Origin of the sequence: Alcaligenes sp. AB3 (assembly GCF_031844565.1) — a bacterium.
GTDB classification, from domain to species: Bacteria; Pseudomonadota; Gammaproteobacteria; order Burkholderiales; family Burkholderiaceae_B; genus Alcaligenes; species Alcaligenes faecalis.
Genome location: NZ_JAUZVM010000001.1, coordinates 853487 through 909900 on the forward strand (window position 1 = coordinate 853487; position 56414 = coordinate 909900).

The 56414-nt window shown below is 56.5% G+C and carries 55 protein-coding genes (1 of these 55 cut by a window edge); 40 read left to right on the forward strand and 15 right to left on the reverse strand.

The genetic code is table 11. The features are described from left to right. From lpdA to Q9R35_RS04020, 6 genes are all read left to right on the forward strand, one after another. A protein-coding gene (gene lpdA / locus Q9R35_RS03995) for a dihydrolipoyl dehydrogenase (protein ID WP_042480811.1) crosses the window boundary here: on the forward strand, window positions 1-1649 show its 3' portion. It extends 130 nt beyond the left edge of the window; only the last 1649 of its 1779 coding nucleotides appear in the window; the start codon falls outside the window, past its left edge; the stop codon is at window positions 1647-1649. An 86-nt stretch (window positions 1650-1735) separates the two neighbouring features. Further along, complete coding sequence (gene folC, locus Q9R35_RS04000) at window positions 1736-3133, forward strand: bifunctional tetrahydrofolate synthase/dihydrofolate synthase (protein ID WP_404977937.1); 1398 nt, start codon at window positions 1736-1738, stop codon at window positions 3131-3133. A 38-nt stretch (window positions 3134-3171) separates the two neighbouring features. Continuing rightward, window positions 3172-4014, forward strand: coding sequence for an SPOR domain-containing protein (locus tag Q9R35_RS04005; RefSeq protein ID WP_042480806.1), 843 nt, complete (start codon window positions 3172-3174; stop codon window positions 4012-4014). Next, entirely contained in the window at window positions 4011-4499 is a 489-nt protein-coding gene (locus Q9R35_RS04010) for a CvpA family protein (protein ID WP_009457028.1), read from the forward strand. The genes Q9R35_RS04005 and Q9R35_RS04010 overlap by 4 nt, the downstream gene beginning before the upstream one ends. Before the next feature lie 23 nt (window positions 4500-4522). Beyond that, window positions 4523-6007, forward strand: coding sequence for an amidophosphoribosyltransferase (gene purF / locus Q9R35_RS04015; protein ID WP_026483292.1), 1485 nt, complete (start codon window positions 4523-4525; stop codon window positions 6005-6007). Between the two features lie 269 nt (window positions 6008-6276). Then, on the forward strand, window positions 6277-7494 hold the full coding sequence (locus Q9R35_RS04020; protein WP_197313964.1) for a serine hydrolase: 1218 nt from the start codon (window positions 6277-6279) through the stop codon (window positions 7492-7494). Between the two features lie 107 nt (window positions 7495-7601). Here the strand turns inward: Q9R35_RS04020 and Q9R35_RS04025 are convergent, their stop codons facing one another. Genes Q9R35_RS04025 through map form a run of 4 tightly spaced genes read right to left on the reverse strand, consistent with a single transcriptional unit; the run spans window position 7602 to window position 12206 of the window. After that, window positions 7602-8102 carry a disulfide bond formation protein B gene (locus tag Q9R35_RS04025; protein ID WP_042480801.1) on the reverse strand — a complete coding sequence of 167 codons (501 nt, stop codon included), beginning with the start codon at window positions 8100-8102 and terminating at the stop codon, window positions 7602-7604. A 4-nt stretch (window positions 8103-8106) separates the two neighbouring features. Beyond that, window positions 8107-8820: a MarC family protein gene (locus tag Q9R35_RS04030; RefSeq protein ID WP_042480798.1), complete on the reverse strand. Its 714-nt coding sequence runs from the start codon at window positions 8818-8820 to the stop codon at window positions 8107-8109. Continuing rightward, window positions 8820-11399 (reverse strand): [protein-PII] uridylyltransferase, encoded by a 2580-nt coding sequence (locus Q9R35_RS04035; RefSeq protein ID WP_311219370.1) that lies wholly within the window; start codon window positions 11397-11399, stop codon window positions 8820-8822. Before Q9R35_RS04035 ends, Q9R35_RS04030 begins: the two co-directional genes overlap by 1 nt. A 3-nt stretch (window positions 11400-11402) precedes the next feature. After that, on the reverse strand, window positions 11403-12206 hold the full coding sequence (gene map / locus Q9R35_RS04040; protein WP_042480792.1) for a type I methionyl aminopeptidase: 804 nt from the start codon (window positions 12204-12206) through the stop codon (window positions 11403-11405). A gap of 646 nt (window positions 12207-12852) precedes the next feature. Between map and rpsB the strand changes: the two genes are divergently transcribed. The 17 genes from rpsB (at window position 12853) to Q9R35_RS04125 (ending at window position 29989) form a co-directional block, all read left to right on the forward strand. Next, on the forward strand, window positions 12853-13602 hold the full coding sequence (rpsB, locus tag Q9R35_RS04045; RefSeq protein WP_115633733.1) for a 30S ribosomal protein S2: 750 nt from the start codon (window positions 12853-12855) through the stop codon (window positions 13600-13602). Window positions 13603-13713: 111 nt separating this feature from the next. Further along, complete coding sequence (tsf, locus tag Q9R35_RS04050) at window positions 13714-14592, forward strand: translation elongation factor Ts (RefSeq protein WP_009457016.1); 879 nt, start codon at window positions 13714-13716, stop codon at window positions 14590-14592. Window positions 14593-14685: 93 nt separating this feature from the next. Next, the gene (pyrH, locus tag Q9R35_RS04055) at window positions 14686-15402 is read left to right on the forward strand and encodes a UMP kinase (protein ID WP_003799741.1); all 717 of its coding nucleotides are present in this window, start codon (window positions 14686-14688) and stop codon (window positions 15400-15402) included. A gap of 19 nt (window positions 15403-15421) precedes the next feature. After that, window positions 15422-15982, forward strand: a complete 561-nt coding sequence (gene frr, locus Q9R35_RS04060; protein ID WP_009457015.1) for a ribosome recycling factor — start codon at window positions 15422-15424, stop codon at window positions 15980-15982. Window positions 15983-16007: 25 nt separating this feature from the next. Then, complete coding sequence (uppS, locus tag Q9R35_RS04065) at window positions 16008-16772, forward strand: polyprenyl diphosphate synthase (protein ID WP_042482141.1); 765 nt, start codon at window positions 16008-16010, stop codon at window positions 16770-16772. A 13-nt stretch (window positions 16773-16785) separates the two neighbouring features. Then, window positions 16786-17640 (forward strand): phosphatidate cytidylyltransferase, encoded by an 855-nt coding sequence (locus Q9R35_RS04070; RefSeq protein ID WP_045929903.1) that lies wholly within the window; start codon window positions 16786-16788, stop codon window positions 17638-17640. Window positions 17641-17680: 40 nt separating this feature from the next. Beyond that, window positions 17681-18883, forward strand: a complete 1203-nt coding sequence (locus Q9R35_RS04075) for a 1-deoxy-D-xylulose-5-phosphate reductoisomerase (protein WP_311219371.1) — start codon at window positions 17681-17683, stop codon at window positions 18881-18883. An 11-nt stretch (window positions 18884-18894) separates the two neighbouring features. Further along, complete coding sequence (gene rseP / locus Q9R35_RS04080; RefSeq protein WP_311219372.1) at window positions 18895-20217, forward strand: RIP metalloprotease RseP; 1323 nt, start codon at window positions 18895-18897, stop codon at window positions 20215-20217. Window positions 20218-20269: 52 nt separating this feature from the next. Continuing rightward, on the forward strand, window positions 20270-22612 hold the full coding sequence (gene bamA / locus Q9R35_RS04085) for an outer membrane protein assembly factor BamA (protein ID WP_042480776.1): 2343 nt from the start codon (window positions 20270-20272) through the stop codon (window positions 22610-22612). A 61-nt stretch (window positions 22613-22673) separates the two neighbouring features. After that, the gene (locus Q9R35_RS04090; RefSeq protein WP_003799754.1) at window positions 22674-23228 is read left to right on the forward strand and encodes an OmpH family outer membrane protein; all 555 of its coding nucleotides are present in this window, start codon (window positions 22674-22676) and stop codon (window positions 23226-23228) included. Window positions 23229-23234: 6 nt separating this feature from the next. Continuing rightward, complete coding sequence (lpxD, locus tag Q9R35_RS04095; RefSeq protein ID WP_042480773.1) at window positions 23235-24368, forward strand: UDP-3-O-(3-hydroxymyristoyl)glucosamine N-acyltransferase; 1134 nt, start codon at window positions 23235-23237, stop codon at window positions 24366-24368. Window positions 24369-24380: 12 nt separating this feature from the next. Further along, window positions 24381-24836 (forward strand): 3-hydroxyacyl-ACP dehydratase FabZ, encoded by a 456-nt coding sequence (fabZ, locus tag Q9R35_RS04100; protein ID WP_003799758.1) that lies wholly within the window; start codon window positions 24381-24383, stop codon window positions 24834-24836. Window positions 24837-24839: 3 nt separating this feature from the next. Beyond that, entirely contained in the window at window positions 24840-25628 is a 789-nt protein-coding gene (gene lpxA, locus Q9R35_RS04105) for an acyl-ACP--UDP-N-acetylglucosamine O-acyltransferase (protein WP_042480769.1), read from the forward strand. 77 nt (window positions 25629-25705) lie between these two features. Beyond that, the gene (gene lpxB, locus Q9R35_RS04110; protein ID WP_311219455.1) at window positions 25706-26887 is read left to right on the forward strand and encodes a lipid-A-disaccharide synthase; all 1182 of its coding nucleotides are present in this window, start codon (window positions 25706-25708) and stop codon (window positions 26885-26887) included. Then, window positions 26884-27489: a ribonuclease HII gene (gene rnhB, locus Q9R35_RS04115; protein ID WP_311219373.1), complete on the forward strand. Its 606-nt coding sequence runs from the start codon at window positions 26884-26886 to the stop codon at window positions 27487-27489. Before lpxB ends, rnhB begins: the two co-directional genes overlap by 4 nt. A gap of 10 nt (window positions 27490-27499) precedes the next feature. Continuing rightward, window positions 27500-28282, forward strand: coding sequence for a TrmH family RNA methyltransferase (locus Q9R35_RS04120; RefSeq protein WP_311219374.1), 783 nt, complete (start codon window positions 27500-27502; stop codon window positions 28280-28282). A gap of 258 nt (window positions 28283-28540) precedes the next feature. Continuing rightward, on the forward strand, window positions 28541-29989 hold the full coding sequence (locus Q9R35_RS04125; protein WP_311219375.1) for an amidase: 1449 nt from the start codon (window positions 28541-28543) through the stop codon (window positions 29987-29989). A gap of 146 nt (window positions 29990-30135) precedes the next feature. Here the strand turns inward: Q9R35_RS04125 and Q9R35_RS04130 are convergent, their stop codons facing one another. Beyond that, window positions 30136-30969 (reverse strand): pyruvate, water dikinase regulatory protein, encoded by an 834-nt coding sequence (locus Q9R35_RS04130; RefSeq protein WP_009454124.1) that lies wholly within the window; start codon window positions 30967-30969, stop codon window positions 30136-30138. Between the two features lie 170 nt (window positions 30970-31139). Here Q9R35_RS04130 and ppsA point away from each other — a divergent pair, with 170 nt between their 5' ends. Then, a complete protein-coding gene (ppsA, locus tag Q9R35_RS04135) occupies window positions 31140-33506 on the forward strand; it encodes a phosphoenolpyruvate synthase (RefSeq protein ID WP_042480752.1) in 2367 nt (788 codons plus the stop codon). A gap of 279 nt (window positions 33507-33785) precedes the next feature. Here ppsA and Q9R35_RS04140 read toward each other — a convergent pair whose 3' ends face one another. After that, complete coding sequence (locus Q9R35_RS04140) at window positions 33786-34427, reverse strand: TetR/AcrR family transcriptional regulator (protein WP_045930362.1); 642 nt, start codon at window positions 34425-34427, stop codon at window positions 33786-33788. Window positions 34428-34768: 341 nt separating this feature from the next. Here Q9R35_RS04140 and Q9R35_RS04145 point away from each other — a divergent pair, with 341 nt between their 5' ends. Then, on the forward strand, window positions 34769-36079 hold the full coding sequence (locus Q9R35_RS04145) for an NAD(P)/FAD-dependent oxidoreductase (RefSeq protein WP_042480749.1): 1311 nt from the start codon (window positions 34769-34771) through the stop codon (window positions 36077-36079). Between the two features lie 32 nt (window positions 36080-36111). On the opposite strand, the gene smpB is transcribed toward Q9R35_RS04145, so the two are convergent. Next, entirely contained in the window at window positions 36112-36576 is a 465-nt protein-coding gene (gene smpB, locus Q9R35_RS04150) for an SsrA-binding protein SmpB (RefSeq protein WP_042480746.1), read from the reverse strand. A 59-nt stretch (window positions 36577-36635) separates the two neighbouring features. On the opposite strand from smpB, the gene Q9R35_RS04155 reads away from it, so the two are divergent. The 5 genes from Q9R35_RS04155 (at window position 36636) to mmsB (ending at window position 40793) form a co-directional block, all read left to right on the forward strand. After that, complete coding sequence (locus Q9R35_RS04155; protein WP_042480744.1) at window positions 36636-37070, forward strand: type II toxin-antitoxin system RatA family toxin; 435 nt, start codon at window positions 36636-36638, stop codon at window positions 37068-37070. Then, window positions 37063-37416 carry an RnfH family protein gene (locus tag Q9R35_RS04160; protein WP_311219376.1) on the forward strand — a complete coding sequence of 118 codons (354 nt, stop codon included), beginning with the start codon at window positions 37063-37065 and terminating at the stop codon, window positions 37414-37416. Before Q9R35_RS04155 ends, Q9R35_RS04160 begins: the two co-directional genes overlap by 8 nt. A 149-nt stretch (window positions 37417-37565) precedes the next feature. Beyond that, window positions 37566-38714 (forward strand): acyl-CoA dehydrogenase family protein, encoded by a 1149-nt coding sequence (locus tag Q9R35_RS04165; protein WP_311219377.1) that lies wholly within the window; start codon window positions 37566-37568, stop codon window positions 38712-38714. Then, window positions 38711-39838, forward strand: a complete 1128-nt coding sequence (locus Q9R35_RS04170; protein ID WP_270115723.1) for an enoyl-CoA hydratase/isomerase family protein — start codon at window positions 38711-38713, stop codon at window positions 39836-39838. The genes Q9R35_RS04165 and Q9R35_RS04170 overlap by 4 nt, the downstream gene beginning before the upstream one ends. Window positions 39839-39896: 58 nt before the next feature. Continuing rightward, window positions 39897-40793: a 3-hydroxyisobutyrate dehydrogenase gene (gene mmsB / locus Q9R35_RS04175; RefSeq protein WP_311219378.1), complete on the forward strand. Its 897-nt coding sequence runs from the start codon at window positions 39897-39899 to the stop codon at window positions 40791-40793. On the opposite strand, the gene Q9R35_RS04180 is transcribed toward mmsB, so the two are convergent. Next, on the reverse strand, window positions 40768-41619 hold the full coding sequence (locus Q9R35_RS04180) for a folate-binding protein YgfZ (protein WP_197313279.1): 852 nt from the start codon (window positions 41617-41619) through the stop codon (window positions 40768-40770). The genes mmsB and Q9R35_RS04180 overlap by 26 nt on opposite strands. Window positions 41620-41888: 269 nt before the next feature. Here Q9R35_RS04180 and mltG point away from each other — a divergent pair, with 269 nt between their 5' ends. Further along, window positions 41889-42896, forward strand: a complete 1008-nt coding sequence (gene mltG / locus Q9R35_RS04185; protein ID WP_042480726.1) for an endolytic transglycosylase MltG — start codon at window positions 41889-41891, stop codon at window positions 42894-42896. A 92-nt stretch (window positions 42897-42988) separates the two neighbouring features. Here mltG and Q9R35_RS04190 read toward each other — a convergent pair whose 3' ends face one another. Further along, window positions 42989-43798 (reverse strand): deoxynucleotide monophosphate kinase, encoded by an 810-nt coding sequence (locus tag Q9R35_RS04190; RefSeq protein ID WP_311219379.1) that lies wholly within the window; start codon window positions 43796-43798, stop codon window positions 42989-42991. Window positions 43799-43934: 136 nt separating this feature from the next. Between Q9R35_RS04190 and holB the strand changes: the two genes are divergently transcribed. From holB to Q9R35_RS04205, 3 genes are all read left to right on the forward strand, one after another. Further along, window positions 43935-44984, forward strand: coding sequence for a DNA polymerase III subunit delta' (holB, locus tag Q9R35_RS04195; RefSeq protein ID WP_172400348.1), 1050 nt, complete (start codon window positions 43935-43937; stop codon window positions 44982-44984). Between the two features lie 17 nt (window positions 44985-45001). Further along, complete coding sequence (locus tag Q9R35_RS04200) at window positions 45002-45772, forward strand: TatD family hydrolase (RefSeq protein WP_311219380.1); 771 nt, start codon at window positions 45002-45004, stop codon at window positions 45770-45772. A gap of 391 nt (window positions 45773-46163) precedes the next feature. Further along, complete coding sequence (locus tag Q9R35_RS04205) at window positions 46164-47018, forward strand: ankyrin repeat domain-containing protein (RefSeq protein ID WP_042480719.1); 855 nt, start codon at window positions 46164-46166, stop codon at window positions 47016-47018. 163 nt (window positions 47019-47181) lie between these two features. On the opposite strand, the gene Q9R35_RS04210 is transcribed toward Q9R35_RS04205, so the two are convergent. The 3 genes from Q9R35_RS04210 to Q9R35_RS04220 all read right to left on the reverse strand — a co-directional run bounded on the left by Q9R35_RS04210 (window position 47182) and on the right by Q9R35_RS04220 (window position 49691). Next, complete coding sequence (locus tag Q9R35_RS04210; RefSeq protein WP_081251421.1) at window positions 47182-48021, reverse strand: DUF2789 family protein; 840 nt, start codon at window positions 48019-48021, stop codon at window positions 47182-47184. Between the two features lie 167 nt (window positions 48022-48188). Continuing rightward, entirely contained in the window at window positions 48189-48980 is a 792-nt protein-coding gene (locus Q9R35_RS04215) for an RsiV family protein (RefSeq protein ID WP_042480716.1), read from the reverse strand. A gap of 12 nt (window positions 48981-48992) precedes the next feature. Further along, on the reverse strand, window positions 48993-49691 hold the full coding sequence (locus tag Q9R35_RS04220; protein ID WP_042480713.1) for a glutathione binding-like protein: 699 nt from the start codon (window positions 49689-49691) through the stop codon (window positions 48993-48995). 122 nt (window positions 49692-49813) lie between these two features. Between Q9R35_RS04220 and arsC the strand changes: the two genes are divergently transcribed. After that, window positions 49814-50158, forward strand: a complete 345-nt coding sequence (arsC, locus tag Q9R35_RS04225; RefSeq protein ID WP_042480710.1) for an arsenate reductase (glutaredoxin) — start codon at window positions 49814-49816, stop codon at window positions 50156-50158. 31 nt (window positions 50159-50189) lie between these two features. Here arsC and Q9R35_RS04230 read toward each other — a convergent pair whose 3' ends face one another. Genes Q9R35_RS04230 through Q9R35_RS04240 form a run of 3 tightly spaced genes read right to left on the reverse strand, consistent with a single transcriptional unit; the run spans window position 50190 to window position 51945 of the window. Beyond that, window positions 50190-50762 (reverse strand): YceI family protein, encoded by a 573-nt coding sequence (locus Q9R35_RS04230; RefSeq protein WP_042480708.1) that lies wholly within the window; start codon window positions 50760-50762, stop codon window positions 50190-50192. 53 nt (window positions 50763-50815) lie between these two features. Beyond that, window positions 50816-51379, reverse strand: a complete 564-nt coding sequence (locus Q9R35_RS04235; protein WP_042480704.1) for a YceI family protein — start codon at window positions 51377-51379, stop codon at window positions 50816-50818. Beyond that, a complete protein-coding gene (locus Q9R35_RS04240) occupies window positions 51376-51945 on the reverse strand; it encodes a cytochrome b (protein WP_042480703.1) in 570 nt (189 codons plus the stop codon). Before Q9R35_RS04240 ends, Q9R35_RS04235 begins: the two co-directional genes overlap by 4 nt. 215 nt (window positions 51946-52160) lie before the next feature. Here Q9R35_RS04240 and Q9R35_RS04245 point away from each other — a divergent pair, with 215 nt between their 5' ends. From Q9R35_RS04245 to Q9R35_RS04265, 5 genes are all read left to right on the forward strand, one after another. Then, window positions 52161-52745: a hypothetical protein gene (locus Q9R35_RS04245; RefSeq protein WP_042480700.1), complete on the forward strand. Its 585-nt coding sequence runs from the start codon at window positions 52161-52163 to the stop codon at window positions 52743-52745. Window positions 52746-52818: 73 nt separating this feature from the next. Further along, window positions 52819-53331 (forward strand): ClbS/DfsB family four-helix bundle protein, encoded by a 513-nt coding sequence (locus Q9R35_RS04250; RefSeq protein WP_042480697.1) that lies wholly within the window; start codon window positions 52819-52821, stop codon window positions 53329-53331. A gap of 73 nt (window positions 53332-53404) precedes the next feature. Further along, window positions 53405-54529, forward strand: a complete 1125-nt coding sequence (gene xerC / locus Q9R35_RS04255; RefSeq protein WP_042480696.1) for a tyrosine recombinase XerC — start codon at window positions 53405-53407, stop codon at window positions 54527-54529. A gap of 79 nt (window positions 54530-54608) precedes the next feature. Beyond that, on the forward strand, window positions 54609-55070 hold the full coding sequence (locus tag Q9R35_RS04260) for a GNAT family N-acetyltransferase (RefSeq protein WP_063690321.1): 462 nt from the start codon (window positions 54609-54611) through the stop codon (window positions 55068-55070). A 572-nt stretch (window positions 55071-55642) separates the two neighbouring features. Beyond that, on the forward strand, window positions 55643-56404 hold the full coding sequence (locus Q9R35_RS04265; RefSeq protein ID WP_311219456.1) for a glucose 1-dehydrogenase: 762 nt from the start codon (window positions 55643-55645) through the stop codon (window positions 56402-56404). The last annotated feature ends 10 nt before the right edge of the window (window positions 56405-56414 follow it).

Sequence of the window (56414 nt, forward strand, 5' to 3'; positions counted from 1 at the left end):
CCTCCATGGAAATCCCGGCCGCCCAGGCAGGGGTGATCAAGGAATTGCTGGTCAAAGTGGGTGACAAGGTCTCCCAGGGTTCGGCCATTGCCAAGATTGAAGCGTCGGAGGGCCAAGCCGCTCCTGCTGCTGCACCCGCTAAACAAGAAGAAGCGCCTAAAGCAGCGGCGGCTCCTGCCGCTGCCGCTCCGGCTGCAGCACCTGCTCCGCAGGCTGCCAGCCATCAGGGTGCTGCGGATGATTCCGTGGATGTGGTCGTTCTGGGTGCTGGCCCTGGCGGTTACAACGCAGCTTTCCGTGCCGCTGACCTGGGCCTGAAAGTGGCTCTGGTCGAGCGCTACAGCACTTTGGGTGGCGTGTGTCTGAACGTGGGTTGTATTCCTTCCAAGGCCTTGCTGCATACCGTAGCGGTCTACGAGGAAGCCAAGTCCCTGGCAACGCACGGCATCAAGTTCGGTGAAGCGCAAATCGACATCGACGCGCTGCGCGATTACAAGAACAAGGTGATCGGCAAGTTGACCGGCGGTCTGGCCGGTATGGCCAAGGGACGCAAGGTACAGGTTGTGGTCGGTAACGGCCAGTTCCTGGACCCCAACCACATCGAAGTGACCGCCAACGACGGCACCAAGAAAGTGATCAAGTTCGGTTCGGCCATTATTGCGGCCGGTAGCCAGTCGGTAAAACTGCCATTCCTGCCTGACGATCCACGCGTGGTGGACTCCACCGGCGCGCTGGAACTGAAGTCTGTGCCCAAGCGCATGTTGATCGTGGGCGGTGGCATCATCGGTCTGGAAATGGGTACGGTGTACTCGGCTCTGGGCGCACGCCTGGACGTGGTGGAAATGCAAACTGGTTTGATGCCAGGTGCAGACCGCGACGTGGTCAAGGTGTGGGAGAAGATGAACAAGCATCGCTTCGACCACATGATGCTGGAAACCAGCACCGTGGCCGCCGAAGCCCGCGAAGATGGCATCTGGGTGACTTTCGAAGGCAAGAACGCGCCGGCCGAGCCGCAGCGTTACGACCTGGTTCTGCAAGCCGTGGGCCGCTCGCCCAATGGCAAGAAGATCGGTGCCGAGAAAGCCGGTGTGCAGGTTACAGACCGTGGTTTCATCCAGGTTGACAAGCAACAGCGTACTAACGTGCCGCACATCTACGCGATTGGTGACATTGTGGGTCAGCCCATGCTGGCACATAAGGCCGAGCACGAAGCGCACGTGGCTGCTGAAGTCATCGCCGGTGAAAAATCCTTCTTTGACGCTCGCGTGATTCCTTCGGTGGCTTACACCGATCCGGAAATCGCCTGGGTGGGTTTGACAGAAGATCAGGCCAAGAAAGACGGTATCAAGGTCGAGAAGGGCGTGTTCCCATGGGCTGCCTCGGGTCGTGCCATTGCCAACAATCGTGACGAAGGCTTTACCAAGGTTCTGTTCGATGCTGAAACCCACCGTATCGTGGGTGGCGGTATCGTCGGTACCAATGCGGGCGAGCTGATTGGCGAGCTGGTGCTGGCTATCGAAATGGGCGTGGACCCGGTCGATCTGGCCAAATCCATCCACCCGCACCCCACCTTGTGCGAGTCCGTCAGCAAGGCTGCTGCCGTCGCAGAAGGGACGTGCACGGACTTGCCTCCCACACGTCGCAAGTAATACCAGTATTCGCCTGATAGTTAAGGCGTATTGGATCACGGCAGGTGCTATCATCAGCGCCTGCCGTTTTTATTTTGTAATTGGTGTTGTCCATGACTCATCCTGTTCTGAAAGCCGACTCCTCGCTGAGCGATTGGCTGTCCTATCTGGAAACTTTGCATCCCTCGGCCATTGATCTGGGCCTGGGCCGGATTCGCGAGGTTGCCCAACGTCTGAACATCAAACTGGATTCCGTCGTCATTACGGTGGGGGGCACCAACGGCAAAGGCTCGACCTGCGCCATGCTGGAAGCGATTTTGCTGGCGGCGGCCTACAAGGTGGGCGTGTATGCCTCACCGCATCTGGTGCGCTACAACGAGCGCATTCGCTTGAATGGCGAGATGGCCGAGGATGCCCAGATCACGGCCCAGTTTGCCCGTATCAACGAAGCCCGTGGCGATCTGACACTGACTTACTTCGAGTTTTCCACACTGGCCGCCTTGTTGCTGTTCCAGGAGCAGCGGGTTGATGTTGCCGTGCTGGAGGTGGGGCTGGGTGGTCGACTGGATGCCGTCAATATCATTGATGCGGACTGTTCCATCATTACCAGTATTGATATTGATCATGCTGAATACCTGGGCAACACCCGTGAGCAGGTCGCCTGGGAGAAAGCCCATATTTTCCGCGCTGATCGTCCTGCGATCTGTGCGGATCCCGTACCGCCACAGACCATGCTGGATTACGCCCAGGAGATTGGTGCCCAATTGTGGCTGTTTGGCAAAGATTTCAACTATTCGGGCGACCGCCAGCAATGGGCTTATGGTGGTCGTAACCAGCGCCGCGCTGCCTTGGCTTACCCGGCCTTGCGTGGAGCGAACCAACTGCTGAATGCCTCCGCGGCATTGGCTGCCCTGGAGTCGCTGCACCCACGTCTGGCTGTGCCTGCGCAGGCTGTACGCGCTGGTTTGTTGCGTGCCCACATGCCTGGCCGCTTCCAGATTCAACCCGGCCAGCCTTGTGTGATTTTTGACGTGGCCCACAATCCCCATGCCGCAGCTGCCCTGGCACAGAACCTGGACAATATGCCGCCGTACCCCAAGACGATTGCCGTCGTGGGCATGTACAAGGACAAGGATGTGGACGGTGTAATCGCCCGTATGGCTACCCGTATCGATCACTGGATGTGCGCCAGTCTGGAAGGTCCGCGCAGCCTGTCGGGCGAGGAGTTGGCCAATCACGTCCGTTCTGTGCTGGCCAGTGGGGAGACACCTGATGATGTGCTGGCACCCGAAGCCGAATCCAGTTCGCATCGCCCGGGCGTTCGACCCGTTGCGCGTGCTTCAGTCAGTAAAGCGTCAGCAGTCGTATCCAGTTACAACAGTCCTCAGCTCGCTTACGAGGCGGCATTAAAAGAGGCCAGTGACAATGATAGAATTGTCGTGTTTGGCTCGTTTGCGACAGTAGGGCCGATACTTGAAGCCGCAAACGACCGTTCTTCTTCCTGAATATCGGTAAGACTGCTTATTTCATAGGTCTAGGGCTCATGGGTTTATTTTCACGTAACGATACTTCCTCATCGTCGGGTCGCCGCGGCAGTGCTTCCAGCGATTCACAATTATCGGAACTGCGTGGACGGGCTCGTCGCCGTCTGATCGGCGCGCTGGCTCTGGTTTTGGCCGTGGTTGTGCTGGTGCCCATGCTGACTGCCGACAAAACCCCGCCCGAGCCCGAGCAGTCTCTGGCTTTGGGGCCGATTGGCCAGACAACGGGGCAGGGCACGGTGCAAACTCGCCCTGGCGAGTTGGTGGTGCAAGAGGGCACGCCCGCTCCTGTTATCGAGCAACCTGACGAGCCGCTGGTCGCTGATCCTTCCACCAGTACTGATGGAGGCCTGGCTGTGGTCAATCCCGGTCTGGAAACCGATCCTGCGCATGTGACTACGCCAAGCACCCCAACTGAGCCGCCGCCTGTGACCACCCGTCCAGAGCCGCCCAAGCCGGTTGAAAAACCCAAGCCTGTCGAAAAACCCAAGCCAGCCCCAGCGCCTGCACAAAATGGCCGTACGGATGACGGCTCCTACGCGCTGGCCCTGCTGGAAGGCCGTGTACCGAACAAACCTGCCCCTGCTGCCGCCAAGCCGGCTGCGCAGCAAGGCAACTTCATTTTGCAGATTGTCGCCTATTCCAACCAGAACGATGCCCAGTCGCGTCGTGATCAGCTGGTATCGGCCGGTGTGACCAATGCCTATGTAGAGACGGCACAAAGCGGTGGCAAGCCAACCTATCGTTTGCGTGTGGGCCCATTCCCCACTCGTGAAGCAGCACAGGCAGCCCAGGCCCGCTTGCGCTCGCTCGGTTACGAGAACAGTTTTATCTCGGCTAAGTGAGCAGCTTCGACTATATCGTCCTTGGAATTGTGGGTGTGTCAGGCCTTCTGGGCCTGATACGCGGATTGATCAAGGAAGTTCTTTCGCTCAGCGCCTATTTGCTGGCTTTCATGGCCGCAATCTGGTGGGGGCCACGCACATCAGGCTGGATACAAGTCTGGGTAGAAAACGGCTTATTACGTACGGCTTTGGCCTACGGAGCCGTTTTTTTTATGGTCTTGCTGCTGGTGGGCCTGTTGAACATGCTGCTGGCCAGCCTGATCGAGCAAACAGGTTTGACGCCCGCCGATCACGGACTGGGCGGCCTGTTTGGCCTGGCTCGCGGGGTGTTGCTGGTGCTGATACTGGTCATTCTGGCCGGGCATACCGATTTACCTAAAGAACCGTGGTGGGAGCAGGCCAAGCTGGCCGAACCTGCGATCCGCGCGGTGCAGTCGATTAAGGCCATGCTGCCGCCGTCTCTGGCAGAATGGCTGCCTTATTGAGAACACACTAACGGGAACCAATCATGTGTGGAGTTGTAGGGGTTGTTGCGCGCAGCCCTGTAAATCAGTTGATCTATGACAGTTTGCTCTTGCTGCAGCATCGCGGGCAGGATGCAGCGGGGCTGGCGACCTGGCACGACCAGTTCTTCAGCATGCACAAGGCATTTGGCCTGGTGCGGGACGTATTTCGTACCCGCAACATGCGCTCCTTGCCGGGCAATAGCGGTATTGGCCACGTGCGTTACCCCACTGCAGGCTCCAGCCAGAGCGTGGAGGAGGCGCAGCCGTTTTACGTCAATGCCCCCTTTGGTCTGAGCTTTGTGCACAACGGCAATCTGACCAACTGGCGTGAACTGCGTGAAGAGCTGTTCACCATTGACCGTCGCCACATCAACACCAACTCGGACTCCGAGGTTCTGCTCAATGTGTACGCGCACGAATTGCAACGTGCCGCCACGGGCCCCGAGCTGTCTCAGGACGAAGTGTTTGAGGCCGTGGCAGCCGTGCACCGTCGTGCCCGTGGTGCTTACGCCGTGGTGTCGCAAATTGCGAACTTTGGTCTGGTTGCCTTCCGCGATCCAAACGGGATTCGTCCTTTGTGCCTGGGTCGCAACGTGACCCCCAAAGGTGAAGAATGGATGGTTGCCTCCGAGTCCGTGGCCTTGACCGGTTGCGGCTTTGAGCTGGTTCGTGATGTTGAGCCCGGCGAGGCCATCATCATTGATCTGGACGGCAATCTCAGCAGCCGCCAGTGCGCCGAGAATCCGCGCCTGAACCCCTGTGTCTTTGAATATGTGTACTTTGCTCGCCCAGACTCCACGGTCGATGGTGTGTCGGTGTACGACGCCCGTCTGCTGATGGGGGAGTACCTGGCCGAGAACGTCGCCAAGAACCTGCGTCTGGCTGATATTGATGTGGTGATGCCCATCCCTGACTCGGCCCGTCCATCGGCCATGCAGTTGGCGGCGCATCTGAACCTCAACTACCGTGAAGGTTTCATCAAGAATCGCTACGTAGGCCGCACCTTCATCATGCCCGGCCAGGAAGTGCGCAAGAAGTCCGTGCGTCAGAAGCTGAGCGCCATTCCCATGGAGTTCCAGGGCAAGAATGTGCTGCTGGTGGACGACTCCATCGTACGTGGTACCACTAGCCGCCAGATCGTGGACATGGCTCGTGCAGCAGGTGCAAATAAGGTGTTCTTTGCCTCGGCAGCACCGCCGGTACGCTTCCCGAACGTGTACGGCATTGACATGCCCACCGTGTCCGAGCTGATCGCCACGGGTCGTGATGTGGATCAGGTTGCCAAGGAAATTGGTGTGGACGGTCTGGTCTACCAGGACCTGCACGATCTGGAACAGTCCTTGCGTGACTTGAACCCACGCTTTGCCGGTTTTGAGTCTTCCTGCTTTAGCGGCGAGTACGTGACAGGCGATGTGGACGAGGCGTATCTGAATCTGTTGGCAGAAGGCCGCAAAGGCGGTCGTGAAGTGCCGGACGTGACAGATTGATCGTCTGGTTCTTCAGTTGAATAAAAAACCCGCTTTTATGGCGGGTTTTTTATTTCTTCATTCTGTAGTTTTTGCTTTTTCATTCGAATTGTTTTTATTCAGGTTTTAATTATTAGCCTATTTTATAAAATAAATTTATTTCTCTTATTTTGTTGATAATAATAGTTTCTTCCATTTTGTTTTCGGATTTTTATTAACTCACTTATATTCCTGCTTTGTTTCTTTTGATAAATCATGAGCGTCAGTGCTTATTCTATCGGGATACAAAGATGAAAGACCTAAACTGCGATATAGAGTCAGACCACGTAATGGCGGTAACTGAGTCGACTGGGGTGAATCAGGGCAATAGTTCTTCGCGGACCCATTTTCCTGTCTTGCATCAGTTCCTGGAGCAGGCCCTAAGCCGAAATCAGGTGATGGGAGCGGTGGTTCTGGTCGCTCGCCAAGGTCAGGTGGTATTGAGTTATGTAGGTGGATGGGCCGACAAGGAAAAGGTCAGACCCATGCACGAGGATACGGTGTTCAGATTGGGTTCTTTGAGCAAATCGGTTAGCTCCTGGTTAGCCTTGTGCTTAAGCGAGCAAGGACTGATTTCCTTGAAAGACAGAATCACACGTTACCTCCCCAATTTTGGTCCTCACTTTGAGTCGGAATGTCCACCGATTTCGATTCATCAATTACTGACTCATACCTCTGGTCTTAGCTATCGCTTTATTGATGGGGAAGAGAGCCTGTATGCGCAGGCTCAAATCAGTGATGGCATTGATCGGGTAGACCTGAGTTGGCAAGAGAACTTCCGTCGTGTGTGTTCCGTACCGCTGCGCTTTGCGCCAGGGACTGGCTGGCGCTACTCCTTGGGTATTGACGTGGTGGGCAAAGCCTTGGAGGTCGCGTCCGGGAAAGGCTTGGCGCAACTGCTGGAAGAGACAATCAGTGCGCCTTTGGGTTTGCAGCATTGTTCGTTCTATGAGCGCGATTATTACCAGATAGCAGCGCATTATCAAAATCATGCAGCAGGCCTGTCCCGGGCTGAAGGTGCGTTGGATTTGGGAATAGGTGTGCTGCGTTTTGATGAGAGCCTGATGTCCCGACCCTCTACGCCGGTCTATGCCGGTGCTTCCATGTTGGGTTCTGGCCCGGATTTGATGCGTATCTTGCTGGGTTTGCGGAATGGGCGCTTGCTATCCCGGTTATCCTATCAGGCGTTCTTGAGCGACCATGTACCGCATTCGTCCAAGTGCATGTGGCGCAACTGGGGCTATACCTACGGGGCGGCAATTTCCCGACTGGAGCCGGACTCAACCATGCCCATGTCGGCGGGTAGTGTGCAATGGGTAGGCGCCTTTGGGCAGAAGTGGATGTTTGATCCACATAAGGACGTGATTATTGTCAGCATGAGCAATACGGCTCCGGAGGGCTTGTTTGGCGCTTTCCCGGACCAAGTGCGCGATGCAGTTTATGCTGACCTGGGGCTGATGCCAGGATAAGCTTGCCTGCGGCTATTGGATGTAAAAACACCCCACAAATCGGATTTGCATCCGGTTTGTGGGGTGTTACGCAATCAGACGAGTTTTGTTGTGCTGATTGAACGTGTTCAGGCACCACGACGCTTGAACAAGGTCAGCAGCAAACCCAGGCCCAGAATGACAAACAGCGCCAGGCTCCAGTACGCATATTCAATCCCCAGCAGTGGCTGACGTGCGTCCATGCAGGAAGCATAGATACCAAACAACCAGGGCAGGCCGCTTTCCAGGCCGGACTGGGTAATGAAGCGATCAGCAAAGGTCTGGTCGCAACTGAACAAGTGTTGTGCCACAGAAACCTGATACCAGGCAGCCAGAATGCCTCCTACAGAGGTAGCCAGACCCAGCAAGCTGGCGACGGTAGAGCTGCGCTGATGCCCCAGCTGACGCAACACACCAGCAACCAGGCTGAACACGCCCAGCACAATGAAAATCAGGCGTTGCAGGACGCACCAGGCGCAAGGCGGGATGCTGAATACATGCTGGGAAAGCAGCGCAATGCCTACGCCTGAGAAGGCGAGCAGGGCGATCAGATAATAGGGTGCAGCGGACTGGCGGGAGGTTGCGGCCATGGTATCAAGAGGAACTTAAAGAATAAAAGGTAGAAGCTTCGTGCAGCAAACCCAGGAAAAGTTCATGGAAACCTGCCCAGGTAATCTGTACGCCTAGACACAAGAGGATAAAGGCGGACAGGCGCATCACGACAGCGGTGCCATTTTTGCCCAGCTTGTACAGAAATTGGGATGCAAAACGTAAGGCCAGAAACACAATAAAACTGGCCGCCGCAATAGCGGGCAGTGCGCCAGCCAGCTTGCTCATGGTGCCGGTGACCGAATTGTCATGCAAGGTCGCCCCCACCGTCAGCGCGGCGGACAAGGAGCCGGGGCCGCAGAGCATGGGGAAGGTCAGGGGATAAAAGGCCTTCGAGCGAATCTGTTCCCAGGAGTAGGACTCGGCCATGTTCTGGGCGTGCGCCGCATCAAAGTCCGAGGCGTTGATCAATCGCCAGGCCGTGCCTATGACCAGCAAGCCCCCGCCAATACGAATGATGGGCAGGGAAATGCCAAAGAAATTCAGCACGATATTGCCCGCCACCATGGCAATGGCCAGCATGATGAAAATATTGATGGCGACTTTCTTGGCCAGGCGGGCACGATCGGGCACGCTGGCGCCTTCGGTCAGGGTCAGGAAGATAGGAGCGGCCGCAGGCGGGTTCAGCATCGGCAAGAGTGTTGCCAACGCAAACAGGAAGCTGCGGCTGACATCCGCAAAGACAGAGGAGATTTCCATTAAGACGGGGTGGCTTGTTGAGAGAGGGCTAAACGTACATCGCGCTCCAGGCGCAATTGATTACGGTTTTGTTCCAGCGCGGCACCACTCAGGATGAAGACGTCTTCCACGCGGTCACCTAAGGTCATGACTTTGGCTGAGCGCAGTCGCACGTCGTGGTGCTCGAATACTTGGGCGAGACTGTACAACAAACCGCGCCGGTCTGTGGCACTTAGCGTCAAAATCCAGTCCTGCCCCTGCTCATCCTGGCGCAGATCCACGGTGGGCTGAATGGGAAAGACACGGGCCCGGCGCGAGCGTATGTCGCGATAGTGATCGTGAGGGTGCTCGTTGGGGAGCCAATCCTGCTGTAGTGCCTGGCACAGCTCGGTTTCGATCAGCAAGGGATCACGCCGCAGGGCGTGATCGTAGGTGGGCAGCATCACGACAAAGCTGTCCAGTGCCCATCCATGGCGGGTGGTGTAAATGCGTGCGTCCTGGATGCTGACGGCCTGGCTGTCAAAGTAACGACAGATGCGCAAGAATAGACGGCTGGCGTCCTTGGTGTAGACCAGCACCTGCAGCGCATCGGTTTGTCCGGCGGGACGTATGCGCACCACCGGTGTCAGGCTGTGAGACTGGTGATACAGCTGAATGGTATGCCAGGCAATTTCGCTGGCGTCGTGACGCAGAAAATAGGGCTTGTCCAGCCATTGCCAAAAGTCTTCACGCGCATCGTCCAGCAGGCCGGCCAGACGTATTTCACCGGCGGCGTCACGCTTGCGCTGATCCAGCACGGAGACACCGTCCTTGGCTTCGCGTCCTAGCGCTGCCAAGGTCAGGTTGTACAGGTCTTCCAGCAGCTTGCCTTTCCAGGAGTTCCACACGGTCGGGCTGGTGGCGCGTATATCGGCGACGGTCAGCAGGTACAGGGCCGTCAGGCGGCGTTCCGTGCCTACGGTTTGCAGGAACTGGAAAATCACATTCGGGTCGCTCAAATCGCGTTTTTGAGCGACTTGCGACATGCTCAGGTGCTCCCGGACCAGAAATACCACCAGTTCCGCGTCCACAGGCATCAGGCCGTGGTCCTGGCAAAACGCCAGGGCGTCCTGTGCGCCCAGCTCGGAGTGATTGCCGCCGCGCCCCTTGGCAATGTCGTGAAAGAGGGCAGCGATATACAGCAGCCAATGGCGATCAAAACCGCTCATCAGCTGATTGGCCATAGACAACTCTTCGCTGTGCTCGGCCATGGTGAAGCGGCGTAGATTGCGTATGACTTTCAGCGTGTGCTCGTCCACGGTGTAGGCGTGGAACAGGTCGTGCTGCATCTGCCCAACGACGCGTCGAAAGACTGGCAGATAGCGTGGCAGCAGGTTCAGCAGATTCATCAGCCGCAAGGTATGCACGATACCTTTGTTCTGCTGCAGGATTTCCAGAAACAGACGTCGATTCCGAGGTTCTGCCCGGAACTTGGCATCAATCAGGCGGCGGGCGTGCCATAAGGCGCGCAGGGTATCGGCTTTCAGGCCACGCAGATTGGGCTGTTGCTGCAAATGCAGCATGGCCACAAAAATTAGGGAAGGGTCTTGCTCGAAGCCATCCGGCTGGCGCAGTTCCAGCTGTCCATGATGAATCTGGAAGTGGCTGTCCAGAATCAGCGGGTCCTGATCGGTTTGCGGAAACAGGTGCTCCTCGATGCTGCGCATCAGGATCAGGTTGAGTTGGCTGACAATCTTGGCGGCCCAGTAATAACGCTGCATCAGCAATTCGCTGGCGCGTCGGGTGGCCGTGGGTTGAAAGCCGTAAATTTCTGCCAGACGCGGTTGCAGGTCAAAGAGTAGTCTGTCTTCGGCGCGGCCGGTCAGCAGGTGCAGTTCGATGCGCAGGCGCTTGAAGGCTTCTTCCACGCGCTGCAGGGCTTTCAGCTCAGATTCGGTTAACAGCTCGGATTGAGCAACGTCCACCCAGGTGCGACCCAAACCGGCTGCCCGGGCCATCCAGAGCAGCACTTGCAAGTCGCGCAAGGCGCCGGGAGACTCTTTGCAGTTGGGTTCCAGGGAATAAGGGGTGTCTTGCAGATGTGCATGACGCTGCTGCTGTTCGGCCTGCTTGGCCAAAAAGAAAGCTTGCGGGTCCATCTGACTTTGCAACTGCTGTTGGGCATGGCGCAGTAGCAGTTTGGAGCCCGCCAGCCAACGGCTTTCCAGCAAGGCGGTTTCGGTGGTGATGTCCTGACTGGCTTGCTCCAGGCATTGGGCTGGCGTGGCCACATTGTGGCTGGGGGCCAGGCCGATATCCCACAAGGCAGCAACCAGTGTCTGAATTCGGTCTATGTCCTCTGCATTCGGATCACGCTGCAGCAGAATCAGCAGATCCACATCCGAGTGTGGATACAGTTCCCCGCGACCATACCCCCCCAGGGCCGCCAGGCTGGCTTGGCGGGGCAGGGGGTAACGGTCCAGAAGTTCGCGCAGGCCGTGATCACAAATCTGGCACAGGCTTTTGAGTAGGCGATCACAATGCAGGTCTTGCCTGAAGCGCTCGTAGGCCCGAGCCCGGCGGCAAGCAATTCTGTCGCGAAGCTGGGCCAGGAAGGACATGGTTCAGCCCTTGTTGATAATGGCTGGAGGGGCTGGCATGCCGGGCGAGACGGTCAGCACTTCATAGCCGGTATCGGTGACCAGTACCGCATGCTCCCACTGGGCCGACAGGCTGTGGTCGCGAGTCACCACGGTCCATTGGTCTGCCAGGGTGCGCAGTTCGCGACGACCGGCGTTGATCATGGGCTCGATGGTGAAAATCATGCCGGGTTCCAGTTTTACGCCGGTGCCGGGTTTGCCGTAGTGCAGCACTTGCGGGTCCTGGTGAAATTTCTGGCCCACACCGTGGCCGCAGTATTCGCGCACAACGGAAAAACCTTGTTTTTCAGCGTGTTGCTGGATGGCGTGGCCGACATCACCCAGGGTGGCGCCGGGTTTGACTTGGTCAATGCCCAACCACATGCATTCGTAGGTGGTTTCAGTCAGGCGGCGGGCCAGGATGCTGGGCTCGCCCACGTAGTACATACGGCTGGTGTCGCCAAACCAGCCGTCTTGAATAATGGTGACGTCCATATTCAGAATGTCGCCATTTTTCAACACTTTATCGCCGGGAATGCCGTGACAGATAACGTGGTTGACGGAGGTGCAAATGGAGCCTGGAAAGGGTGGGTAGCCAGGGGGCGCGTAGCCCACGGTGGCGGATTTGACCCCCAGCTCATTGATGCGCTCCATGCACAGGCGATCCAGTTCGCCGGTTGTGACACCTGCTTTGACAAAGGGAGTCAGGTAATCAAGGATGGATGCCGCCGTCTGGCAAGCAGCACGCATTTTTTCGAGATCAGTGGGGTCTGTGACGAGAATACTCATAGCAACTTGAACAGGTCTATTGAAAAATAGTAGAATTATAGGCTTTTGTGAATTTTGCAGTTACGCACAGTCCCGTTTGGGGCGATCTGGCGGCTGTCCCAGCAAGGCGGTGTCAGGCAGCGCAAGACGCTGTTTACCGCATTAAATCTAGGTTCTCCTGGTTTGACCGGCTTTTCTCAGGCCTTCTGAATCTTCAGAACGGATGAGTCAAGCAAGGGGTCAGGACAGTTTGCTCCAAGATTGAAAAAAACGCCTCAAGGCGCTGCGAGCCAGCAAAAACACGCAAAATTCACAACGAATACAGGGTCAGCACGATTACAAGCGTTGCAAAAGCAACATGGGCAACAGCCCGGTTCTTGTTCGACAGAGGCTGACCAGGCAATCCTCTAGGATACACCTGCGAACAGTGCGCTGTATGCAGGCGGTAGACAGAAAAGTTTCAGGCCCGGGCCCGGACGGCAGATATCCAGTCTGCCCACAGGCACGAGTCCGTTGCAGTGCAGGCGTTCGCTCATGTTGGGCAACGTTTTTATGTTTTTAGTTGTAAATCGCGTGACTGTCCGTCTCGGGGTGTCTGGAATGCAGCACAGGCTGCGGCCCTTACCGGATACCGGGCAGTTACAAGACCAAACCCTTGGAGAACTTTATGTCTTTAATGCGTGAAATGCTGGAAGCTGGTGTGCACTTTGGCCACCAAACCCGTTACTGGAACCCCAAGATGGCTCCGTTCATCTTCGGTCAGCGTAACAACATCCACATTATCAACCTGGAAAAAACGGTTGTTCAGTACGAAGAAGCAACCAAATTCGTGCGTCAACTGGCTGCTCGTGGCGGCAACGTGCTGTTCGTAGGCACCAAGCGTGCTGCTCGCGAACTGGTGGCTGCTGAGGCCGAGCGTTGCGGTATGCCTTACGTTGACAGCCGCTGGCTGGGTGGCATGATGACCAACTTCAAAACGGTCAAGACTTCCATCAAGCGTCTGAAGGAAATGGAAGCTCAGATGGCTGAAGGCCGTCTGGAAACCATGAGCAAGAAAGAAGCCTTGATGTTCGAACGCGAACTGGAAAAGCTGAACAAGGCCATCGGCGGTATCAAGGACATGAACAACCTGCCTGACGCCCTGTTCGTGATCGACGTCGGCTACCACAAGATTGCTGTGGCCGAAGCCCGCACTCTGGGTATCCCTGTTGTGGCCGTGGTTGATACCAACCACTCGCCAGAAGGTCTGGATTACGTGATTCCTGGTAACGATGACTCGGCCAAGGCTATCGCTCTGTACGCCCGTGGCATGGCTGACGCCGTGCTGGCTGGCCGCGAACAGAACCTGAACGGTCTGGTTGAAGAAATCGCCGCTGACGAAGAATTCGTCGAAGTTCAGGCTGACGCCCAGGAGTAACAGGCTCACCGCTGTCTGCCAGACACCATCAGTTGTCATGGCAGACAGCTACAGTGACCTTTCGTATCGCCCCGGCTTGCCGGGGCATGTTCTACAGAATTGGAGAAAACCGTGGCTCAAATCACCGCATCGATGGTTAAAGAATTGCGCGAGAAAACCGACGCGCCCATGATGGAATGCAAAAAAGCACTGACCGAAGCCGACGGCGATATGGCACGTGCTGAAGAAATCTTGCGCGTGAAGCTGGGCAGCAAGGCTAGCAAAGCAGCTACCCGCGTTACCGCTGAAGGCCTGGTTTCTGTTTACATCGCTGACGATGCCAAGACCGGCTCCGTAGTTGAAGTTAACTGCGAAACCGACTTTGTTGCCAAGAACGATGACTTCATCGGCTTTATCAACGACGTCGCTCAACTGGTCGCCAAAAACAACCCAGCCGATCTGGCCGCTCTGGCTGAACTGCCACTGGCCGACAGCAATGTCGAGACCGTGCGCGCAGCTCTGGTTGGCAAGATTGGTGAAAACATCTCGATCCGTCGCTTCCAGCGCTACGAAACAGCCGGCCAACTGGCCAGTTACGTTCACGGCGGCAAGATCGGCGTATTGGTTGATTTCGCCGGTGGCGACGAAGAAGTGGGTAAGGATCTGGCCATGCACATCGCTGCGACTCGTCCTAAGGCAATGGACGCTTCGGGTGTTGACGCAGCTGAAATCGAAGCCGAGCGCTCCGTGGCTGCTCAGAAAGCCGCTGAATCCGGCAAGCCTGCTGACATCGTCACCAAAATGGTTGACGGCGCAGTGGCCAAGTTCCTGAAAGAAGTGACTCTGCTGAGCCAGCCTTTCGTCAAGAACGACAAGCAAAGCGTGCAGCAAATGCTGGACGAGAAAAAAGCATCGATCGCTGGCTTTACCCTGTACGTTGTGGGTGAAGGCATTGAAAAGCGTGTTGAAGATTTCGCCGCTGAGGTAGCTGCTGCTGCCGGCCAAGCCTAATCTAGCTTGTTTTTTCAGGGCAGGCACCGTAGTGGCGGTGCCTGCCCTGCTGCTTTACACTCTCTTCTGTCTTCGTCACTTGGAATCCCACCCATGACTACCCCTCATTACAAACGTGTTCTGTTGAAGCTCTCCGGCGAAGCGCTGATGGGCGAGGACTCGTTCGGTATTAATCGCAGCACAATCATTCGCATGACGGAGGAGATCGCCCAGGTTGCCCAGTTGGGGGTACAGCTGGCTATCGTGATTGGCGGGGGCAATATCTTTCGCGGCATCGCTCCAGGTGCCCAGGGCATGGATCGTGCGACAGCCGACTACATGGGCATGATGGCTACCGTCATGAACGCGCTGGCCTTGCAAGATGCCTTGAAGCACCGTGGCCTGGATGCCCGAGTGCAATCTGCCCTGAATATTGAGCAGGTCGTGGAGCCTTACATTCGTCCCAAGGCACTGCGTTACCTGGAAGAAAACAAAGTTGTTATTTTTGCAGCCGGTACGGGTAACCCGTTTTTCACCACCGATACGGCAGCGGCCTTGCGCGGCGCCGAAGTGGGGGCGGAAATCGTACTGAAAGCGACCAAAGTCGACGGCATCTACAGTGCCGATCCCAATAAAGATCCAGGCGCGACTCGATACTCGCGTATCAGCTTTGACGAGGCTATCGTGCGTCGTCTGGAAGTGATGGACGCTACCGCCTTTGCGCTGTGTCGCGACCAGAAACTGCCGATCAAAGTGTTCTCCATCAACAAGCCCGGCGCCCTGACGCGCGCGGTCTCTGGTGAAGATGAAGGCACCCTGGTTCACGTTTAAAGTTATAGGAATTTAGTCCATGAGTCTTTCCGAGATTAAAGCATCGACCGACAGCCGGATGGGTAAGTCCCTCGAGTCTCTCAAGACAGGCCTGGCCAAAATTCGCACTGGCCGTGCTACTGCAGGCTTGCTGGATCACATTCAGGTTGAGTACTACGGCTCCATGGTGCCCGTCAGCCAGGTGGGCAACATCACGGTGGTGGATGCTCGCACGCTGAACGTGCAAGTGTGGGAAAAGCATATGGCTGGCCCGATTGAAAAAGCCATTCGCGACAACGAGCTGGGCCTGAACCCCATCTCGATGGGCGAGAGCATTCGTGTGCCCATGCCCGCCCTGACCGAAGAGCGCCGTCGCGATCTGGCCAAAGTGGTGCGTGGCGAAGGCGAAGATGCCAAGGTTGCCATCCGCAACTTGCGTCGTGACGCCAATGACACGCTCAAAAAGCAGGTCAAGGACAAGGAAATCTCCGAGGACGACGAGCGTCGCGCCCAGGACGAAATCCAGAAGCTGACCGACAAGTATGTGGCCGAAGTCGACAAGCTGATCGCCCAGAAAGAAGCCGAGATCATGACGGTCTAACGGCTTTTGCACAGGTGGCTAGGTGATATCTTTCAGTTCTACCCAAACTATTCCGGAACACGGTCAGGTTCCTGGCCACCTGGCAATTGTCATGGACGGCAATGGACGATGGGCGACCCGTCGTCTGTTGCCCCGCACGGCAGGGCACTTGCGGGGTGTGCAAACCGTCCGGCGCATTGTCGAGGCCTGTGGCGAACTCGGCGTGCGTTATTTGACCCTGTTTGCTTTCAGCTCCGAGAACTGGCGACGTCCTCCCGAAGAGGTCTCCCTGTTGATGGGGCTGTTCGTCAAGATGCTGCAAAAAGAAGTGGCAACACTGAAAAAAAACGGCGTCCGACTCCATGTTATTGGCGAGCTGTCCGCATTTAGCGAAGAACTGCGTGGCTTGATTGCCCAGGCAGAAGAACAAACGCGCGATAACGACACCTTGCATTTGACGATTGCCGCCAATTACGGCGGTCGTTGGGATATTTTGCAAGCGACCCAAAAGGCGCTGGCAGCCAATCCCCATTTGGTCGATCATCCCGAGCAGCTGGATGAGGCCATGTTCAGTCCCTATTTGGCGATGTCTTACGCCCCCGAACCGGATTTGTTCATCCGCACGGGTGGAGAGCGTCGCATTTCCAATTTCTTGATCTGGCAGATGGCCTATACCGAGCTGTACTTTACAGACGCGTACTGGCCGGATTTTGACCGGGCGCAGCTTGAACAGGCCTTCGAGTGGTATCGTGGGCGCGAGCGGCGCTTTGGGCGCACCAGTGCCCAGGTGCAGGGTAGCCCCGCGCCTTGACGGAGCCTTATCTATGTTGAAACAACGTGTCATCACCGCCCTGATCTTGCTGGTCATTCTGGGCGCGGCCATGCTCGCCCCCGTGCGCTGGCCTTTGCTGGCTATTTTTGTCCTGATGAGTACGCTGGCCTGCTGGGAATGGGAACGTCTGAGCCTGTCCCAGGAGCAGCAGCGTTGGGCCTGGCCGCTGGCCTTGCTCAATGGCGCCTTGATGCTCTGGCTAAGTGTGTACTGGTATGAAACGGGCCCGCAAGGGCAGGCTGCTGATCTGGTTTACCGCGGTCTGGTGCCCTTGATGGCGGCCTTGTGGATTGTTGGCGCGACAGGACTGGTGCTGCAGGGTCAGGCCACACAGCGTGCGCAAGGCGTCTTGCTTAGCGTGATGGGTGTGCTCGCTCCTTTGGTCGCCTGGGCCAGCTTGTATCTATTCTTGCATACACAGGGCATTGTTTACGTGCTCTCCTTGCTGGTCCTGATCTGGGTGGCGGACATCGCTGCTTACTTCGCTGGACGTGCCTTCGGTAAAGCCAAACTGGCCCCGCGTGTCAGTCCGGGCAAGACTTGGGCCGGAGCGGTCGGTGGTATGGTTGCCGCTGCTGCATGGATGCTGATCAGCGCAAATTGGGCCGGCAGTTTCGGCGCCGATGTGCTGCAGCGCTGGGGCTGGGTGGCCACCGCTGCTTTGGGTGTTGCCCTGGCGGCCCTCTCTATCGTGGGTGATTTGTTTGAGTCCCTGCTCAAGCGCCGTGCCGCTGTTAAAGATTCCAGTCAATTATTGCCCGGCCATGGTGGGGTGTACGACCGTATCGACGCCTTGCTGCCGGTTGCTCCCGTGGCCTTGCTGCTAAGTGGGGCGTGGCTCTTTTAGTCCTGCGTGGATTCAAAGTGTTTGCGTCAAGGAAGAACTCATGAGTTTCCAGCATGTATGTGTGTTAGGAGCCACTGGCTCTATTGGTATCAGCACACTGGATGTGATTGCTCGCCATCCTGATCGGATGGCGGTTTATGCCGTGAGCGGCCACACTCGTATGGAGCTGCTGGCCGAGCAGGCTCGTGACAGTGCAGCCCGCGTTGTTCTTGTGCCGGATGAGGCTGCACGTAGCCGTTTTCTGGCGGCGTGGCAGGGCGGTACAGTGCCGGAGATTCGGGTAGGCGCACAGGCGCTGGCCGATACGGCTGCGGATCCGCACGTTACCACTGTCATGGCAGCGATTATTGGTGCAGCAGGCTTGCCTTCGGCTTTGGCCGCCGCTCGTGCGGGCAAGCGTGTATTGCTGGCCAATAAAGAAGCGCTGGTCGCCGCGGGCCGTATCTTCATGCAGGCCGTTCAAGAGGGCGGGGCGCAATTGATGCCTATCGACTCCGAACACAGCGCCATCTACCAGTGTCTGGCCGGTGAGCTGCCTCCGGAGCCCGGCAAGCCTGTGGCTGCTCTGCGCCGTCTGTTGGTCACGGCTTCCGGTGGACCTTTCCGCTCGCGCAGCTTGTCCGAACTGGAAGGCGTGACGCCCGAGCAAGCCTGCGCACATCCTAACTGGAGCATGGGCCGCAAGATTTCGGTGGACTCGGCCACCATGCTGAATAAAGGCTTGGAAGTCATTGAGGCACACTGGTTGTTCTCTGTGCCGGTTGATCAGATTGATGTGGTAGTGCATCCGCAAAGCGTGATTCACTCCATGGTCGAGTACATAGACGGTTCGGTCATGGCTCAATTGGGGCAGCCCGACATGCGTACGGCGATTGCCTACGGTCTGGGCTTTCCGGAGCGTCTGTATAGCGGCGTGGGCTTGCTGGATCTGGCCACCATGGGGCGCCTGGATTTTGAGCAGCCCGATTTTCTGCGTTTCCCCTGTCTGCGACTGGCCTACGATGCCTTGCGCAGCAGTCAGGCCGCTTGCGTGACCTTGAATGCGGCCAATGAAATCGCCGTGGACCGCTTCCTGGAACGGCAGATTGGCTATACTCAGATCCCGGCGGTGATTGAGCATTGTCTGGACAAGCTCAATGGCCGTGCCAGCCAGGCTTTGGAGGCCCTGGACGGGGTTCTGGAGCTGGATAGCGAAACCCGTTCGCTGGCGCTGGACTACTGCCGCGTTTCCGCACGCATTTAACAGGAATTAACATGCTCTTCACCGTTCTGGCTTTCTTGGTAGCCTTGGGCGTGCTGGTGACCTTCCACGAGCTGGGCCACTACTGGGTGGCTCGTCGTTGCGGGGTGCGTGTAGAGCGTTTTTCCATCGGTTTTGGCAAGGTGCTGTACCGTCGTTTTGACAAGAACGGCACTGAATGGGCTGTCTCGGCCTTGCCCCTGGGCGGCTACGTCGCCATGCAAAATGATCCGCCTGCTCATGCCACACAGGCGCAGATCGACGAATCCTTCAATCACAAACCCCTGCGACAGCGTGCCGCGATCGTGCTGGCTGGCCCCATGGCCAACCTGATTCTGGCCGTGGTGATCTATGCCTTTGTGGGCTTGCTGGGGACTCAAGAGCCCGTAGCGCAAATCGGCCCCGTGCCGGAAGGCACGCCAGCCGCTCAGGCTGGCTTCCAGGCCGGAGACCGTCTGCTTTCTGTGGATGGCAAGCCGGTTGACTCCTGGTTGCAGGCGCGCTGGGCCTTTATGGATGCCTTGTCGTCGGGCGGTGAGCTGGAAGTGGGGGTCAAGAACCAGCTGGGACAGGAACAAAATCGTTACCTGACATTACCGGCGGGCGAGATTTTGCCGGACGGACAGGACTTGATGGCCAAGGCTGGACTGGTACTGCGTCCGGCGCGGTCCATCGTCCAGGAAGTGTTCAAGGATAGCGCAGCGGAACAAGCGGGCCTGCAAGAGGATGACCTGATTATCCGGCTGGATGATTTGGTCGAGCCTGGAATCACGGCCTTCGTTCAAAAGGTGCAACAATCTGCGGGCAAGACACTGGAGCTGGAGGTGCTGCGAGAAGGCGAAATTCAACGCCTGCTGCTCACTCCCGAAGGCGATGCCAATGCACAAGGGCGGATTGGCGCAAAAGTGGCCATGGATATGCCCATGACGCTGGTGCGTTATGGGCCGGTCGAGAGCGTGGAACGCGGATTTACCCGTACCGGGGAGACCTTCTGGTTCTCTTTGAAGATGATCGGGCGCATGATTACGGGGGAAGTCTCTGTACGTAATGTCAGCGGGCCGGTTACTATTGCGGATTATGCGGGCCAGACAGCACGTATCGGCTTTATCGCCTACCTGAATTTCCTGGCCCTGATCAGTATTAGCATTGGTTTACTGAATTTATTACCCGTACCTATGCTGGACGGGGGGCATCTACTGTACTATGCCATCGAAGCTGTGCGCGGCAAGCCCGCTTCGGAGCGCATGATGCTTGTCGGCCAGCGCCTGGGCCTGGCGTTGTTGGCCGTGCTGATGAGTATTGCTTTTTTTAATGACATCACCCGCCTTTTCAGTTGAGGGCGGGTGGCATACAATTTCCAACCATTTGACCGACCAAGGATTGTCCAGGATGTCGTTTAGCCGGAAACCTACTTTTGCGTTGCGTGTTCTGCCCGTATTGGTGGCAAGTCTGCTTGCTCCCGCCCTGGCGAATGCATTTGCACCGTTTGTCGTGCGCGATATTCAAGTCAACGGCATCCAGCGGGTCGATCCCGGCGCCGTGTTCTCGTCTTTGCCTGTCAAGGTCGGTGAGTCCTTCTCGGAAGAACAGGCTGCAGATGCGATTCAGCGCCTGTACGCCACCGGCTTTTTCAGCGACGTGCAAATTGACACCAGCACCAACGTGCTGATCGTCAATGTCAAAGAGCGCCCGACCATCGCCTCCGTATCCTTTAATGGCATGCGCGAGTTCGACTCCAAGAATATTATCAACTCCCTGGCCCAGGTAGGCTTTGGAGAAGGCCGGGTTTTTGATCGTTCCATGCTGGAACGGGCGGAATTCGAGCTGAAACAGCAGTACTTGTCCAAGGGCAAGTACGGTGTGGAAATCACGCCTATCATCACGCCTTTGCCACGTAACCGCGTCGGTGTCAGCTTTGACATCTTTGAAGGCGGTCTGGCCAAGATCAAGGAAATCCGCATCGTTGGTACGGAAGCTGTCTCGCAAGGCGACTTGCTCGATCAGATGGAGCTGACGACCTCGGGCATGATGACCTGGTACACCGGCACCGATAAATACTCCCGCGAAAAACTGGAAGGCGATATGGAGCGTATCCGCTCCTACTACCTGAACCGTGGCTTCCTGGAGTACTCGGCCGAAGCGCCTCAGGTCTCGATTTCGCCAGACCGTAAAGATATTTTCATTACCCTGACCATTCACGAAGGCCAGCCCTACACGCTGAGCAGTGTGAAATTGGCCGGTGATCTGCTGGGTCTGGAAGACAAGATTCAGCCTTTGGTCCAGCAGAAAGAAGGCGAGGTGTTTTCCTCGGACAAGACCAGCGGTACCGTAAAAGCGATTACGGAATACCTGGGCGGCCTGGGTTACGCATTTGCCAATGCCAACCCCAACCCTGTGCTGGACCGTGAAAATCACACGGCTGATCTGACCTTCTACGTGGATCCCGGTCGTCGTGTCTACGTGCGTCGTATTGAAATTGGCGGCAACGTTCGTACCCGTGACGAAGTGGTGCGTCGTGAAATGCGTCAGCAGGAAGCCGCCTGGTACGACTCGGACGCGATCAAGTTCTCGCGTGACCGTGTGGACCGTCTGGGCTACTTCAACGAAGTGGACGTGAACACCAAGCCCGTTCCCGGTTCGCCTGACCAGGTAGACGTGAACGTAGAAGTGAAAGAGAAACCGACTGGCCTGGTCAACCTGGGTATTGGTTACGGCTCCACCGACAAGCTGATGCTGTCGGCCGGTATCAGCCAGGACAATATCTTCGGTAGCGGCAACAGCCTGTCCTTGCAGGTCAATACCAGTAAAGTGAACCGTGCGGCGGTGATCAGCCACACCAATCCTTTCTGGACAGGTGACGGCATCAGCAAGACCACCTCGATTTACTACCGTCGTACCACGCCTTACCAGTCCAATGATGGTTGGGGTGATTACCAGAACACCGCCATCGGTGCTGGCCTGAACTTCGGTGTGCCTATTTCCGAGTACGACCGTGTGTTCATGGGCGTGAACTTCGAGCACAACAAGCTCTCGCGCCTGAGCCCGCAGTACACACCACGTGCCTACCAGGACTACGTGAACGAGTATGGCGAAGGCACCAACACCTTTATTTTCAACCTGGGTTGGTCCAAAGATACCCGTGACAGCGCAATTGCTCCGAACAAGGGCAGCCTGACCAGCCTGTCGGCGGATATGGGTACGATGGACCTGCGCTACTACATGCTGCGCGCCAGCCACCAGCACTACATTCCTTTGGGTCGTGCCTACACGCTGGCTCTGAACGGGGCGATTGACTACGGTCGCAGCATCGGTGGCAAGAGCTTCCCGGTTATCAAGAACGTCTATGCCGGTGGTATCGGTTCGGTACGTGGCTACGAAGGGGCGTCCTTGGGTGGTCGCGATACCTTGACGGGCGACTACCTGGGTGGTTCGCGTCGAATGATCGCCAACGCCCAACTGTACCTGCCATTCCCCGGTGCCTCACGTGACCGTACGTTGCGTTGGTTCGTCTTTGCCGATGCCGGTAAAGTGGACAACACCAGCGGTGGTTGCCCAATGGGTCGTCCTGACCGTCTGTCGGAAGATCCATGCGGTTGGAAGTACGCTGCAGGTCTGGGCTTGTCGTGGGAATCCCCACTCGGTCCTTTGCAGCTGTCCTACGGTCGCGCCTTGCGCGCCAAGGAAGGCGACGATAAACAAGCCTTCCAGTTCCAGATTGGTACCGCTTTCTGATGTTCGTGTTTAGTGGCACAATTGCACTATTCTGCAGCCTAATTAGCAAGGTAGATTTTTCATGAAGTCAAACATCGCATTAAAACTTACAAACATCGCCCGCAGCTTGTCGCGTGGCAATAAAGCGCTCGTTCTGGCTGCCGCGCTGGGTGTCGGCGCCATGACCGCTGCTCCTGTTGTTCAGGCCCAGACCAAAATTGGTTTTGTCAGCACAGAGCGCATCTTGCGTGATTCCAAGCCCGCCAAAGCTGCCCAGACCAAAATCGAAGCAGAATTCAAGCGTCGTGACGAAGAGCTGGAGCGCATGGCCAACAACCTGCGTTCGCAAGCTCAGAAGTTCGACAAGGACGCCCCGGTGCTGTCCGAGTCCGACCGTGTGAAGCGTCAGCGTCAGCTGGCTGATCTGGACTCTGACCTGCAGCGCAAGCGTCGCGAGTTCCAGGAAGACTTTAACCGTCGCCGCAACGAAGAGTTCTCGGCCATTGTTGAGCAGGCTGATGCCGCCATCAAGCGTATTGCTGATTCCCAAGGCTACGACCTGATCATTCAGGACGCCGTCACTGTCAGCCCACGTGTGGACATCACCGAGGAAGTTCTGAAAGCACTGGGCGGTTGATGCACTATGCCGGTATTGCTGAACGTTGATCAGGCTGTACAGCTGTCTGAACTTATAGACGCCATCAACAAGACCGGACTGGATTGCAAGCTGCCAGAAGGCATTAAAGAGCCTACGCCCCGGATTCGGGGCCTAGGCTCTTTGCTTTCTGCGGGCCCGGAGGAAATCAGCTTTCTGTCCAATCCCAAGATGCAGGATCTGCTGGAGCAGACTTCTGCCGCGGTGGTGATTCTGACGCCGCAGGTCTATGAAGGTCTGGGCTTTACACCCTCCTTTATCCCGGTGTTGTGCTCACAACCTTATCTGATGTATGCGCTGCTGGCGCAGCGTTTTGATCAGGTACGCATGGCGGATTTGCCCAAGGGCATTCATCCCACTGCGGTGATTGATCCCAGTGCGCAGGTGGGTGAGGGTGTCTCGGTCGGGCCATTCTGTGTGGTCGAGGCCGACGTCAAGATTGGACGCGGCTCTCGTTTGGGCGCGCATTGCGTGATCGGCGCCGGTTCTACCTTGGGGCAGGACTGTTTGCTGCATGCGCGTGTCACTTTGTACCATCAGGTGCATATAGGTGCTCGTGCCATTTTGCATTCGGGTGTGGTGCTGGGCGCTGATGGTTTTGGTTTCGCGCCGGACCCGGTCAAAGGGAAGGGAGCCTGGGCCAAGATTGCGCAGATCGGTCATGTACGTATTGGTGACGACGTTGAGATCGGTGCCAATACCACGGTGGACCGTGGCGCACTGGATGACACGGTATTGGCCAACGGCGTCAAGCTGGACAATCAGATCATGATCGGGCACAACGTGCAGGTCGGCGAACATACGGCCATGGCGGCGTGTGTGGGGGTGGCCGGCTCTACCCAGATTGGGGCGCGTTGTACGATTGCCGGGGCAGCGATGCTCTCGGGCCACCTGGTCTTGGGTGACGATGTACACGTCTCTGGCGGTACGGCTGTCACCTCCAATATCAGTCAGCCTGGACGTTACACTGGGGTTTATCCCTTTGCTGGACACCAGGACTGGCAGAAAAATGCTGCCGTATTGGGGCAATTGAGCGGTTTGCGCCGCCGCCTGCGTTCTTTGGAACGACAGCAGGCGGATGGGGCAAATGAATCATCTGAACATATCAATAAACAAAAATAAGCAGGACAGGACATGGAACTCGACATTCGACAAATTATGGATCGCCTCCCTCATCGTTACCCGATGTTGCTGGTCGATCGCGTCTTGGAACTGGTGCCCGGCAAGAGCATCGTCGCCATTAAAAACGTGTCGATGAATGAACCCTTTTTTACGGGCCACTTTCCGCACATGCCGGTTATGCCTGGGGTCTTGATCATTGAAGCCATGGCTCAGGCAGCCGCACTGTTCTCTTTTACCGATCCCGAGGATCCGTACGCCAAAGTGGACAACAAGCTGGCCTATTACCTGGTCGGTGTGGATGGCGCGCGTTTCCGCAAGCCCGTGATGCCAGGCGATCAGTTGCGCCTGGAAGTGACGGCTGACCGTATCAGCCGCGCTTTGTGCAAGTACACAGGCCGCGCCCTGGTCGATGGCCAAGTGGTAGCCGAAGCCAAAATTATGTGTGCTATCCGTCAATTGGAAGAATAGTTTATGCGTATTCATGAAACGGCCATCATCGAAGCAGGCGCTCAGCTTGCAGATGATGTCGAGGTCGGGCCCTACAGCATCATTGGGCCCAATGTCACGATAGGGGCGGGCACCAAAGTGGGCCCTCACTGCGTGATAGATGGCGTGACCACGATTGGTCGCAACAACCATTTCTACCGTTTCTGCTCCATCGGCGGCATGCCGCAGGACAAGAAGTACGCTGGTGAACCGACTCGCCTGGAAATCGGCGATGGCAATATGGTTCGTGAATACGTCACCATCAATACCGGTACGGTGCAGGATGTGGGCGTGACCCGTGTGGGCAATGACAACTGGATCATGGCCTACACCCACATTGCTCATGATTGCCAGATCGGCAATCACACGATTATCGCCAACAGCGTCCAGCTGGGCGGCCACGTGCATATTGGCGACTGGGCCATTCTGGGCGGTTTGACTGCTGTGCATCAATTCGGTCGTATCGGTGCACACAGCATGATTGGTGGTACCAGCTCGGTGCGTCAGGATATTCCTCCTTACGTGATCGGCGCAGGTGATCCTTTCCGTCCTGTCGGTGTGAATAGCGAAGGCCTGGGCCGTCGCAACTTCTCGGCTGAAGCGATCTCGGCCGTGAAGGAAAGCTACAAGCTGCTGTATCGTCGCAAGCTGACGGTGGAGCAGGCGGTAGAGCAGATGCAAGCCTTGCAGGAAACGCAGCCTGAGTGCCGTGCGGCCGTACAGGTCATGATCGACTTTCTGAACGACTCCAGCCGGGGTATTTGCCGACCATGAGCAGCGCCTCCAGCCCATTAGCGGCACGTTCAGACGGGTCGGGGCAAACAGGGGCCAAGCGGGATCTGCGTATAGGAATGGTAGCGGGTGAGCCGTCTGGCGATTTGCTGGCGGCTCGTATCATTCAAGGGCTGCGCCAGGGTAATCCTGGCGTGCAGGTAGAAGGCATAGGCGGCCCCGAGATGGCTGCCCAGCAGTTTCACCAATACTATCCCATGGACACTTTGACGGTATTTGGTTACGTCGAGGCGCTCAAACGTATTCCGGGGCTGGTTTCCACTTATTTGGGCATGCGCAATCAGTGGTTGCGCCAGCGTCCGGATGTGTTTGTGGGTATTGACGCCCCGGACTTCAATTTACGCCTGGAGCATCGTTTGCGTCAGGCCGGTGTGCCGACGGTGCACTTTGTGGGGCCCTCGATCTGGGCCTGGCGCTATGAGCGTATCCACAAGATCCGCGAAGCGGTTTCCCATATGCTGGTGCTGTTTCCTTTCGAGACCGAGATCTACGAAAAGGAAGGCATTCCAGTGACCTATGTGGGCCACCCCTTGGCAGCGAATATTCCGGTGCAGCCGGACAAGGTGGATGCGCGCCGTCGCCTGGGTTTGCCCGAGACAGGTCGTGTTCTGGGCGTATTGCCTGGCAGCCGCTCCTCCGAGGTCAAGATGCTGTCACCGCGCTTTTTGCAGGCCGTACAGATTTTGCAGGACCAGGATCCGGATCTGACGATTCTGGTGCCTATGGTGAACCCCAAGCGCCGTCAGGAGTTTGAGGAAGCGCTGGCTCAGCATCCCATCCGCAATTTGCACATTATTGATGCCAATACGGCCGGTATTCGTCAGCCTGATTCGGAAGGCGTGGTCCGCCCACCCGCCTGGACGGTGATGGAAGCCAGTGACGCTGTGCTGGTGGCCAGTGGTACCGCCAGTCTGGAAACCGCCTTGTACAAGCGGCCTATGGTTATTTCGTATGTGCTCAGCCCCATGATGGAGCGCATCATACGGTGGAAGTCTGGTCAGGACCGGCCTTATGTGCCTTGGGTGGGTTTGCCCAATGTGCTGGCTCGGGATTTTGTCGTGCCCGAGCTGCTGCAAGAAGATGCCGAGCCCAGGAAACTGGCGCAAGAGTGCTGGAAAGCCTTGAGCGATCAGAGCTATGTGGCGCATATCGAGCAAGTCTTTACCGAGATGCATTTGACCTTGCGTCGGGACACGCCTGCCTTGGCGGCGGAGGTCATTTTGAAGATGGCGCGTGCATGAAGCAGCTGGATTTATTAATCAGTGATGTCTCGGCAGGTTTGGTGGCGGGGCTGGATGAAGCGGGGCGTGGCCCCCTGGCGGGTCCCGTCTTTGCCGCTGCCGTGATTCTGGACCCGAACAATCCCATTGAAGGCCTGAATGATTCCAAGAAGCTGACCGCCAAACGGCGTGAAGCCTTGGCTGTGTTGATCAAGGAAAGGGCTTTGGCCTGGGAAATTGCCAGCGCGACCGTCGCAGAAATTGATGACATCAATATCTTGCACGCGGCCATGTTGGCGATGCAGCGAGCCTGCAATGGCCTGAGTGTCAAACCCGAACAGGCCTTGGTGGATGGCAATCGGATTCCCACTGGCCTGTGTTGCCCGGCAGAAGCCATCATCAAAGGCGATGCCAGCCATGCTGCCATTGCGGCCGCATCAATTTTGGCGAAAACAGCGCGGGATGCGGTCTGTCTGGAATTGCACCGAGACTATCCCGAATACGGTTTTGACCAGCACAAAGGCTACGGGACGGCCTTTCATCTTGAGCGTTTGTCCCAGCACGGGCCTTGCCCCGAGCATCGTCGAAGTTTCGCGCCGGTACGCGCATCTCTAGTTAGGTAAGTTGAAGACAATGAGGCTGATTGAATCCAAAGATAATGCGCTGTTCAAACGAGTGCAGCGCTTGGCTCACGATAAACGCGAGCTGGACGGGGACGATCAGCTGATTTGGTTGGAAGGCATTCATCTGTGCCAGATGTGGCTGGAACGTCGTGGCTTGCCAGAACTGGCTGTTTTCGAGATGGACCGCCATTCGGATGAACTGCTGGAGCTGGCGCGCTTCTTGCCCGGTCATAGCAGCGTCACTTTCAATGCCACTTTGATGAATGCAGTCTCACAGGTCGGCCAGGGGCAGGGCATCGGCTTTATTGTCCGCGTGCCTCGTGGACAGGCTTGGACAGTTCCCACGAAACGGGCCATCTTGCTGGATCAGGTTCAGGATCCGGGCAATGTGGGGACGGTCTTGCGGACCGCAGTGGCAGTGGGTCTGGAAGCGGTGTATCTGACACCGGGCTGTGCCAGCGTCTGGTCGCAAAAAGTGCTGCGTAGTGCACAGGGCGCCCATTTCTCGATTCAAATCCATGAGCAGGTGGATGGTATGGCCTTGCTTGAAAAAGCCGCCTTGCCGGTGCTGGTAACCTCTTTGGGCCCGGATACCCAGGACCTGTACGAATCCAGCCTGCCGGCTCAAGGGGTTTGGGTTTTTGGCAATGAAGGGCAGGGTGTCAGCCCGGCCTTGCTGGCCAAAGCGAATCAGCGTTTGTTCATCCCTCAGGCTCCTGGCGTGGAGTCCTTGAACGTGGCCATTGCCACCGCACTTTGTCTGTACGAGCAACGTCGTCAGCACAGCCGCTAGTCCCAGTGGTTTGAGGGTGAAGTATCAGGAGAAAGCGACTGGTGTGAGTCATTTCTGTCCTGATGGAACACTTGTCTCCACTTGTAAAATCAAGTAAATCATCTAGTAAGGCGCCTGCTTATCGGTACGCTAGCACTGAGTGCATAGCGCGGCAGACGCTTGTCTGCTAGCGGCTCTTTAAAGGGCCGCCCCTTCTCTTTGTATCGCTCCATCGTTGTATCCGGCTGGATTCCTAATCCTTTTCAGATGAGGTCAACAATGAAACTTAGCGAATACGCGACCTATGATGCCCTGGCTCTGGCTGAGCTGGTCGCCAAGAAAAAAATCAGTGTTCAAGAGTTAAGTCAGGTGGGCAAAAAAGCGGTCGACACCCTGAACAGCAAAATCAATGCCGTTGTAGAGAGCTGGGACGGGGAGATCGATCCCCATGCTGATCGGGACTCCGTACTCTACGGCGTCCCGTTTTTGATTAAAGATCTGGCCATCATCATGAAGGGCAAGCGTTACGAGCTGGGCAGCAAGCTGGCGCAAGACATGGTGATGGATGCGGACAGCACCCTGATGAGCTTCTACAAGGAGGCGGGACTGGTCACGCTGGGGCGCACGACCACTTCGGAATTCGCTATCAGTACCACGACGGAGGCGCGCTGCGTAGGCCCTACGCTGAATCCCTGGAACCCTGCCTTTAATGCAGGCGGCTCCACAGGGGGCTCAGCAGCGGCGGTAGCGGCAGGGATGGTGCCCGTGGCTCATGCAACCGATGGCGGCGGCTCCATTCGTGTCCCGGCAGCGGTGAACGGCCTGTTCGGTTTGAAACCGACTCGGGGGCGGGTTTCCAGCGGCCCCCAGCAAGATGAGGTGTGGAGCGGTTTGCTGGCCCACCTGGGTGTCAGCCGCAGTGTACGGGACAGCGCCGCCTTACTGGACGCAATTAGCCGCCCCGGGATCGGGGAGCCGTATTACACGGCAGCGCCACCCCAGACCTTTCTGTCGGCTGTGAAGAAGAACCCAGGCTCTTTGCGTATCGGGCTGATGATGGATCCGCCCAGCGGTGACAAAACCCAGTCCGTCATTGCGGCCAAGGCGATTGATATGGCCTCAGTGCTGGAGTCTTTGGGCCATCGGGTCGAACCCCTGGTGTTTGATTCCGGCGTCAGCTGGGAGGCGTTTGTACACGCCAATGCCCAGTTCTGGAACGTGAACACGGCGGCGTGGATAGACAGCATTGCCGCGCTCACGGGACGGCCGGTGAACGAGGAATATCTGGAACAGGCCACGCTGGCGGCCTATGCCTACGGCAAGAAGATAAGCGGGATCGATATTCTGGGGGCGATTGCCGTGCGTAATACGGTCTCGCGAAATCTGGGGGCGTATTTTCAGAAGTACGATGTCTTGATGACGCCGACTGTACCCACGCTGCCCATGAAGGTGGGGGAGTACAACAAGGTACAGGATCAGGTGGATGGTCTGGGCTGGATTGCCCACGTTTTTAAGCAAGCGCCTTTTGCTGCCTTGGCCAATATCAGTGGTTCGCCGTCCATGTCGGTGCCGGCCGGGCAGGATGTGGCGACTTCCTTACCCATAGGCATGATGTTCACGGCCGCTTATGGCCAGGAATGCCTCTTGTTTGGCTTGGCTGGGCAGCTGGAGCAAGCCTTGCCCTGGAGTGATCAGCACCCGCAGGTTTGGGTGGGCAAGTTGGATTGAGTGCGGACAAAAGCAGCAGATCTGATACCGTACCAGCGGCCAACAAAAAGGCCTGAGTTCGGTGTGATACCGAGATCAGGCCTTGATGTGGAGGCTGTCCGAATACTCCCGTACGGGGCGTATCGTCTGGACCAGGCGTTCAGTCCTTAGTACGAGCGGCGGTCCAAACCGACGTCATCCAGAATCTTGGTCGAGATTTCCTCAATGGATTTGGTGGTGGTGGACAGCCAGGGAATGCCTTCCATGCGCATTAAACGTTCTGCTTCAGCCACTTCCATGCGGCACTGCTCGATGGTGGCGTACTTGCTCCCTGGACGGCGTTCATTGCGCACTTCAGACAGACGGTCTGGATGAATGGACAGGCCAAAAATCTTTTTCCGGTAGGGGGCCAGTGTGGCAGGCAGGGTGCCGCGCTGGAAATCTTCGGGAATGATGGGGTAGTTGGCGGCCTTGACGGCATACTGCATTGCCAAGTACAAGCTGGTAGGCGTTTTTCCGCAGCGCGAGACACCCACCAGGATCACGTCGGCTTGTTCCAGACCGTTCACGTACTGACCATCGTCGTGCGCCAGGCTGAAGTTGATGGCCTCAATGCGGTTGTTGTAGCGCTTGGACATGCCACCGGAGTGCGAACGGCCCACGGAACGGCTGGATTTCACGCCCAGGGCGCGTTCAATGTGTCGTACAAAGGCACCAAACAGGTCCAGGAAGGTGCAGTTGGCCGCGCCAATGATGTGCGCCATCTTGGGGTCAACCAAGGTGCTAAATACCAGAGGCTGCTGGCCTTGTTCCTGGGCGCATTGGTTGATGCGATCAGCGACAGACTGGGCTTTCTCGATCGTATCGATGAAGGGAATCCGGATGGCCTGAAATTCGAATTGAGCGAATTGCGACAGGACGGAGTTGCTGAAAGTTTCGGCGGTAATGCCCGTGCTGTCGGAAACGACAAAGACGGTACGCTCAATAGGAGAAGAAGACATGGAATAAGTCGTGCACAATGCTCGGGAAACGGTACAATTTGCAAGATTACCATTTACCGCTCGAATCGGGGGTATGGAAAGGCAGGTTTGCTTAGGACAGATCACACAGACAGCGCGGCTGGGATCACTGCCTTAAGCAAACACGCTTTTTTTTCTATTCAAGGTGACTTATGTCTTACGTAATTGGTTTCGACAAGCTCCGCATGACGGACGTCGACACAGTGGGCGGTAAAAACGCTTCGCTGGGTGAAATGATCAGCCAGCTGGCGGACGCCGGTGTGCGCGTGCCAGGTGGTTTTGCTACAACAGCCGAAGCATTCCGCGTTTTCCTGAAAAACAACGATCTGGACAAGCGCATTCAGCAGCGTCTGGATACGCTGGACGCCGACGACGTTCGTGAACTGGCTGCTGCCGGTGCTGAAATTCGCCAGTGGATCATTGACACGCCGTTCCCGGCCGAGTTTGAAAAAGCCGTACGTGACGCGTTTGCTGAACTGGACGCAGACGGCAAGGGTTCCTTTGCCGTGCGCTCTTCCGCCACCGCTGAAGACTTGCCTGACGCTTCCTTTGCCGGTCAGCAAGAAACCTACCTGAACGTGGTGGGCATTGACGAGGTGCTGAGCAAGATTCACCACGTGTTTGCTTCCCTGTACAACGACCGCGCTATTTCCTACCGCGTGCACAAGGGCTACGCCCACGCTGAAGTGGCTCTGTCCGCGGGTATCCAGCGCATGGTGCGCTCCGACAAGGGCAGCGCTGGTGTGATGTTCACCCTGGACACGGAATCGGGCTTCAAGGACGTGGTCTTTTTGACTTCCTCCTACGGCCTGGGCGAAACCGTGGTTCAAGGTTCGGTCAATCCGGACGAGTTCTACGTGTACAAGCCAACGCTGGCTTCCGGTCACTACCCCATCATCAGCCGCCGTATCGGCTCCAAGCTGATCAAGATGGAATTTGACGAAGGTCGTACTACCGATCACGCTGTGCGCACTGTGGACGTGCCTGTGTCTGAGCGCAACCGTTACTCCCTGAGCGACGAAGAAGTGATCGAACTGGCCCGCTACGCCACCATCATCGAAAAACACTACCAGCGTCCTATGGACATTGAGTGGGGTCGTGACGGTATCGACGGCAAGATCTACATCCTGCAAGCCCGTCCTGAGACGGTTAAGTCCCAGCAAGGCAACAACGATGTGCAAGAGCGCTACCGCCTGAAAGCCACGGGCGAAGTCCTGGTAACAGGCCGCGCCATTGGTCAGAAGATCGGTTCGGGCAAAGTCCGTATCGTGGCTGACGCCTCCGAGATGGATCTGGTCAAACCCGGCGACGTGCTGGTGACCGACATGACGGACCCTAACTGGGAACCCATCATGAAGCTGGCTTCGGCTATTGTCACCAACCGTGGCGGCCGTACCTGCCACGCGGCGATTATTGCTCGCGAACTGGGCATCCCTGCCGTGGTCGGTTGCAACAACGCCACAGACGTGCTGAAAGAAGGCCAGGAAGTGACGGTGTCGTGTGCTGAAGGCGACGAAGGCCGTATTTACGACGGTCTGCTGGAAACCGAGATCGAAGAAGTCAGCTGGGGCCAAATGCCCGAGATCGGCCTGAAAGTCATGATGAACGTGGGTAACCCACAACTGGCTTTTGACTTCTCGCAAATTCCTAACGATGGTGTGGGTCTGGCTCGTCTGGAATTCATCATCAACAACAACATTGCGATTCACCCCAAAGCTGTTCTGGACTACCCCAATGTGGATAGCGACCTGAAAAAGGCGGTGGAATCGGCGGCTCGTGGCTACGCCAGCCCACGTGCATTCTTCGTGGAAAAACTGGCTGAAGGTATTGCGACTCTGGCCGCTTCCTTCTACCCCAAGCCCGTCATCGTGCGTCTGTCGGACTTCAAGTCCAACGAATACCGCAAGCTGGTGGGTGGTTCGCGCTACGAGCCCGAGGAAGAAAACCCAATGCTGGGCTTCCGCGGTGTGGCTCGCTACCTGTCCGAAGACTTCGCAGAATGCTTCAAGATGGAATGCGAAGCCCTGAAGAAAGTGCGCGACGAAATGGGTCTGACCAACGTCGAGATCATGGTGCCATTCGTGCGTACCCTGGGTCAGGCAGAGCGTGTTGTGGACCTGCTGGCTTCTCACGGCCTGGCTCGTGGCGAAAACGGCCTGCGCCTGATCATGATGTGCGAAGTGCCTTCCAACGCCATTTTGGCCGAGAAGTTCCTGCAGTACTTTGACGGTTTCTCCATCGGTTCCAACGACATGACTCAGTTGACTCTGGGTCTGGATCGTGACTCCGGTATGGAACTGCTGGCTGCCGACTTCGACGAGCGCGACGAAGCCGTGAAGTTCATGCTGAGCCGTGCCATCAAGGCATGTCTGGCACAAAACAAGTACGTGGGTATTTGTGGCCAAGGCCCCAGCGACCACCCCGATCTGGCCAAGTGGCTGAGCGACGAAGGCATTATTTCGCTGTCGCTGAACCCGGACACGGTTGTGGATACCTGGCAGCGTCTGGCCAAGGCCTAAGACTTATCTGGCGGCTGCCAGAGTGTCTCTGGCAGTGCGCTGGCCAAGCCAGTCAAGACGACTCAACACCCCGGCATGGAGCTTCCATGCCGGGGTGTTGTTGTTTCTGGGGCTTATCTTTTACTGAGGCAGTAACGGGGAAGGGGAGTGGCCCAACGCGCCCTGGATCGGGCGGCAAGGATTCTGTGAAGGTCTTGAAGAGTTCGCTGTCAGGGATGGAGCGTGAAACAGGAACCGGATATGGGAGGAATCATCAGCGCTGCAGCCGAGCGACACGGTTTAATTTTCTACGTCGCTTTGATAAACGTGCAAGAACATATCCAGAATATGTTCCGTTTCAGTTTGAATGCGCTCTTCACTCCAGGGCTCCATCGCCCCCATGAGCAGCAGTACGATTTCGCCCTCGCTCAGGCAACGGAAGTGCTCCACCATCAAGGCCGGGTCCAGCTTGCGCAAGGTGCCGCGCTCGATGTGGCGGGCAAAGAAGCACTGAACCCCATCCCAAATCTGATCGTCCAGCATCTCCATAAAGCGCTTGCCGATATCGCTGTGCCCGCCAACAGAGACCACAATGCGCAAGAGCTGGGCGGTTTGCTTGGAGTACAGATTGCGCAGCATGGGGAGCAGGAAACGCTGCAGTTCCTCGCGTATATCGCCTTCGCAGTCCAGCTTGGTCAGTACCTGTTCAGTAAACTCCTGGGCGCCTGTCAGCAGAACAGCCAGCAAGAGGTCTTCTTTGGACGGGAAGTAATTGTAAAGAGTGCCCTTGGAGCCGCCTGCCAAGGCAGCGATTTGGGACATGGACGTGGCCTCAAAACCATTTTCGCGAAAAACCTCGGAAGCAACTTCCAGAATTTTGTCGCGGCGTTCGCGCCCCTTTCGAGTCGCGCGTTGGGATTTTCGGGGAACATCGTCGTGCATAATGGCAGGCAAAAATTAAGTGAACAGGACAAAGTCAGCATCATACCGTATCAATGGCTGCTGTGCTGCTGCCCCATTTCGATCGTTAAGGGAAGGCAAGACCAAACCCCTTAATTTTACGACATGCACTGCTGCCGGACCTATTTGTTTGCTTCAGTCTTTGATCTAAGACCCGGTAAGGCGCAAATGTGCCACATATTCGGGTGGTAACACAGACCCCAGCCTTGAGGCGCGTCTGGCAGCGCTGACAGATCGCTATAGTCCTTATCTGTTTTGATTTAAAGTATAAGGCAGCGGTTCTGATACTCTCTTTGCTTAAGACAAAGCCCGAGGAGTTTTGGATGTCTACTACGCAGTCGTATCAAGTGGTGATTGTTGGGGGCGGGGCAGGCGGCCTGGAGCTGGCTGCCAAATTAGGACGTCAGTTCGGGCGTCAGCATATCTTTCTGGTCGACAAGGACAGTGACCATATCTGGAAACCGTCTTTGCACGAGGTAGCCGCCGGCACCCTGGATATTCACCGCGAAGGGCTGTCGTATTTCATGCTGGCGCGTGACTGTGGCTTTACCTTTATTCAGGGTGAAATGATCGGCATTGATCGTGAACAGCGCACCATTACGCTGGCGCCTGTCCTGGGACCCGATCATGAAGAGGTCTTTCCCGAGCGCAGCCTGTCCTATGGCACGTTGGTGATGGCTGTAGGCAGCAAATCCAATTTCTTCAATACGCCGGGCACGCATGAGCACGCGCTGGCCTTGGATTCGACCCATCAGGCCGAGCGTTTCCGTTTGAAGCTGCTCAATGAGTTGATCAGTGTGACACGCCGTGCTCAGCGCGAGCCAGGTGCGCCGCTGTACATCAATATTGTCGGGGGCGGGGCAACCGGGGTGGAATTGGCCGCCGAGTTGCTGGAAGCCCGCGCCGATTTAAGCATTTACAGCATTCCGGGTAGCAGTTCGGACCGTGAAGTACGTATTACCTTGCTGGAAGGCGCAGATCGCATTCTGTCCGCCTTGCCGCCCAAGCTGTCCGCTACGGCCCAAAGCCTGCTGGAACAGCGTGGCGTGGCGGTACGGACCTCGGTGCGGGTCAGTCGCCTGGCGGCGGATCATATCGAGGATGTGAACGGCGGTCAGTATCCCAACGATTTGTGCGTCTGGGCGGCCGGGATTGAAGCCCCTGCCTTTTTGGGTCAGCTGGGTTTGCCCGTCAACCGCATCAATCAGCTGGTGCTGGATGCCTGTTTGTCCACGCCTGATCCGTATATCTGGGCCCTGGGCGATTGCGCACAAGTGCCTTGGGACAAGGAAGGCCAGTTCCTGCCGGCTCGCGCCCAGGTCGCGCACCAGCAAGCCAGTTACCTGCGCAAGCGTCTGGCCGCTCGCATTCAGGGCAAGCCGGTAGATGAAGCGCCCTTTGTCTACAAGGACTACGGCTCGCTGGTCTCCGTCGGTCACAGCCGTGGGGTAGGGAGCCTGATGGGGGTCTTGTCCGGCAAGAGCTGGTTTGTGGAAGGTTTGCTGGCTCGCATCATGTACATGAGCCTGCACCTGATGCACCACATGGCGATTTTGGGGGTTGCGCGAACGGCAACCTTGGCTTTGGGCCGCTTGCTCAGCAAACGGGCCGCCCCTCGTGTTAAATTACATTGAGATTTGGAACAAAACGGGCTTTTTAGCCCGTTTTATTCATTCGTCTTGCGGCGGGTGTCGTGTTTCATCAAGCGTTCTTGTTCACGCTTCCAGTCCTTGTCGCGGGAAACATCACGTTTATCGTGCAGTTTTTTACCGCGGCCCAGACCGAAGTCCAGCTTGATACGACCTTTCTTGTAGTGGAGGTTCAGGGGAACCAGGGCGTAACCACGTTGTTCAACCTTGCCGATCAGCTTGCTGATTTCTTCGGCTTTGAGCAGCAGTTTACGTGTGCGAGTGGCATCGGGCCGGATATGGGTGGACGCGGTCGGCAAAGCGCTGACGTGCATCCCGATAATAAACAGCTCGCCTTCGCGTACGATGACAAAGCTTTCTTTGAGCTGAACATGCCCAGCTCGGATCGCCTTGACCTCCCAGCCCTCCAGGACCAGACCGGCCTCAAAGCGCTCTTCGATAAAATATTCGTGGGTAGCCTTGCGATTATCAACAATACTCATGAATTAATTGCCAACCATAGATTGTAAAATCAGAACATTCTATCTATTAACCAGACCTGATGCATACAGTAAAACGCTCCGTCCTCCTTCCTTATAGCTGCGAACAGATGTTTGACCTGGTTGCAGAGGTGGAAAAATACCCTGAATTCATGCCCTGGTGTGGGGGGGCGACCGTCAATCAGCGCGACGAAAAGGGGATGGAAGCCTCGGTTACCATCAGCATCGCGGGTATTCGCCAAACCTTCACCACACGCAACGAACACGATTATCCCAATCGTATTGTCTTGCGCCTGGTCAAAGGGCCGTTTTCGGCCTTGACGGGGGACTGGCAGTTTACTCCTTTGGGTGAAGACGGTTGCAAGATCGTGTTCACCATGGAGTACGAGTTCTCCAGTCGGGCGCTGGAAATGGTGGTCGGCCCCATTTTCAACCGCGTTGCCAACAGCTTTATCGACTCCTTCACCCGCCGTGCCCAAGAGGTCTACGGTGACTGATTTATCCGTCAGCGTGATTGTGGCGACCCAGGCCCAGGTCTGGAAAGCCGCCCTGCGTTTGCCAGCGGGCAGCTGTGTCCGTGATGCCCTGTTAAAGGCAGGAATTGCCGAAGGGCTGCGTGAGTGCGGCCTGCCGCCGCTGGATGATGAACAGGGCCTGGACGCACTGCACGTCGGCGTCTACGGCCAACGCTGCCAGCTGGGCCAGCTCTTGCAGGATCAGGACCGGGTGGAGGTCTACCGTGAACTGGTTTTTGACCCCATGGATTCTCGCCGTCGTCGTTACGCACACAAGCTGGCCGCTCGCGCTGCGGCCAGACCCCGCCGCAAACCTGCCCGCGCCTAGTTCGTCTGCGCCTGATCATCAGGCCGCTACTTTCAGCTAGACTGTCGCCTCCTGCCTTGCACTGCCCCCTATGAAACGGCTGATTGTCATCAGCACGACAACTAAAGGGGGCGGCACGCATTATGGTGGGTAAAAATAAGGAGACAGACATGATACTGACAGATGATCAGAACGCTTTCGCACAAGCGGCTCGCGAGTTTGCACAAGGGGAACTGGCACCGCATGCGGCGCGTTGGGATGAGGAACAGATTTTCCCGATCGAGGCGTTCCGTAAAGCGGGCGAATTGGGTTTTTGCGGCTTGTATGCCCCGGAATCCATTGGTGGTCTGGGCCTGGGACGTCTGGAGTCCAGCCTGGTGTTTGAAGAAATGGCGGCAGTGGACCCCTCAACCACCGCATTTCTGACAATCCACAATATGGTGACCTGGATGGTCGGCACCTGGGGGACGGACGACGTCAAATCCCAATGGGGCGAGCTGCTGAGCAGTGGTCAGAAACTGGGCTCTTACTGTTTGACTGAGCCAGGCGCAGGCTCGGATGCCGCCTCCTTGCGTACCCGCGCCGAGCGTGATGGCGACGACTATCTGATCAGTGGCAGCAAAGCCTTTATCTCCGGTGCCGGGGACACGGACTTGCTGGTGGTCATGGCTCGTACCGGTGGTGATGGTCCCAAGGGGATTTCCGCCTTTGCCGTACCTGCCGATGCCGCCGGTATCACCTATGGCCGCAAAGAATTGAAGATGGGCTGGAACAGCCAGTCCACACGGGGCATTACTTTTGAGCGCGTGCGCGTTCCTGCTTCGGCCATGCTGGGCCAGGAAGGCGAAGGCTTCAAGCTGGCCATGAAGGGTCTGGATGGTGGGCGTATCAATATTGCCTGCTGCTCGGTAGGAGCCGCCCAGGGCGCGTATGATGCCGCCCGCCAATACATGCAGGAGCGCCGCCAGTTCGGCAAGCATCTGGACCAGTTCCAGGCCCTGCAGTTCAAATTGGCCGATATCCTGACCAGCGTGGTCGCCGCCCGCCAAATGGTGCGTCTGGCCGCCTCGCACCTGGACGCCGGCAGCAGCCAGGCCAGCACTTACTGCGCCATGGCCAAACGCATGGCCACGGATCTGGGTTTTCAGGCCTGCGTGGATGCGCAACAGCTCTTTGGCGGTTATGGTTATCTGAAGGATTATCCTGTGGAGCGACTGGTGCGCGATACTCGGGTGCACCAGATTCTGGAAGGCACAAACGAGATCATGCGTGTCATCATTGCACGACAAATCATTGATCTTGGAGCTGATATTCGATGACGGATTCTGTTTTGTTTGATCGCTTGCCCGGCCAGAACGGGAAAGCGATTGGTGTTGCGACTCTGAACCGCCCGCAGGCCCTGAATGGACTTAATCTGGAAATGTGCCAGTTGCTGTTCAAGCAGTTTCAGGAATGGGCGAAGGACTCCAGTATTGCCATGATCGTGTTGCACGGTGCCGGAGAAAAGGCGCTGTGTGCTGGCGGCGATCTGCATTCGCTGTACGCTTCCATGCAAAAGAACCAGGGTGGTTCGGCCTGGAATAACGAGTACGCCCGCGAATTTTTCGATGTGGAATACCGCCTGGACTATCTGATTCATACCTTCCCCAAGCCGATTTTGTGCTGGGGTGACGGGATTGTGATGGGCGGGGGCGTGGGCTTGTTCAACGGTGCCAGCCATCGTGTGGTGACAGATACCACGCGTTTTGCCATGCCCGAGATCTCCATTGGCTTGTTCCCCGACGTGGGCGGCACCTGGATGCTATCGCACCTGCCTGCGGGCATCGGCCACTTCCTGGCGCTGAGCGGCGCGCAAATCAACGCCTCGGACTGCTTGTTCCTGGGCCTGGCGGACGCTTACTTGCCACGGGTGCATTTCGACGCCTTGCTCAAGGCCCTGCAAGCCACGAGCTGGTCTGATGAACGCGCCGCTTGTGACAGCAGCCTGCATCAGGTCCTGCGCAGTCTGGCAGAGGGCGCTCGCCCCGATAGCGGCCCGCTGGAGCAAAATTACGCCATGCTGCGTGATGTCTGCGCCAGCCGCGAATTTGAACGCATTACACAGGCTCTGCAGCAGTGGCAGGATAGTGCCGACCCCTGGCTGTCCCGCGCCGCGCAAACCTTCGCTAAAGGCGCTCCTGGTTCGGCTCGCTTGTCCTTTGAGCTGCTGGAGCGGGTCCACCACCTGTCTTTGGCCGATGTTTTCCGTCTGGAATACATTGTGTCGCTGCAATGTGGCGTACAGGGCGACTTCCAGGAAGGCATACGCGCACTGCTGATTGATAAGGATAAACAGCCACGCTGGAATCCGGCGTCGCTGGAACAGGCTGATGCCCGCTGGGTGGAACGCTTTTTTGTTCCTGCCTGGCCCGCAGAAACGACTCATCCCTTGGCTGACCTGTGATCCAGGCAGACCGCTGCGGCGCCTGACGGCGCCGTTTTCATAATGACGAGGAGACAAAATGAGTAACACGATTGTATTTATCGGGCTGGGCCATATGGGCAAACCCATGGCGCTGAATCTGCTCAAAGCCGGTCATAGTTTGAAAGTCTTTGACCTGAATGCGGAAGCCATGAAGGAACTGCAGGAGGCGGGGGCACAGGTGGGCGAATCGGCCGTGGACATCGCCAAAGATGCCCAGATGGTCTTTACCATGCTGCCCGCTGGCCGCCACGTTCGTCAGGTTTATGAGGGCGAGAACGGCTTGCTGCAGGCTGTGGCCCCCGGCACAGTGCTGGTCGATTGCAGCACGATTGATGCGCAAACCAGCCAGGATCTGGCCGCCAAGGCAGCCAAGCTGGGTTTGTTGATGCTGGATGCACCTGTCTCCGGTGGTACGGGTGGCGCCATTGCCGGCACCTTGACCTTTATGGTTGGGGGCGAGGATCCGGCGCTGGAAAAGGCGAGGCCTTACCTGGATGCCATGGGCAAGAACATTTTCCACGCCGGTAAAGCCGGTGCGGGTCAGGTTGCCAAGATTTGCAACAATATGCTCTTGGGAATTTTGATGGCGGGTACCGCTGAAGCCTTGGCTTTGGGCGTTGCCCACGGTCTGGACCCTGCCGTGCTGTCGTCCATCATGGCGCGCAGCTCCGGCCGTAACTGGGCGACCGAACTGTACAACCCCTGGCCGGGCGTGATGCCGGATGTACCGGCCTCGCGTGACTATCAGGGTGGGTTTGCGACAGGCCTGATGCTGAAAGACCTGGGTCTGGCCGCCGATGCGGCAGTGAGTCAAAACAGTGCGACGCCTTTAGGCGAACTGGCCCGTAACCTGTTCGCCTTGCACGCCGCACAGGGTCAGAATGCAGGGCTGGATTTCTCCAGCATTCTTAATTTGTACCGTCAGAAGAGCTAAGTTCTGGCAACGCGTAGGGCAGGGGCTGCAGTTCCAGCGTCTGTCCTTGCTCCAGCTGAAGCTGGCCTTGTCCCAGGTCCGCCAGTACCACTTCCATCAAGACATACAGTCGCTGCTGCTCGGCTTGCCAGGCACGGTTGATAATGCGCGCGGCGGCCAGCGGTTCCGCATTCTGTGAGACCAGAAACACATCGGCAGCTTCCGGCGTCTGTGGTGCCGTGTCCAGAACAGCGGTACGGGCGGCCATCATGCGGCGCTTGATCGTGCCCCGATAATGGCTACGCGCAACCACTTCCTGGCCCGGATAGCAGCCTTTCTTGAAGTTGATGCCGTCAATCAGATCCAGGTTCAGGGTCTGGGGAATGAACAAATCCTGTGTGTCGGCGCCGATCCAGGGCAAGCCGGCCAAAATATCCGCTGTTTCCCAACGACCGTCAGAGGCTTGCGCAGTCGCGTCTGGTTGAGGGGAAATTCGCCAGTGGCGATTCAAGCCATCCAGATCGCCAGGGGCCTGGATCAGGGTGTCGCCACCATCGTGCTGCAAACTCCAGACGGCCTGGGCGCTGGATTGATCCGCCACACCGTAAACCTGCAACTCGGCCAGGCTGATCGTGACTTTGCTGCGCAGCACGAACATGCGCAAGCGCTTGATCAGGGCTTCGCTTAGATCACGACGTACCAGGGCATAGACCGTTTCGTCCTGCTCGCGCCACAACACCATGGTCGCCAAGCTGCGGCCTTTGGCGGTGCAATAGGCCGCGATGCAGGCGCGATCGGCAGCCAGATGCTCCAGATCATTGCTGACTTGAGCATGGAGAAAGGACACGGCATCGGCTCCTTGAAATTGGAGGACACACAAATCAGGCAGGGCAAAAGAGGTGGGGGCAGGCATTCCGGTCATGGCTGAACGAAAAAAATAAATTTAAACATCAATGATACCGTGTGTGAGGCCGGTTTCAGGGGCATATCCCCGCTGGGATCAGGGCATGGGTTGGGCAGACGGTTTCACAGATGGGGGCGGGCCCGGGTTTCTGTGTTTGGCTGTGACACATATTCAAGAATATGCCGCCTCATTCTGTTTACAATAGCGCTCGCATGAAAAAAACTGTCAAGATCTTCTCTGCCCTGTTGGGCCTTTTGGTGGTCGCCGCCTGTGTGATAGCGGGTGGTGCCTGGTATTGGGCCAAGAAACAGCCCGTGACGATGAGTGCCGAACGCATCGACTATGTGGTGCCTGCAGGCTCCGGCCCCCGCGCGATTGCACGCAGCATGCAGCAGGCCGGGATTGATATTCAGGAAGATGCGTTTGTCTGGATGGCACGACTCTCCGGTCTGGATACCTCCTTGCAAGCGGGTGCCTACGAAGCTGTGCGTGGTGATACGCCCTGGATGGTGATGGAGCGCATGTCCAGCGGCAATATGCTGCAAACCCGCCTGACGATTCCCGAAGGGTGGACCTATCAACGGATACGCGAAACGCTGGCGAGCAATCCGCAGGTCCGGCAGACCTTGGCGGATGTCAGTGATGCCGATTTGTTGAAGCGTTTTGGCGTGGAAGCGGTCCATCCTGAAGGCCTGTTCTATCCCGATACCTATGTGTTTGTGCCAGGTACGGCGGACGTGGACATCCTGCGTCGCGGTTTTCAGGCCCAGCAGGAGCTGCTGGAGCAGCTTTGGGCGGACCGGGACGCGGATTTGCCCTTGAAGACCCCGTATGAAGCCTTGATCATGGCTTCTATCGTGGAGCGCGAGACGGGCCACAGCCAGGACCGGGCACGCGTGGCCGGGGTGTTCATGAACCGTTTGCGCGTAGGCATGCCATTGCAGACAGACCCGACTGTTATTTATGGCATGGGTTCGGCCTATGACGGCCGTATTCGCAAGCGGGATCTGACGACGGATACGCCCTGGAACACCTATACGCGCAATGGCCTGCCTCCCACGCCGATTGCCAGTCCCGGCAAGGCCTCCTTGATGGCGACCCTGCATCCGGAAAAGCACAATTTCTATTATTTTGTGTCGCGTGGAGATGGGACCAGCGAGTTCTCGACGAATCTGGCCGCACATAATCGGGCCGTCGCAAAATATATTCTGAAGCGTTAAACACAACACAGGCCCCTTTCGGGGCCTGAATGCTTCTTGGGGAATGTCGGGTAGTGTCCGGAGGGTTAAAACCCTAGCCAGGTGACAAGGGATCAGAGCGTCAGACCGTGCCGTTGCGTAAACCCGGTCCACACATCACGGACCTTGCTGGCCAGTTCTTCCAGGCCCGCGTCATTGCGAATCAGATAGTCCTGGGGGGCGCGTTCCACACCCCACTCGGAAGAGTGCTGGCTGATCACCGGATTGCCGGGACGTTCGATATGCCAGATTTCCCCGCCGTGCTCACGGATAAAATTGGCCTCGTTTTCGTAGCGAATGTCTTTAATCAGCAGGCAGCGGGCCTGGCTCATATCAGGAAGCTGGTGGCTGGGCGGGAACAGGGGCAGGCTTTGACGACGTTGCTCGTAATCTGGGTATTCAGCCAGAACCTGATTGCGCAGGTGCTCGGCCGCCTGACGCGGGCTCAAGCCCCAAAAGGCATCCACTTGATCAGCCTGTTTGTCATCCAGGTGTTCAGGCGACATGCCGTAAATCGCCGCCAGGGCCAGTGCCCAGACCGAGTAGTCCTGACTGTTTTTGGCCAGGGGGGCGCCTGGCCCGAATTCCAGTACATGCTGGGCGCGGCGTAGCCAGTGATCGGGATCGCGCTGGCGCATCCAGTCCGTTCCCAGTAGCTGGAAACACTGACGGGGGGAGCGCTGCCACAGGGCAATTGGCACCTCTTTCAGGCTGTCGTCTGTCCAGGCCTGGGCCGGGCTCAAGCCAAACAGCACTTCACAACCCATTTTCACGGGGTCGGCCAGGGCATAGGCGGCCAATAAGGGGTTGTGTGCCAGTAGCAAACTGGCGACGGTGTCTTTGCCTGAACGCGCTTTGGCGGCCAGCCCGATCAATAAGCTCACTTCATCATCCTTGGTAGTGGAGCAGGCATTTTACCGGTTCATATTACAATGTGCGCTGAGCTGTTCAAGCGGGGACGATGGCCTTGTCTTTCCTGCGTGAATCAGGCCTTTTGATGTGCAACCTTGAGGCAATACGGTGTCTGATAGTTTGACTTTTCTACCCTGGCAGATCGAGACCGCCCAAAGCTGGTTGGGCAATCGGGAGCGTTTTGCCCATGCCTGGCTGATCCACGGTCTGCCGGGCATCGGCAAGACACAATTCGCCCGTGCGGCTGCCGCCAGTTTATTGTGCGACCAGCCGGTGCAGGGTCTGGCTTGTGGCCAATGTCAGGCCTGTCAGTGGGTGCGGGGCGGGAATCATCCCGATTTGCGCCTGCTGCGCCCGGATGCTGTTGCTCTTGAAGAGCAGGGGCCAGATACCCAGGAAGGCGATCTGTCCAAGGATTCAGCCGCCCGTAAAAATCCTTCCCGTGAAATCCGGGTGGAGCAATTGCGTCAGTTGCAGCATTGGTTCAATACTGCCACCCATAGAGGGGGCTGGCGCGTTGCGGTGCTGTATCCGGCTCAAGCCCTGAATCTGGTATCCGCCAATGCCTTGCTGAAGGTGCTGGAAGAGCCCGCAGATCGTACGGTCTTTTTGCTGGTTGCCGATGCACCAGATCGGCTGCTGCCCACACTGGTGTCGCGTTGCCGCCGTTTGCCTTTACCCGCACCCGATGCCCAGCAATCGGTGCAATGGCTGGAGCAACAAGGGGTGGATCAGGCCTCGGACTGGCTGGCTGCCTGGGGCGGGGCACCGCTAAAAGCGTTGAGTGCCAGCCAGGACATGAATGCTCCGTGTCCCGATTGGCTCAGTGCCTGGATGGATGGGGTGCTGAAAGCGGGTCGAGAGGCGGACCTGTCCTTGGCCGATACGCTGGAAAAACTGCCTGCCCAAGAGTGGATCGACCATTGGCAGCGTTTGTTTGTCGATATTCAGCTGGGTGGCTTTGCCCAACCAGCGCGTTACTATCCTTCCCTGCAAAAACGCATTGATGCCTTGGCAGCCCAATCCAACACCACAGCGGTGACGGAAGCCCTGAAGTGGCTGGTCCAGCAAAAGAGGCTGGGCAATCATCCGCTCAATGCTAAATTGTTTATTCATCATGCCCTGGACCGTTTGCACCAGGCATGTCGTCGTGTTTAAAAAAGTACCCTCTAATCATGTTTGTTGATTCGCATTGCCATCTTAATTTCCCCGAGCTTGCTGAAAATCTGGACGACATCCTGGACAGGATGCGCCAGAACCAGGTGGGCTGTGCGCTGGTGGTCAGCGTGGATATGGACGACTGGCCCGGTTTGATGGACCTGGTGCGTCCTCACGGCCATCTGTTTGCCTCGGTGGGTGTGCATCCGGATTACGAGAAAGTCACCGAGCCGACGGTCGAGGAACTGCTCAAGCATGCTCAAGACCCTAAAGTTGTGGCGATTGGGGAGACCGGTCTGGACTATTACCGCTTGCAAGAGCCTCTGGATTGGCAGCGTGCGCGTTTCCGTACCCATATCCGTGCCAGCCGTGAATCGGGCCTGCCCTTGATTATCCACACCCGCTCGGCCAGTGAAGACACGATTGCCATCATGCGCGAAGAGCAGGCGCAGATTGCCGGGGGCGTGATGCACTGTTTCACGGAAACCTGGGAAGTGGCACAAGCGGCGTTGGATCTGAATTTTTATATTTCTTTTTCCGGGATTGTGACCTTCAAGAACGCGATTCAGCTGCAAGAGGTGGCACAGCGAGTGCCGCTGGATCGCTTGCTGATCGAAACAGACTCGCCGTTTTTGGCTCCTGTACCGTATCGTGGCAAAACCAATAATCCTTCCCTGGTCATTCATGTGGCCGAGAAGATTGCGGAGCTTCGTGGGATCTCAGTTAAGGAAGTAGAAGAGGCCAGCACGGAGAATTTCTTCAGATTATTCAGTAAGGTACAGCTTTAAGTTAATTTCATTTAGAGGTTTTTGTGAAGCTGTAGAGTCCGTCTTAGTTCGGATTCAGTACCTTGTAAAAAAGCAATTTAAAGTTAATTTATTGCTTTAAGATTTCTATCTAATTGTTTGATTTTAGACATAAAAATAGAAATTTACGTAATTTTTTTCGTCTTTTGGTTCAGGTGAAAACTGGCTTTAAAAGGCTAATTTGTATTAATAATCAAGAGTTTATTGATTGTTCTTGAAGTTGTTTATAGCTAAATGTTGCCGTCTTGATTACGGAAGAGCAACGCTTGAAGCAGCAGCCATTTGTACTTTCATAACCTGATAAAGTACTTTATGAAAAGGATTTAATAACATGATTTTTAAAAGAAAAATACCTAATAAAACCATCCTTTCCATGATGCTTCCACTGGCCTTGCTCTTGTCAGCCCCCGTGTCGGCGCAGGAACAGGAGCTGGAAAGCCGGAACTGGTATTTGGCGCTGGAAAATGATCGTTCCAATATCATCGAGCAGGAGTTCATCAAAGGGGCGAACCCCAATGCGGTGGACTCCAAGGGCAATCCCTCTTTGATGCTGGCGATCCGCAACAAGTCCTGGAAAGTGGTGGACACCTTGCTGGCCAATCGCCAAACCAATGTGAATATCGAGAACGAGACCCGCGAGACCCCCATGATGTATCTGGCGCTGATGGGGGAAACCGCTCGTTTGCGTGATCTGCAAGCGCGAGGTGGCCAAGTGAATCGGGTGGGCTGGTCGCCTTTGCACTATGCCGCCTCCAAAGGGCACGAGGAGACGGTACGCTATCTGCTGTCTCAGAAAGCGATTGTGAATGCGCCTGCACCTGATGGGACCAGTCCCTTGATGATGGCTGCCTTGTCGGGCAAACGGGCTGTAGTCGATGTGTTATTGGCAGCGGGTGCGGATCCGAGTATGCAAAATGCCCAAGGTTTGAGTCCGGCAGACTGGGCTCGTTCGGCGAATCATGAACAATTGGCCAGCTACCTGGATCAGGCCGTCGCACGCAAAGCAGCCTCTGCGCCTGCTGCAGCGGGGACTTATTCAGGGGGAGCGGTACAGACATACGGCGTACCAGAGCGGGTCGAACAGCCCGATCTGAATCGGGTGCAAACGGTGACGGTAGAACCAGAACCCGCTCCTGCAGCGGATAGCTCAAGCTCCAAGCCCGCTTCGTCGGGCAGTACCAGTCGTTATTTTGACCTGGACCGTTTCGACAAGCCTGTACAGCCTTGATCCGTGACAGGATGGAAAAAGGAGCCTTGAAGGCTCCTTTTTTGTTGCTGCGGTCCTGAGGGTGTGTAGTGATACGGGCTTCCTACGACATAACCCCACTTATCGGCTCAGGTTGTAGCAGCCCTATAGGCAAAGTCCTATAAGCTTTTTGAGCTGTTGCTGCTTAATTAGCTTTTTCTTGCGCCTTGGCCATATGCGAAGCATGCACAAAGGTCTGGAAGCCCTGGAGGTAGCTGCTCAGCATTTTTTGAATATTCTCATCTTGCAGCTTGCCTTCCGCATCAAAGGAGTTCTGCGCGCGAGACACCAGCAAAGAGCCGCCGCTGTACAGGGACACACCCAGCATTTTCAGCGTAGGCAACCAGGCTGCTTGGGAGGAAATCGTGCCAAAGCCACCCATGGAGGCACCGATCAGCCCCGTAATGCGGCCCGAGAAGATGGCTTTCATGTCCGTGCGGGATAACCAGTCGATCCCGTTTTTAAACACACCAGGGACGCCGTTGTTGTATTCCGGGGTGACCAGCAGCAGGGCGTCGGCGTTCAGGATCTTTTCCTTCAAGCTCAGCACGGCTTCTGGAATGCCGTCCTTGCTCTCGATATCGCCGTCATACAAGGGAATCCCATGCAGGGTAGCCACATCAATGGCCATGCCTTGGGGGGCCAGGGCTTGAGCGGCATGTGCCAGAGCGGTGTTGAAGGAGTTTTGACGCAGGCTGCCCGACAGGGCCAGAACGCGGCAAGGGCCGGACAGGTTCAGCACGCCTGTTGTTTGACGCAGGGCTTCACTTAACTGGTCAATGATCTGGATCCACTCTGGAGAGTCCTGCAGTCGTTTTTCCCGAATGAACTCGGCCTGCGACGCGTTCCAGAAGGGAGCGTCGGCCAGCAGGACGTCATTGGGCAAAGGGCGGTGTTTTTCCAGAAAGCTGGCAATCGCCTCGGGGGTGTTGGGCAGACCCAGTTGAGCAAACAGGTCGTGAAAGCGGAACAAGTTATCAGACATGATGGTATGGGAGCTTGAAAGAGGGGGGAATCGGACGCTAAGGACAGGCTCGGTTCCGGCTTGCCAGGGCTCAAGATTCCGGGCTTTACCTAGCGTACAAAAAATACTGTGTTTATTAACAGGCAGCCCGAAACGCGCTGCCTGTGTGCTTTATATGAGCCGAACGTTTAATTGGCGGGCAGGTAGTCAGGACGCAGAATACCGCGCAGTTCCGAATAAGGCAGCAGCAACTCGGGTTGACCGAACGAATAGGGGGCGACCTCGTAAGGGTTGTATTTCACCAATAGACCCTGATCGGTCAGAGCCACATTCTGGGCAGGCTGGAAGGGCCACATTCTGTCCCAGCCTGCGCGGTCTTCCCGCGCTTCACTCAGGCTGGAAACCCAGTTGTTATGGGCTTGGCGAACCAGCTCCTGAAACGGCCGAATTTTGCCGGGAGCAATAATGCGATCCAGAGGCAGGGCGGTCTTGAGGCGATTGTCCCAGTTGATGAACTGGGTGGCGGTAATGCCATGGGCGGCACCGGTCATGTAAATGCCCGAGCTCAGTTCTACAACGGTCAGATCCCGGTTGCGGTACCGCGTACGGGCAGACAAATGCACTTCGTCGCGATTATTGGCGGTAGCCCAATAGTAGTTCTCGAATTCCTTCAGGCCACGGTAGCCAGGATGGCGATCTGTGATGACCGTCATATGTGCCAGGCTTTCATCAACCAAGCGGGTCAGTTCGGAATTGCCGGGGAAAATCAGGGACTTCACCTCCAGGCGAGGGCATTCACCGGTACAGCCCGGTTTGACGTGCTTGTAGTCCAGAGGCTGCGTGAACACACCATCTTTTTCAGTCTGATCCTGGGTTTGCGTCGGAATCAGGGAAATATTGCTGGGCGTGCTGGAACACGCAGACAGAGCCATGGCTGTCAGGCCAATAAGCAGCAGCTGATAGGGGCGCTGTAAGGTCATGGGATCGTAGTCCTATCGGATAGTTTTGGAATCTTGGCCAAAGAGGATTTGACGGGCCTTGTCGTCATGCGCAGGCGAGCCAGGATTGATCTGTTCGACCAGGGCATAGGCGCGCCGGGTCGCCGGGCGCTCGCCAATACGCTGGAACCAGCGCTTCAAATGCGGGAAATCGTCCAGGTTCTGGCTTTGGCGCTGATGGGAGACAATCCAGGGGTAGCTGGCCATATCGGCAATGGAGTAGTCCCCGGCAATAAAGTCGCGCTGTTCCAGGTGCTTGTTCAGCACACCGTAGAGGCGGCCTGTCTCACGCACATAGCGATCGATGGCGTACTCGATTTTTACGGGCGCATAGACGTTGAAGTGGTGATTCTGACCCGCCATGGGGCCCAACCCCCCCATTTGCCAGTACAGCCACTGCAAGGTTTCGGTGCGGACTCGCAAGTCGGCAGACAGGAACTGGCCGGTTTTTTCTGCCAGGTATTGCAGAATGGCACCGGACTCGAACAGGGAGATAGGCTCGCCGCCGTCTTGCGGGGCCTGATCGACAATGGCGGGAATGCGGTTATTGGGGGCGATGCGCAGGAACTCGGGTTTGAATTGATCGCCCTGGCCAATATTGATGGGGTGGATGGTGTAAGGCAGACCGGACTCTTCCAGAAACATCGTGATTTTATGTCCGTTGGGAGTGGTCCAGTAATACAGGTCGATCATGTGTTCTCCTGGCTAAGTGAAGACGCTGGCCTGTCTGCAGCAAGCTACCCAGATGACGTATCCGGCGGCGCTGGGCTACTATTGTTCGCCTGAATACGGTTTATAGGAAGTCAAAGACTGTCATGAGCAAAATCTATCATAATCCGCGCTGCAGTACTTCACGTAATGCCCTGGCCATGATGCGTGAAAAAGGTCTGGAACCCGAGATCATCGAATACCTGAAAACGCCTTTGTCGCGCAGTGAACTCAAAGCGCTGATTGCGGACACGGGCTTGACCGTACGTGAGGCCATGCGCAGCAAAGAAGCCATCTACAGCGAGCTGAATCTGGGCAATCCTGATCTGAGCGACGAGGACTTGCTGGCTGCCATCGAGACCAACCCCATTTTGTTGAACCGTCCTATCGTGGTGACAGAAAAAGGGACGCGTCTGGCGCGTCCCCTGGAAGTGGTTCAGGAAATCCTGTAATCAGACTTCCTGTGTAGCGAGAGGCTCGCTATTACTGGGCAATGGCTTCCAATGCGATGCGGATGGTGACTTCATCACCCACGTAAGGCACGTTGGCAGCCATGCCAAACTCGCTGCGCTTGATCTCGATCTTGCCATCCGCGCCCAGAGCGGGTTTGTTCATCATGGGATGCTTGGGCATGGTCAGGAAGGACTCGATGGTCATGGTCACGGGCTTGGTAACACCCTTGATGGTCAGATCGCCCTTGGCGGACACAGGCTTGTCACCGTCGAACTGAATGTCCTTGGACACAAAAGTCGCTTCGGGGAACTGCTCTGTGTTGAAGTGATCCTTGCCCTGGATGTGTTCGTTGAACAGCGGAAAGCCGGTGCTGACCGAACGGGTGTCAACTTTCATGTCGATGCTGCCGGTCTTGGCTTCCTGGTCCAGGGTCACGGTGCCCTGGGCCTTGTCAAAGCGCTGGCTTTGCGTGCTCAGGCCCAAGTGCTTGTAGCTGAAGTGCACAAAGGTGTGGCTGGGTTCAACCTGATAGGTCACCGGCGCTGCCTGAGCGGCAAAAGCAAACAGAAAACTGGCGGACAGGGCAATCACTGGCTTGATCATGAGGGTGTAATCCTTGTAATGCAGGTAGGGAGAGGGGGCGCTGATGCGTGTGCTTACTTCGCATCAATCTTGAAGTTGACGGTGATCTCGTTGGCCACGATGTCGTAAGTGGACCAGGAGCCTTCACCGATAGAAAAATCGCCACGCTTGATTTCAAAGGCACCGCTAAAGGTCGCTTTGTCGCCTTCGGGAGCCATGGTCGCCATGACAGTCACTGGCTGTTCACGGCCTTTGATCTGCAGCGTGCCTTGCACTTCATATTGCTGGGCGCTGACGGCACGGAAACTCTTGGAGCTGAAAACGGCCTGCGGATGTGCGTCAATGTCGAACCAACGTACGTCCTGCAATTCGTCATCGGCTTCTTCCGAGCCGGTATCAACGCTATCCAGTGCCACTTTCAACACCACCTTGGACTGATCCAGGGCTTCGGGGTTGAAGTTCAGCTCGCCTTCAAATTTGCGGAATTGACCATCCAGCTTCACGCCCATTTGGGAATATTGAAAGCCGATTTCGCTATTTTGGGTGTCCAGGGTTTGGTAGTTCTTGGCGTTGGCCGCCAGGCTGGCGCTCAGGCCCAGAGAGCCGATCAACAGGGACACGAAGACAGATTTTTTCATGATTTGGCTTTGCCTAAAGTAAAGGTGATGCGGCGTAGCAAGCCGTCACGGTCGATGAACTGATGCTTCAAGGCCGCCAGAATGTGCAGGCTGACCATGGTAATCAGGGCGTAATTCAAAAAGATGTGGACTTGGACCAGCAGCTCGCCCAAAGGTTTATCTTTGGAAACCAGATCGGGCAGGGGGATCACGCCAAACCACACCGTCTGGAAACCTTTGGCCGAACTCATCAACCAGCCCGTCAGGGGGATGCCAATCATCAGCAGGTACAAAGCGGCATGACCACAGTGGGCCAGAGTCCGGCTGAAAGACGACATGCCGGCGGGCAGAGCAGGGGGGCGGTTCAACAAACGCCAGAGCAGGCGCAGGATCACCAGTACCAGCAGGGAAATACCGGCCCATTTGTGCCAGGAATAAACTTGCAGTTTCAGCGGGGACAGGGGCAAGGTTTTCATGGTGTAGCCCACGGTCACCAAGGCGGTCAGGGCCAGGGCCATCAGCCAATGCAAGATGCGTGCTACGAGGGTGTAGCGTGGAGTGGCAACTGGAACGGGGGTGATGCTCATTGATAATGCCTTTCATTTACGAAGCCAAGAAACTTTAACCTGTTTGTAAGCATCGTAAAAGACCAGATTTTGCAATGCAGTAATGCAATATTGAGGGGTATGGGACTTTTAGCGTGCCAGCCCACTATTTTCTTGTCTTCTTGTGACAAGGCTTTTAGTGCGCCATGGGGGCGGGCTAAACTCGTTCTTTCAGCACGCAAGCAAGGGAAGTATTTATGTGGAAAACAGCGTTGGTCGTCGTGGTTGCCGGTATGTTGGCAGGGTGCCAGGACTCTAAAAAGGCCAATGAGGACAATTTCAGCAGTGCGATCCAAAGCTACCTGGATTCCCGAGATGGTTTGTGTGTAGGCGTGCCCGGACGTGTGTATCCCTATCAGGCTGAGCATGATTCGCCCTTGATCGTTGAAGATCGGGCGCGTCTGGCTGCCTTGGCCAAGGTGGGTTTACTGCGTCAGGTAGGAAAAGAAGATGCGCCGCGCTACGAGCTGGATGCCAATGCGGACACGTATTTGCGTCGCTCCAGCTCCGAGCAGTCCCAAGGCGAGCATGATGCATTTTGTACAGGCCGCCTGGTTCTGGACCGCATCAGCTACTTTACAGAACCGGCCAGCGCGGGCGGGTTTACGGTCAGTCAGGTGAGCTATGTCTATCATCTGGCCGATGCGGCGGGCTGGATCAAGGATAGTGCGGTTCAGGATACTTACGAGGATCTGCGTGCGTTGACGGCCCAGGAAGTAGAGGGGCAGGCAAGAATGATTCTGACCAATAAGGGCTGGGTCCATCAGAATCTTTATCGTTAAGTGATGCCACACGGCTGCATGAAAAAGGTGGGGCAGTACGGTGTGGTTCGGTCTTGCGCAAGAGAGCAATCATATGGCTGTGCCTCAAAACAAACACGATTTATTAGTGGCCATTTGCAGCAATTATCAAAAGTTGGCTGCAGATCTGGCTACTGTTCCTGTTACGCGTGCTCGTGAAAAAGACCTGGAAGGTCATGCCAAGGGGACGCAAATGAGTGTGGCTGATCTGGTCGCTTATTTGATCGGATGGAACGAACTGGTTTTGAAGTGGAGCCAGGGCAAGGCCAAAGGTTTGCCGGTAGATTTCCCGGAAACCGGTTTTAAATGGAACGAGCTCGGGCGTCTGGCACAGAAGTTCTATGCCGACTTTGCCAATGTGTCGTACTCGGACTTATTAAATCGCCTGGAGGAGGCGCAAGCTCGTATTGTTGCCTTGGTCGAGCAAAGTACAGATGATGCTCTGTATGGAGCGCCTTGGTACAAGAAGTATTCTCAAGGACGCATGATTCAGTTCAATACGGCCTCACCTTATGCGAATGCTCGGATCCGACTGCGGAAATGGAAGAAAATACATTCCATTGTCTGATAAGACGAAGTTGCATCAATCCACTGTAAAGTTCTATTATAAAAATGCAATTAACGGAAAAGACAAAGATACAATGAAAAAACGGTCTACAAGAGAAGAAGGGCAGTTTGACCTGCCCATTTTGGGCTCGCAGGCCGCCGATATCTCGGCGGAGGCCTTGTTTGACACGTGGTTGCAGCATCAACGCCCGCCCATGGCGCCCAGCACGCAGCGGGTTTATCGCACCTTGTGGCGACGCTTCTTGCAGGCGCTGCAAGATCACAAAAAGCAGTACACCCAGATCAAACCCGTGGATATCCGGGATTTTTTGAGCAATCTAGACGAGGTGCGCCGGCCGCAGCGCGAGCGCTATCAACAAGTCATTGCCCGTGCTTATGAAGAGCTCTGCCGCCAGGATGGCCGCTCGGAAAACCCCGCACTGGCCCCCGCCATCAATGATCCTTTCAAGGAAAGCTGGCGTCAGGCGCCCGACAACCAGACCACTCAGTTTCTTTCCGTAGATCAATGCCTTGCCACGATCAAGGCCCTGCGCTCCCGGTTGCAAGTCCTGGAGTTGGCCAGTGATATGACCATTGCTGCCCGCTGGCGTGAATATCGGGATATGACGATTGTGGCCGTGATGCTGGGCACAGGCTTGCGCCCGGTGGAGTTGGGGCAGTTGCACCCTTGCGCGGTAGGCGTAGCCAAATGCACTGCAGAGTCTTCAGAAACAGACGACTCAGATCACGAGGAGACAGCTCTTTGGCGTGATGGCACTCTTTTGCTCAGGCTTGCTGGCGCGGCAAAACGCGACGTTGTTGTGCCTGTCTGGTGCGAAAGCATTTTGCGTAGCTGGTTGATCTTTAGCGGAGCCGAAGATGCTTCCGCTTGGGTAAAAGACAGCCGGGTCTTTCCTGGTAGCCGTCAGATCAGCGCTGCGCGTCCCCAGGCACAGATGAATCCTGCCACGCTGGCTCGTATCGTCAGCAAATGGGGGATCAAGCAGATGGATCTGTTGATGACGCCACAGCGTTTGCGTAATACTTTTGGTGCAGGTTTGATCGAGCGTGGTTTTTCTCTGCCAGAAATCGAGGAAATCATGGGCTACGCTCCCGGTGCTGCCAGCGCCTGGCGCCTGCAAGCTTCCTGGCTGGCCTGGTTGGACGCACAGAAAACGCCTGATAAGTCAGCAATTACAGACAATACGCAGCCGGAATGAAGGGCTAGTCACGGATTGGTCAGCTCCAGGAGGCATAATTTCAGATCCATTTCGTCTATTTCTTGATGAGGAGTTTGAATTGACGTCTACCCCTGTTTTTCGTCGTGCTGTAGCAGCAGATCTGGAAGCGATCGTGGCCATGTTGGCCGACGATATTTTGGGCCAAGAGCGAGAAAATACCAGTCTGCCCCTGGCGCGGTCCTATCTGGATGCCTTTGCAGCGATAGAAGCGGATCCAAACCAGTATCTGGCCGTTGTAGAGCTGAATGGCGCTGTGGTCGGAACCTTGCAGATCAGCTATATGCCCGGCTTGTCGCATCAAGGTGCCTGGCGTGGGGAAATTGAGTCCGTACGCATCGCCAGCTCGGCGCGTGGCTCCGGATTGGGCCGTTTGATGATTCAGTGGGCGGTCGAGCAATGCCGTCAGCGTCAATGCCGCATTGTGCAACTGACCTCGGATAGGGCTAGAACGGATGCTCATCGGTTTTATGAGCAACTGGGTTTCACGGCCAGTCACAAGGGTTTCAAGCTTACTCTGTAAGACGGTCTTCTCTTGAGTAATCAGCCCTGACGCGGTGCAAACAATAACTATAAAAAGCCGCATAGGCTGAATGCTGTGCTCTGTGCTCTGTGCTCTGTGCTCTGTGCTCTGTGCTTTTGGAAACTGGATGCGGCAGGAGCATGATTAGTAGACGCTACGCCATTCCATTGATTGAATTCCGACTACATTTTTGTCGCTGCTAAAGCGGCTCTATTTGCAGAGGAGATTCGTGAGACGCTGGACGTTTGCCAGAAATAGGCAAAGGTGTGGATGGAGCCGGGTAGGGGGCAGCAAGAAGGTTCTACTATGTAGCGCGAGACAAGTGGTTTGCAATGTAGCGGAGCAGCCTGAAGATCAGAAAGAGTGGGCAGCATATAGCAACGGCGTGCATCAACAGCATGCGGGAGTTCCGCCCAGCTTTCCTTCAACAATGGGAGCACTACCTGACTTGCCATCGGTCAATGTGCCGGCAAATTGACCCAGGATAGGGCTGGAGCCGATGCGCATTGGTTTTACGTCCAACCTGGTTTTCGCCTTATCATGCCTTCAAACAGTACGTTGGAGATAGACAAATGGGTTTGGCGTCAGATTATCCAGTTATTTTGATTACCGGCGGGAGTCGTGGCATAGGAGCTGCGACGGCGCGCCTGGCTGCACAGCAGGGCTATAACGTTGTTTTTAGCTATGTCGCACGCGAATCAGATGCCTTGGCGGTGGTCACTGCAGTAGAGGCGGCAGGTCGGCAAGCTCTTGCTGTCAAGGCAGATTGCGCAGACCCTGAGCAGATAAGCCGGCTGTTTGAGCAGATCGACCAAAGGTTTGGGCGGATAGACGTCCTGGTGAATAACGCAGGCGTGTTGTTTCAGCAGTCTCGTCTGGAGGATCTCAGCTTCGAGCGCATGCAGCGCACTTTTGCGGTCAACACGATTGGTCCCATGCTGTGTGCGCAACACGCGGCCAAACGCATGGCTTATTGCCATGGTGGGCGAGGCGGCTCTGTGGTCAATGTTTCCTCGATAGCGGCCAAGCTTGGCAGTCCGAACGAATACGTGGATTACGCCGCTTCAAAAGGAGCATTGGAGACCTTCACAACGGGCTTTGCTAAAGAGGTCGCTCGGGAAGGGATTCGTGTGAATTGTGTTCGGCCTGGCCATATTTATACCGAGATGCACGCCAGCGGTGGCGAGCCGGACCGCGTGGATCGCTTGAAGGACAGCATTCCGATGGGACGTGGCGGGCAAGCAGAGGAAGTGGCGCGTGCAATTTTATGGCTAGCCAGCTCTGAGGCGTCCTTTGTGACTGGGACATTCCTGGACGCAACAGGCGGTAAGTAGTCATTGGGAG

What these genes read in the sequence shown, in the direction of transcription:
- mltG (WP_042480726.1), top strand. Translation starts at nt 41,889, where the DNA reads ATGAAAAAAACTGTCAAGATCTTCTCTGCCCTGTTGGGCCTTTTGGTG.
- Q9R35_RS04125 (WP_311219375.1), top strand. Translation starts at nt 28,541, where the DNA reads ATGAAACTTAGCGAATACGCGACCTATGATGCCCTGGCTCTGGCTGAG.
- bamA (WP_042480776.1), top strand. Translation starts at nt 20,270, where the DNA reads ATGTCGTTTAGCCGGAAACCTACTTTTGCGTTGCGTGTTCTGCCCGTA.
- Q9R35_RS04155 (WP_042480744.1), top strand. Translation starts at nt 36,636, where the DNA reads ATGCATACAGTAAAACGCTCCGTCCTCCTTCCTTATAGCTGCGAACAG.
- frr (WP_009457015.1), top strand. Translation starts at nt 15,422, where the DNA reads ATGAGTCTTTCCGAGATTAAAGCATCGACCGACAGCCGGATGGGTAAG.
- Q9R35_RS04265 (WP_311219456.1), top strand. Translation starts at nt 55,643, where the DNA reads ATGGGTTTGGCGTCAGATTATCCAGTTATTTTGATTACCGGCGGGAGT.
- Q9R35_RS04230 (WP_042480708.1), bottom strand. Translation starts at nt 50,762, where the DNA reads ATGATCAAGCCAGTGATTGCCCTGTCCGCCAGTTTTCTGTTTGCTTTT.
- Q9R35_RS04165 (WP_311219377.1), top strand. Translation starts at nt 37,566, where the DNA reads ATGATACTGACAGATGATCAGAACGCTTTCGCACAAGCGGCTCGCGAG.
- Q9R35_RS04090 (WP_003799754.1), top strand. Translation starts at nt 22,674, where the DNA reads ATGAAGTCAAACATCGCATTAAAACTTACAAACATCGCCCGCAGCTTG.
- lpxA (WP_042480769.1), top strand. Translation starts at nt 24,840, where the DNA reads ATGCGTATTCATGAAACGGCCATCATCGAAGCAGGCGCTCAGCTTGCA.
- fabZ (WP_003799758.1), top strand. Translation starts at nt 24,381, where the DNA reads ATGGAACTCGACATTCGACAAATTATGGATCGCCTCCCTCATCGTTAC.
- rpsB (WP_115633733.1), top strand. Translation starts at nt 12,853, where the DNA reads ATGTCTTTAATGCGTGAAATGCTGGAAGCTGGTGTGCACTTTGGCCAC.
- mmsB (WP_311219378.1), top strand. Translation starts at nt 39,897, where the DNA reads ATGAGTAACACGATTGTATTTATCGGGCTGGGCCATATGGGCAAACCC.
- Q9R35_RS04220 (WP_042480713.1), bottom strand. Translation starts at nt 49,691, where the DNA reads ATGATCGACCTGTATTACTGGACCACTCCCAACGGACATAAAATCACG.
- Q9R35_RS04245 (WP_042480700.1), top strand. Translation starts at nt 52,161, where the DNA reads ATGTGGAAAACAGCGTTGGTCGTCGTGGTTGCCGGTATGTTGGCAGGG.
- Q9R35_RS04005 (WP_042480806.1), top strand. Translation starts at nt 3,172, where the DNA reads ATGGGTTTATTTTCACGTAACGATACTTCCTCATCGTCGGGTCGCCGC.
- ppsA (WP_042480752.1), top strand. Translation starts at nt 31,140, where the DNA reads ATGTCTTACGTAATTGGTTTCGACAAGCTCCGCATGACGGACGTCGAC.
- Q9R35_RS04030 (WP_042480798.1), bottom strand. Translation starts at nt 8,820, where the DNA reads ATGGAAATCTCCTCTGTCTTTGCGGATGTCAGCCGCAGCTTCCTGTTT.
- Q9R35_RS04200 (WP_311219380.1), top strand. Translation starts at nt 45,002, where the DNA reads ATGTTTGTTGATTCGCATTGCCATCTTAATTTCCCCGAGCTTGCTGAA.
- Q9R35_RS04210 (WP_081251421.1), bottom strand. Translation starts at nt 48,021, where the DNA reads ATGTCTGATAACTTGTTCCGCTTTCACGACCTGTTTGCTCAACTGGGT.
- purF (WP_026483292.1), top strand. Translation starts at nt 4,523, where the DNA reads ATGTGTGGAGTTGTAGGGGTTGTTGCGCGCAGCCCTGTAAATCAGTTG.
- lpxD (WP_042480773.1), top strand. Translation starts at nt 23,235, where the DNA reads ATGCCGGTATTGCTGAACGTTGATCAGGCTGTACAGCTGTCTGAACTT.
- xerC (WP_042480696.1), top strand. Translation starts at nt 53,405, where the DNA reads ATGAAAAAACGGTCTACAAGAGAAGAAGGGCAGTTTGACCTGCCCATT.
- Q9R35_RS04075 (WP_311219371.1), top strand. Translation starts at nt 17,681, where the DNA reads ATGAGTTTCCAGCATGTATGTGTGTTAGGAGCCACTGGCTCTATTGGT.
- Q9R35_RS04215 (WP_042480716.1), bottom strand. Translation starts at nt 48,980, where the DNA reads ATGACCTTACAGCGCCCCTATCAGCTGCTGCTTATTGGCCTGACAGCC.
- rseP (WP_311219372.1), top strand. Translation starts at nt 18,895, where the DNA reads ATGCTCTTCACCGTTCTGGCTTTCTTGGTAGCCTTGGGCGTGCTGGTG.
- lpxB (WP_311219455.1), top strand. Translation starts at nt 25,706, where the DNA reads ATGGTAGCGGGTGAGCCGTCTGGCGATTTGCTGGCGGCTCGTATCATT.
- pyrH (WP_003799741.1), top strand. Translation starts at nt 14,686, where the DNA reads ATGACTACCCCTCATTACAAACGTGTTCTGTTGAAGCTCTCCGGCGAA.
- Q9R35_RS04205 (WP_042480719.1), top strand. Translation starts at nt 46,164, where the DNA reads ATGATGCTTCCACTGGCCTTGCTCTTGTCAGCCCCCGTGTCGGCGCAG.
- Q9R35_RS04170 (WP_270115723.1), top strand. Translation starts at nt 38,711, where the DNA reads ATGACGGATTCTGTTTTGTTTGATCGCTTGCCCGGCCAGAACGGGAAA.
- Q9R35_RS04250 (WP_042480697.1), top strand. Translation starts at nt 52,819, where the DNA reads ATGGCTGTGCCTCAAAACAAACACGATTTATTAGTGGCCATTTGCAGC.
- smpB (WP_042480746.1), bottom strand. Translation starts at nt 36,576, where the DNA reads ATGAGTATTGTTGATAATCGCAAGGCTACCCACGAATATTTTATCGAA.
- arsC (WP_042480710.1), top strand. Translation starts at nt 49,814, where the DNA reads ATGAGCAAAATCTATCATAATCCGCGCTGCAGTACTTCACGTAATGCC.
- Q9R35_RS04140 (WP_045930362.1), bottom strand. Translation starts at nt 34,427, where the DNA reads ATGCACGACGATGTTCCCCGAAAATCCCAACGCGCGACTCGAAAGGGG.
- Q9R35_RS04035 (WP_311219370.1), bottom strand. Translation starts at nt 11,399, where the DNA reads ATGTCCTTCCTGGCCCAGCTTCGCGACAGAATTGCTTGCCGCCGGGCT.
- rnhB (WP_311219373.1), top strand. Translation starts at nt 26,884, where the DNA reads ATGAAGCAGCTGGATTTATTAATCAGTGATGTCTCGGCAGGTTTGGTG.
- map (WP_042480792.1), bottom strand. Translation starts at nt 12,206, where the DNA reads ATGAGTATTCTCGTCACAGACCCCACTGATCTCGAAAAAATGCGTGCT.
- Q9R35_RS04145 (WP_042480749.1), top strand. Translation starts at nt 34,769, where the DNA reads ATGTCTACTACGCAGTCGTATCAAGTGGTGATTGTTGGGGGCGGGGCA.
- Q9R35_RS04070 (WP_045929903.1), top strand. Translation starts at nt 16,786, where the DNA reads ATGTTGAAACAACGTGTCATCACCGCCCTGATCTTGCTGGTCATTCTG.
- Q9R35_RS04240 (WP_042480703.1), bottom strand. Translation starts at nt 51,945, where the DNA reads ATGAGCATCACCCCCGTTCCAGTTGCCACTCCACGCTACACCCTCGTA.
- Q9R35_RS04020 (WP_197313964.1), top strand. Translation starts at nt 6,277, where the DNA reads ATGAAAGACCTAAACTGCGATATAGAGTCAGACCACGTAATGGCGGTA.
- Q9R35_RS04120 (WP_311219374.1), top strand. Translation starts at nt 27,500, where the DNA reads ATGAGGCTGATTGAATCCAAAGATAATGCGCTGTTCAAACGAGTGCAG.
- Q9R35_RS04235 (WP_042480704.1), bottom strand. Translation starts at nt 51,379, where the DNA reads ATGAAAAAATCTGTCTTCGTGTCCCTGTTGATCGGCTCTCTGGGCCTG.
- Q9R35_RS04130 (WP_009454124.1), bottom strand. Translation starts at nt 30,969, where the DNA reads ATGTCTTCTTCTCCTATTGAGCGTACCGTCTTTGTCGTTTCCGACAGC.
- Q9R35_RS04025 (WP_042480801.1), bottom strand. Translation starts at nt 8,102, where the DNA reads ATGGCCGCAACCTCCCGCCAGTCCGCTGCACCCTATTATCTGATCGCC.